The organism is Ruegeria sp. EL01 (assembly GCF_900313035.1).
Taxonomy (GTDB): Bacteria; Pseudomonadota; Alphaproteobacteria; order Rhodobacterales; family Rhodobacteraceae; genus Ruegeria.
This window is the reverse complement of the sequence record NZ_OMPS01000011.1, coordinates 55,285-112,680: the sequence shown is the minus strand read 5'-3', so window position 1 is coordinate 112,680 and position 57,396 is coordinate 55,285. Positions and strand designations below refer to the sequence as shown.

Genomic DNA, 57,396 nt, shown 5'->3' with positions numbered 1-57,396 from the left:
GCACGATCGCTTTGTGGCTATCTGAAAGACTGGAACGATGTGCATCGCGCTGCAGGTCAGCTCAGGGGTGTTGCCGGGATCTCCAAAGATGCCTGGAATGTTGCGCAAAACACCTTTGGACCAGAAGTTGCGGCCGCAGTGATTGCTCTGATCTACGATAAACACGCCACGGGTGAGGTTTTGTCCCCAGGTGGATATCTCAGAGGCATGATTGAAAAGGCGAGGGCAGGGGAGTTGCATCTCGAACGCAGTTTCTATGGCCGGATGAGCGGGCAGGCGGCGTGAATATGAGAACATGTCCAAAATATGTGGTTTTATTCGGAATGTTCTGCGCTCAGAAACCAAAAATTTCATCTCAAGGGCTCATGATTTTTGCTGCTCAGTTAGGTTGCCTTTTTCAGTTTCACTGGGACAGATCAAAATGCCACAATTTCGGGCCGAGGCGGTGTTATGTCTAGCTTGTTTGTATTTTGTTGTGTAAAATAAATGGGTTAGGAAACTTTTCTATTGTTTTCAAAGGGTAATATTGAAGCTATGGCATCGGCTCAACAACTCATTGGTCTCGTTAAGAGCCACGCAGAAGGCGACAAGGATCGTTTTTTCGATCTTGCGATGCAACTTTCTGCGAGCGAAGAGCAAAAGGGCCATACTCGCCTGGCTGAACAATTGCGCCAATGGGCCGAGGCTGGTCAAAAGCCAGCTGTATCTCGTGTTCCAGCTATAACGCCTATCGCTGCACCGCGCGGGGATATGGCAGAGTTTCTTGCGGCGTCATATCCGGCTGAACGTCTGACCGATGTCATTCTACCTTCTCGTCTTGAAGATGAGCTTGCTCATATCGTCGTTGAAACCAGAATGCGGGAAAAGCTTGAAGAAAGGGGTTTGAAACCGCGTCGTCGGGTTCTTCTGTCTGGTCCTCCTGGCACGGGGAAAACACTCAGCGCACTGGCGCTTGCTGGAGAGCTTCAGTATCCACTATTCTCGGTCGTCCTGCATGGTTTGATTACAAAGTACATGGGAGAGACGGCGCAAAAACTCAAAATGGTGTTCGACGCCATCAAGACGACACGTGGTGTTTACCTCTTTGATGAAATCGACGCGTTGGCCGCAGCTCGAGGTAACGAGAACGATGTCGGCGAAGCTCGACGCGTTCTTAACTCCTTTTTGCAGTTTTTGGACGAAGATACAGGCCCATCCATTGTTGTCGCAACCACAAATCTGCCGGGAATTCTTGATCGTGCGGTTCTGCGACGCTTCGATCTGGTGCTTCCGTATGAGATGCCTGATGCGCCGTCTATTCGACAAGCAATAGAGCGGCGTCTAATCGGTTTTGCCATTGCCAGAATGAGTTGGAAGAAGGTCACCGACTTTGCAGAAGGATTATCTACCGCTGACGTTGTCGCCGCCGCCGAAGATGCGGCCCGGCGGGCAGTTCTCGCAGATACAGATAAAATTACGACACAAGATTTGATAGCAGCAATTGAACGACGGCGCGCGCTTCAAGGTTTAGGAACAGACGGAATTGGCAAGAAACCTTCGACACATTCATCTTCGCAATCTGGGCAAGCCGCATCCGTTTCAGGCCAAGGGCGGGGGCGGGTCAAAAAGTCCAAGTGATGTTCTGAATCGCGCCGCTCATGCTCAGGCATTGCTTCAGGCAATCGACGCTCTTCCAGATATTAAAAAGAGTGATCTCCCAGGTGTTTATCTCGAAGTCAAATCGCGCCCAAACGAACGTTTGAAACGCGAAAGTCTTGATGCCAGCAATTTGACGCTTCTGCATTACGAAGATGGATCGCGGAGCGATACCAATCAGGAAAGCGCGACGGTTTTTGCAACGGCCAAAGGTGTCGAAAAGCTCCGCAAGAAAGTTGGTGAATTTCAACATGAAAACACCAAAGACCGCGTAAAAGATGGCGAGGTTATTCCCGGCCGGCCAAAAAACGCAGATCTCGTTCAGAGTGTAGCAGCTATTACAGAGGCGGGATTGCGTGCCCTTTGGCGTAGCCCAGATGTGAAGTTTCCAGCAGAAAACGGTTCATCAAATTGGGAAATTTGGCTGGATCCTAGTGAAGTTGATAGTTTTACGCAAAGCGCACCAGAATATGGGGTAATGATTGGTGAGGAGCGGCTTTCTTTCCCCGAAGATGTCGTCATTATTGTTCATAGCACACGTGTTGCGCTCGCAAATGCAATCCGACGCATTGGGGGCGTTCGTGCACTGGCTGCACCTACTGTTACGGCGGAATTCTTTGATGGGATGAATGTGCAGGAACAAGCCCAATGGGTGGACGAGCTCTTGCAAAGAACAGAGTTCCCTCCACATCCAAACCCTGGATATGTGACTTTGATGGATACTGGTGTAAGTCGTGCACATCCTTTGATTGAACCTGCGCTTGATGCTGCCGATCGCCATGCTGCAAATCCGGCTTGGAGTGTGGAAGACACCACAGGTCATGGGACACAGATGGCTGGTCTTGCTTTGTTTGGCGATCTGACACCAAATCTTAGTCAAGCCAATCCAGTTCGAGTTGGAAACCGTCTGGAATCCGTCAAACTACTGCCAGATGCTGGTGCGAATCCTCACCATCTTCTCGGCGCCGTAACGCGAAACGCAGTCGACACTGTAGAGCAAAACAACCTGCGTCGCCGAACTTTCACCATGACCACGACGACTAGTGAGGACTCTCCACATGATGGCGCACCAACCTCGTGGTCAAGTGAACTCGATCAGTTGGCGTCAGGCGTATCCGGCATGACAAACGAACCCCGCCTTATGCTTGTTTCCGCAGGAAATACAGATAACTTCAGCTTTGCAGCCGGCGACTATTTGAATAGATGCGATCACGAAGACAACGAGATCGAGTCTCCCGCGCAAGCGTGGAATGCGGTATCTGTCGGAGCATACACCGAAAAAACACAGCTACCGAATGGCGAACCTGCGACCCCGTTAGCACCGTTTGGTGATCTGTCACCCGCTTCTAGGACAGCATCCTGGTCATCGACCTGGCCGCTCAAACCGGATGTTGTCTTAGAAGGAGGAAATTGGGCTGCAAGTGCTTACCCACCACCCATGAGGCACGGTTGGTTGTCGATGCTCTCGACGCACCATAACTATCCGCTACGCTCATTTACCTTTACCTACGACACAAGTGCGGCGACCGCATTGGCTGCAAAAGGCATTTCCGAACTTTGGTCCGAATATCCAAGCCTTTGGCCAGAAACCGTGCGCGGGCTCTATGTATCATCGGCCCGGTGGACGCCTCAAATGATGTCGCACCTCCCAGCCGAGCCAAACAAAGGCGACTATGCCACCCTGTTCCAGCGCTATGGATATGGGGTTCCAGACCTCAATCGTGCCCGCCGTAGTGCGTCCAACGCTTTAACGCTCATCGTTGAGGACACGATCACCCCATATGGTTTGTCCGAGAAAACCGGCGGTGACATCAACAACGAAATGAAACTGTTCGCTTTACCCTGGCCAATTGAGCAACTGAGGACACTTGGTAATACAGAAGTCACATTGCGCGTGACGTTGAGTACCTTCATTGCACCCAACCCGTCAGAGGCCTCTCGTGGTTCCAAATATCGGTATGCTTCGCACAATCTTCGTTTCAAACTGAACCGAGCAGATGAAAATGCACAAAGATTTATGGCCCGTATCAGTAAGCTTGCGGAACAACCGGATGGTCCACAAAGTGCAGAAGAAGATCTCTGGGACTATGGACGTAACAGGCGTGATGTCGGATCGCTTCACATTGATCAACTGACATGCAAGGCTTCTGATCTTGCTCGGCGCAATCTTATCGCCGTTCATCCTGTTTCTGGCTGGTGGAAATCAAAGACGCTGTTGCAAGGCGAGCTGCCCACTGTCAGATATGCTCTTATCGTCGAAATCGATGCTGAAGAAGTGCAGGCGGAGCTCTTTGCAGAGGTGCAAGCTGTTGTTGATGCATTGGTGTCAGCCCAGGCTGTTGTGGCAGTTTGATGGCAATAGGGAGATTGAGCTTCATTTGACCGACACTCCTTGTTTGCGCTCCAAAAGAGCAAAAAAGTCAGATCAAGTCGCGTGTTCTACAGAATAGGGTCGAATTGACCATAGGTGCACCCGGCCTTCATCAATCATGGCATCGCGTGTACTTCTCGCCTGATCCACAAGGGCGGCATTCGTTGCCCCCGGTTTTTGAACAATTGTATGTCCTAGTTTCGAGGGATCGAGTTTCGCGTTTAAGGATGATCTGTGGTGCTTTCGAGACTGGTTGGACCAGGCACCCACTTGGGAGGCGGCCCGTATTTGCGCAATTGCGCAATCAGTTCACGTTGGTCTTTGAGCTCTTGTTGTATTAGAGGAGCAAGACCGGGCTCATAGGGTCTAAGGCGTGCCATTTCTGCTTCAGCTTCTGTATATCGTTCGCAAAAGGCCAGGACGACCGCGTAGTGAGAACGCACTGTGATCATGTAGGCGGCGGGCTTCCATTGCTGGAGCTGAGGTAGAACAATGGTTTCCATCATGTTTAGCGCACCGTCGAAGTCGTGCTTGCTGATGAACTGGTCCACGAGATCCTGCCCAACGCGAAACAACGATTCTGGCGCGCGCGCCAAGTCGTAAAACTTCAGTGCATGAATGCGAGTGAACGGTGAAGATTGTCCCAATATGTCTCCAGCCTTGGCGAGAACATCGAGAGAGTCTGCAAGATGCTTGATGTCGTCAACATCTGTTCCTTCCTTCAGCATCCGCACTAAGTCTGACGCATCATTTCCCATTACCTTTTCCGGTGTCAGCCCAATCAGCTCATAATAGTCCTCTATGAGCGGTAGAACCCGTTGGGCTGCGGCATTTGCGGCACCCAGTGCGAGTTCTGCACAGGCGACATTGTATTGAAACACACGCTGATGACTTGGAGAGAGATCTTCGACGATAGGGGTAAGGTCTGAGACCAAACGCATCGCGCTGCGCTCGTCACCATTGTTGGCTAAGAGGCCCATCTGCTTCATGCCGACACGCAGCCGTTCTTCATACCCAAGATTGTCGGCCTCAATGAGAGTGTCCATTTCATCCAGCCAGGATACGGCTCGGTCGGAACCAGCCCTGATATCGGCGAATGCAAGTGCATCCAGCGCTTTTAGCCGCTGATCGGAAGGAACTGATTTGTCCTGAACTCCCTGCAAGAGAAAGGCTTCAACTTCGGGCCAGACGCCCAATTCGTGGAAAAGCTCATCGGTTGCCATGTCGACCAATATATCAAGACGCCCAGTTTCCCCGGTCAGTCGTAAGAAGAGGGAAAGCTTCGCTGGGTGCCAACTGTCCATAAGACTTTTCTGAACGACAGTCCTGAGCGCCTTCTGACGCGCTTTCACGTTCTCGGAACCCAGCAGAAGCAGCCGCCCCTTGCCCACAGCACGTGCAGCATCGTGTAGTTTGATCCGATCGTCGGCAAAGACCTGGAGCAGACCGTGACTTACGAGCTGTCTAAGGGCACGGTCTAAAACTGCCGGATTGTTGTCTCCCGCTGCTGCAATGTATGAGCGCATTTCATCGCGTTTTAAGGGAGCATCGCAGAGACTGAGTAATTCGGCGACATCAGCCACAGCTTCTGGCAATCGGTCAAAGGTCCGCCCGAGAATGAGGTCTTGAGCGATCTCCTTGGTGTGCGCGGACCGAGCGAGATCTGCGCATAGCCGCTTCAACGATCCGCCGTAGTCTGATTTTGCGACTGAGATTGCATTCGAAACGAAGAGTGGTAAGCCACCCGTAAGATCGATTAGGTGCTGACAATCGGCGGCATCACCCTGGCAGCCCTCATCATGCGCGGCTGCCGCCACCGTGTCCGGTGCCCATCCCAAGAGCGTTTCGCGAGGGGCACCCAGAACCGCCTCGAGCGTAGAGATATCTCCTTCAGGGCGCCCTAGAAGCACAAAGTGTAGATCTCGGCCTGCTGCGATGGCACCCAACACGTCATCCGAGGGTAGCTTGTGAACATTGTCCAGGGCGACCGTGACGAACTCGTTCTGCTCAGCCAAACGGCGGGATAGATGCTGAAGGATCTCTAGCCCGGAGGCGCCAGGCAGAAAGATTTCTCCTAGGTGATAGCCCGTTTGAAACACGCGACCTGCAACCTCGCGCGCGATGATGTTGGCGAGGGCAGAGCCGGGTGTATCAGCTACGTCGAGGTAGATGACGGTTCCAGACGCATGTTGTGCCGACTGAGCAAGCCATGAGGTCTTGCCGGCCCCGGAGTAACTAACGATCAATCTGACTCTTGCGCCTGTCTGCAGATCTGGTTCGTGCTCCTGAACCCGGTAAGGAGATGGCGGAATAGGCAAGTTCTGCAGCTGCATGATCATTTGCTCGAACAGGCGGGGTAGCTCTTCAGCTTTGAACGTGTGGTCCAGGCTGTCATCTTCTCCAGTGGCCGCGAGGGAAACGAGACCTGCCAGCTTCCAAACGAGGGTTTCTGGCGTCAGGGTTGCGAACGGCAGTTTTCCTGCTGTCTGGCAGGCCACTTTAGCCGCTTCGAGAAGTGAGGCTCTAGGAGCCGGCAGGATACGTGCCTCGGGATCGGCCGTTGGCCAGTCAACCTGTACATCGGCCGGCCAGTCATCCGCCGCGATCTTTGCAGCAAGTGGGCTATTAGGCGGCGCAGTGCTGACGATCAAGAATGTTGGCTTGCCATCACGCCCCCCGCTTACATGAGCGGAACGCAGGTCTGCAAAACGCGTCAGAGTGTCTTTGATATCGCCCCAAGCAAGAGATTCCTTGCGGTGTTTGACTTGAACATAGACACGTCGACCCTCGAACTGAATTTCAACATCTTCGTCGTTCTCAACTTCGATACTTTGCGCTGACAAAGAGGCTGCCGACAGCAGGCACTGAACGGTGTAAAGGTGCTGGAAAAGGAAGCCGCGATGCACGGCTTCGATCCGAATGAGTTGAGCGGGATCCAGCACATGGCTTTGTTGTCTTGTCGTTTGCGTCAAAGACCTAAACCATTATCTTCTGAGTTATTCGTCATCCTAAAACGCCCTCTAGAGCCGGTTATGTTTGTGTTTTATGAGACCTGCATCTCGCGGAGGTCAGACACATTTGCCCAAGAGGGCAGAGCATCTGCATCGATGAGACGCTGTCGGATGAATGGGTCAAGCGCTTCGGGCAGAAGTTCACGCAATAAATTCCATTCCTGTGAACGCTCCTTCACTTGTTCGATACGCCCTTTGCGATGGCCCTCGATCGACCTTCGCAGATGATCTCCTACCTTGGTTTTCAAAAGGGAACACACCGATGTGTTTTCAATCAGTTTTGTCAGGAGAAGTGCATAGGGGGCAAGCGATCCGGAATTCTGAAACGTATTCATCATGGCCCTAATGTTCTCGTGGTCACTGGCAAAATTCTGGGGCTTCCCAGCCGCTTCGGCGACTATGGAAAAGGCAGCTGCAATAAGGCGATCTATCCGTTTGCGTTCGGGAAATGAAGTCAGTTCATCGACTGGTAGATTATCTATCCTGTCGCCCCAGGATCGTAACGCGTGGAAATAGGGTTTTCGACGCTGCTTAATCTGCTCCAACAATGGTCCGGCAAGACGGTCTTCCAAGAATGGGCACTGCGAGTCAGGAAAGTTTAACGCGTCGAACCGGGTCAGTACCGGGGAATCATATCCGTCTCCATTCGAGAGGTAACATTTCAAGACCAAGGTGTTTTCTTCCCGAGATGCAAAAATTGCATGTTGATCAAGTACGAAGGCATTACCTCTGTGGCGATGAACAACATCAGACACAGCTTGCGGAATTCGGTCATGTTCAAACGATGACAACAGCCAGAGCAGCGGTACGCCTTCCCGGTTATAGTGAATGCAACGTTGTGACAGCTCAGTCTGGAATGTGTGCGATCTTTGATATTCCACGGCAAATCTGCCGAAATCCCGCCATTCGACAAGTACATCCGGATACCGTCCGTGTGCGTTCTCTGTCGGAGGAAGATATTCATCGACCATGGTACTCACGCACCGTTCGTCCAATGCTGCCAATTCCGCAATCAAGTCACACATGCGCCGGTGCATTACGGATTCCTGTTGTCCGCGATACTGCTTTGCACGGACGTCGTTGGGATGTTTGTTTTTCCCGGAGTACCAAGGGCAGCGGGGATCCGCCCCCTGATAATGCGCAAATAACGGGCGATCATGGGACGTTGTGATGTAAATCTGCCCCTGGCAGGCCGCGCAACGTGCGATCAGATCGCCTTTTCCATTTCGTTGGTCTGTCAGGGCCGAGCGCAAACTTTCCCATCCGTCACGCGGCATGGCAAGCAGCTCGCGGGCAGACAGTGGGCCCAGATTGTCAAATAACGCTTCTTGAATCAGACGATGAGGATTTCTTGCCATACGTGTTCGGAATTCTGGAGAAACTTTCTGTGTGGGTTTGGTAATGGATCGTTTTTATCGGTTCTAAAGTCAAAGAGGTTTTGTGCGGTGCTCTTCAAACGATGAGTAGTTTTTCTGTCCTCTTGCTTTTTGGGTCTTTCCCAGACGCGTGCCGTCGATACGCTCTCGGAGGAAGGCCGCCAGATTTTCGAAGGACTCGGCGGGGATGTGGTCCCATTTTGCGCCAAATTTCCGTTTGATGCTGCTATAAAGGACTGCATGCCTCATTGCGCCTTTGCCGACGTCAGCTTCTTTGAATTCACGATACCGGTCGATGAGGTGCTTGGCATAGTTGCGAAGCTCCAATTCGGCGCCAATTGTCCCCGGTATTGGGCCCTGCTTCACCGAGCTTGATTTTGTCGTCATATTGACCGTATTCGCCACCACGCCAGTGTTTGTGCCGCTAAATGATACAACACTGCCAGCATCCTTTTGCATTTGTTCCGTAGCGGCTTCAAAAGCCCGTTCGGCATCGAATTTTGCCTCATAGACCTCACGCTGTGCGATCACGTCATTCTCGATTTTCTGGTGGCAATTTGCACAGGTGAGAAGAAGGTTCTTTACGTGGTGCGCCTGGACCTGAGCGTGAGGTACAATGTGGTGCACCTGTAGGGTGTTCACATCGGACTCGCCGCAAAATGGGCACTGTGACTGGAATTGCTGGTAAATCTCTTTTTCCAGCTTCTTGGGTAGAGATTTTCTATTCATAGTGATTTGTCCGTGTAGGTTTCTTTCGTCACATCTTGAAACTCGCTGGTCTCTTCAAGTGCCAGAATCTCCGCGCATACAGAATGGGGATCTCTGTGTGAGAACATATGTTCCAGCGCATTTTGCCAGATCAGCATGTTGACTGCAGCACCATTGTGCTGAGCTTCGTAATATTGGTTGTCGGGTTCACTGTGGCGGTTGTCCATGCAAAGCACGCGTGTTGGACTGAGTGGAAAAACAACAGAAGTCTCTGGATTGCTGATCCCACGAAACCGCAGATCGGGGTGTAAGAAGGTAATTGGATGGTCCGATGTCACAAAAACAGGCGTGTCGGCAGCGATGATTGCCCACCGCATGTCCAGAAACATCTGGGCGATGTCGCCACACGAATTCAAAATTTCAAACCAATTCCGCTTCAGTTCGTTTTCATCGGCGTTGGCATGGTCTTCCCAATCTGAATGGTCCAGTTCCAAACGTTTGCCATCCATGATGACTGCGTTGGGCAGTCCGCGAGGACCAGAAAACTCAGAAACGAAGCGAGCATGTATGTGCTTGTACTGGTCGAAGTTGGCTGGACTGCGCACATAGAGTGTGGCTGCCAGAAGTGCGACCATTTTGCGTATCGATGTGTCGGAAAGGTCAACGAAAGCCGTTCTCAATCTGTCCCAGGCCCTCGACGCAAAAAGTTGTTCGAGGTCCGCGAAACGCTTTTCCTGAGCATCGTTACGGCGGCCGTCGTTTTCAGTTACAGTGTATAGGTGGTTTCTAACGGCGACCTTGTCGATCCGTTTCAGCTCAGGTTCACCTGCCTGATTGCTGAGGCGCCAGATTCTCGGGGACTTTCGATTATCGGCGGCAAAGCCTTTCAGGTATGCCTGGGGTACCCAATGACAGCGACGCGTCGGTTTTGCGCCAGTGTTCATCCGACCTCCCTCTGCCGCAGACTGTCGGTGATCACTTCGATCTCTTTCTTCAAACGCTGCCCTTGGTAAACGAGCGAAGTCTCATGGCGGGCGTATTTTCCTTGCCGATCCGCACTCAGCCAGTTGTATGAGCCAATGCAAAGCTGGTTTGTGCCGATCGCCACGATCTTGCTGTGCAGTTGCCTGGTCTTGTGCAGTTTGATGCCGAGATCGGACAGCGCACGCTCTGCAGCTTCCAGTTGGCTGACACCATCACTGTTTCGGGCCTCATTCAACTTTGGATCAGCGAAGATATTGATGTCAGCCCCGCGCGCCGCGGCATCGCGCAAACCGTCGAGCAGACCTACGCGTTGCATCGTCGAGGCAATGATCCATGGGCTGACGATCACGAACCGGTCCGCATCAGACGCCAAAGCTTTCAACAGGAAGGCGTCGTGTTCGGCCGCATCGCGCAGCGTGAGCAATTGGCCCATATCTTGTTGCAGGTCGGTCCTGGGTTCTGACTGGAAATGAAGCGTATTGTTCTCGTTGGCGAACAGGAAACTCGCCAACAACGCGCGGGGTGTGCCCGGGGCCGCGTTAGAGAATACGTCCATATCGCCGAAGACCAGAAAACTGTCTTTTGCACGCGAAACCGTCACGTTCAGCATACTGGGCGATTTGTCGATGAACGATCCGTCCGAGTGTTTCGAATAAACCGGCGAAAACAGTACAATCGGTCGCTCTGCGCCTTGAAGTGAGTGAACTGTGCCAACCGTCATTCCCTTGCGCGGATCAGTGTCGATCCCATGATCCGCGCATGCCTGCCGAATCTCGCGAACCTGCCGTCCAAAAGGCGTGACGACCCCGACGATCTGTTCAAGTGGTTTTTTGTATTTTGCTTCAAGAGAGGAGCGATTGTCCTCCAGCCAAGCTGCGATGGTGCGTGCTTCGACCGCGTTGGATCTGCTGCCGCTAGATTTCGTCGCAATCCCGTCGATATGCAGATATCCGATGGCAGGAAGATTATCGTCGCCTTGGGCCGGACCACGTTTGGGCTGCAGCGCGCCTTTGTAGCACAGAGCGTTGCAATAGCTGATGATCTCATCATAACAACGCCGGTGTTCGAACAGATAGAGGCCTTTCTCCAACTCGGGGTAGGGGGTGAGCGCGCAGGATTCCTGGGCAAGGTGCATGGCGCTGCCACCAACCGTTCGCAAGCCGCGGGATGAGATGGCCTGCAGATCCTCAGAAGAAAAATCGGACGGCAGGATGCCACAATCCTGCAAGTTGCCGATGTCGACCGGGCCGGGCACAGAAGAGATCGGTTCGATTTGTTGGGTGTCACCGATGACAAGGGCACGTTTGGCCAGGGCAAAAGATGCGGCGGCGACCTCCGGCAATACCTGCCCCGCCTCGTCAACGATCAATAGGTCAATGAAATTCAGCAGATGATGCTCCTTGAAGCCATCTATCGGCCCTTTCGTGAACGTCATCTTGCCGGGCAGGCTGGCAAATGTCGAAACCGCACAGGGTGTCAGCATCATGCGCCGTCTCCAACGCGGCACAACGGCGGCTTTTCCGTTTTTCTTGTGCGATGAAACAATCTCGGTCAGATCCTTTTCCATTGCCAGCAGCCAGCGACCTTCCCAATAGTGGGTGGCCAGCAGGAACAGGCGGAAGCGAATGCTGCAATCCGCATGGCGATCAAGTTGAGCAAATTCCTCAACTGGCAAGGGTTCGGCAACGCCAAGCGCTGTCAGCGCCTTTTCCCAGTTACCTTCCGCAGATTTCAGAGCATCGCGCAGTTTTTGTGCACGCGCCAATTCTGCTTCACTGTTCCGCAGGGCATCTGTCGCCTCTCTCACTGCGTTCATCACGGCACCGTCAATGGCATCAATTTCCCGGCAATCCGATAGGTCTTTTCTGTACCCAGCCTTTTCCAGCGCCAGCCTGGCGCGCAGCACTCTTTTTCGTGCGACGGGTGGCAGGAAGCCAAAGAGAGAGACGAGGAAGGACTCTTCGGCCTGATGCTTGTCCCAGGCCAGCCTCACGCTTTTCATGCTCTCGACGTCTGCGGCACGCAGATCCCGGGTCGTAAGTAGTTTTGCTTCCACCGCATCCGGGTCAGAGCCAAGTGTTTTTGTTACGGCTGTGCGGCTGGCATCCAACGATGCGCGAGCGCTCTCCGCGTCGGCGAGCAATTTGACATTCGCGACGATCAGGTTGTGCAGAGCCGCCACGATCTTTCTAACATCTGGCTGTGCCAGCTCGGGAAAGGCATCTTGAGCCGCGTCCAGATAGGCCCGTTTGGCTTTCAAGTAGTAGTCCTGGCTTTCCAGATCCTGAAAGAACCTTTCGGTTTGGTATTTCGCTGAGGCGCTGGCCTCCCGTGATGCCGCAGGCAGGAATAGACCAAAACTCTTGATATCAGGCAGCCAACGCCCGGCAAATGGGCCTTCCCCGCGCGCGTAATCCTTCCCGAACGCATCGATGATGTTTGTCACCGCCTGATTGTTGGTGGATGCGGCAACGATGACGGGAGGTTCTTCCTCGGCCAAAGCGGCCCGGATCCAGGCGTCGGCTATGGCGGACAAGAGCATAGTTGTCTTGCCGGTTCCCGGTGGGCCATTTACTGCGAGTACGTTGCCTGACGACTGATCCGAAAGGCAGGACAGAACCTGACGTTGATGATCGGCCAGCGGAAATTTGTCGTTGGAATGGCCAAGACGCCGACCAAAATTGCAGTCGGTGTCTGGGGTTTCACGGTCGTCGGATGAAGAGGGCAGCGCGTATTGGGTGAGCAGCGGCGTGTCAGGTTTCTCTTTTATGAGCACATCATAAAGATCCAGAATACGCCGAACCGTTGCCGATGCCCCGTCGGACGTCTCAAGAAACCCCTCGCCGATGGTTTTGTAATCTTCGTCCCCGCGCGGCCAGTCTTGCGCAACGGAATCCACCATTTTGCGACAGTGCGCCAGATATTGCGTCCAGACCGGTTCACCTTCCTTCAGCAAAAGCGGATGTTCCGTCAGGAAGTTGTCCAGATCTTCGACCGCGCCGATGGAGAAAACACCTTGCGGGATCGGAGCCAGCACATCCCGCGCGATGGCGTTCCGGGTTGGTGTGATAACCCCTTGCCGGGTTACGAACCCCTCCGTGACCACCGGAGCCACAATGTCCGGCATTCTGTCCCCGACTGCCGCTGCATGAGAACTCTTTCGCGCTGTGACCAGAGGCCAGAACCGAACTGAAACCGTATCGGCATCCTTTTCCTGGCCTTCGAAGATTTGCTCGACCTGGTTCGGTGGAAGTTTTCCAGACCGACGTGTTTCTTGAGATAGCGATACGAATTTAGCGCGGTCATCGTGTCGGAACTTGCCTTCTCCGAGCGCACCGTCTGCGAGGGAAGCGCGCCAGTAGCGGAGAATGTTCTCTTTATTGAGGGTCATGGCTTCAAAATACTCTTCGAGTTTATGATCACGTCGTGTGAATTGCTGGTTCTGGCTGATCGAACGGATTATTGCTCATCAAATCACAACGATAATCCCTTGCGGGAATAGGTGAATACTTTTTCAATTCAGAGTTATTTCGCGCCTGTCCGGAAGATGCAATCAGTGAAATGTCGTGCATCTCTGCCCTGGGGTGATTGATGCAGACCTTACCAACCGACGAAAAGCTCAAATACCTTCCGGTACCCGATCCCAGAACGCAGTTTTGCGTGGGTGGGTTTTGCGGAGCGATGCGGTGAACCCAGCATGGGTGGGATGGCTTCCGTATTCACTGATCTGCCGGTCCGAGCTGCTGCATTCCGCAAGGTGTTTTGCGGCATATCGATAGCGTTTGGAGCGCTTGTTTTCGAGCGTATCAAGGATCATGGCCCGACGGGCAAGGGTCGCTGCCAGCGGGTGGTCGCCTTCGAGGGCATCCGCAACTGGAGTTAGAATATAGTAGGCGTTGCCGTCGAGTTCGGCAAAGCGGGTTTCAATCAGCTGCGCCGCCGATCCTGGATCTTGCCAATTGTGAAAGAAAGATAGCGCGGTCATCATGTTCTGATGGGCCATGGCGTGATCACGGGCACGATCCGCGGCTTCGATATCCTCGAAATCCGGAAGCCGACGGATGTGTTGGCGCAGGCTTTCAGGGTTCAGCGTCTGGCAGAACAGGTCCCAGAGGAATGTCTTTGCCTCTTCGCCGCGATCGAGCGTATCCAGACAGGCCACCTGTACCTCGTCCAGCTTCCCGTCTCCGATGATCAGATTTCGGTCACGGGTCCGTGCACCTTCGACAATCGACAAAGCTTCCTCTGCACGACCGGCGTCCAGCAATCTTCGGGCCACATCAGGAGCGATGGTGTGAAACGTCAGCTGTTCGGCTGAGTACCGCGCCATGTACGCGTCAACATCGCCCTGCAGGTCGGCCACATCCTGAAGCACCATTCCCGCAGTGCGATCACGGTCTTCACGCGCCATTTCGTGTTGTCTGTCAGGGTCGTCGATAAAATCGTAACGCGCCGCATCTCCAGCACTGAGCGGGGCATCCTGAACGGCCCAGGCCAGCTGTTTCAGACGTTCGGCGCCTTCGGTTCCGAGCGCGTCCGCCAACGCGGGTATGGCCCCGTCAAATTGTCCATACCCGTTATCCTGCAGCCCTTCGAACACCCGTTCGGCCACGGTGTGACCATCGATTGAAAGGCGAGGCGCAGCTTCGGAGATCGCTTCCATAGCATCGGACATCACCATGCCGATCGTACCGTGACTGTCATCGACGCGTTCATAGATTGACGGGGCGAGACTAAGGAAGGCCCAAAGCAAGTCGAACGCCTCATCTGGCTCATCTGGCGCGACGCGTGCTCGGATCAGATCGACCAAATCCGACAGTTCCCGAGCGAACGCGTTCTGCTGGCGCCATTCAATATAGCTGGTGCTCCGCCGCAATGACGAAAACCGTTTGCGGATATCGCGGGCGACGTCGGACGCGCCGACATGGGCGCTGAGCTCCATCCGCAGGCGGCGCTGCTGGGTGGCATTGCCTTGGGTGATATCGAGCAGCAATTCGGCCAGGGTCTCTGCACCGAGTGCGATCAGGTTATTCTTGTTGAGTGTTTTGCGGGACATGCAGAGCTCACCGGATGGTCGATTTGTACAGTTTCGGGTTGTTTTCTGCGCTGTTCAATCGGGTTCCAGTATCACAGGCTCGGAATGGCTGTTTGAAGGAGCATACGTCTGCGTGCCGAAAATTGCAGAATAACGGCCTACTGTGAAAGCCTCGTCAACAGGAAAGCAAGTGCCGCACCGGCGATCAGTTTTCCTGCTGCTGATCCTTCGGATTTAAGATCGTCTTTGGACACCACTTCAATGCCCTCCTGTTCAACCAGCTGTTCCTGCCTTTTGTCAGCCATTTTTGTCAAATCGCCGACAGACAGCCCCAGTACATGGCAGGCAGCGCGGATATCTTCGATCTGAAAGTGAGCCTGACCCCGCATGATGCGCGACCATGAGCCGGTCGCAATCCCTGTTTTCTGAAAGAAGTCCTTTTGCAGAAGCCCCTGCTGTTCGCAGATTTGGGACATCAGGCTGCACAGGATCATCGAATATGTCGTTTTGGCTGTTGACATTCTGTCGCTAATCTCCAAATTGGATAATATGAGAAATAATGACAACTCACCCACATATGATTTAGGTCCAACATAGGATAAACTGTGACGAACATGAAGATGAAATTCGAAGATACTCTGCGCCCCGGAGACCTGATTGTAACTTCAATGAGGTCTTATGAGCACTACTCGATCGTAAGCGACCGAAGATGCCCTCTTGGAAAGCTGATGTTGATATCAGCCAGGGCGGAAACTCGAACGGTTGGGGAAGAATGTTACGACGACGTCGTCAGGGGCAGGAGAACAGGCCTTGCGCGTAGCCAGTCCGAACTGCCAGCTTATGTGATCCTCGAAAACGCCCGCTCGCAGATCGGTAAATGGAGGTACAACTATTTGATCCGGAACTGCGAGGCTTTTGCAAACTGGGCCTGCGGGCTTAAACCGACATCACGTCAGGTAGGCGGAGTTGTTTCAGGAATTGTAATTTCATTGGGCGCTACAAAATTGATCGCAAAGAACCCGAGCCTATCGGCATGCTTAGCAATGGCTTGTGTTGGTGGCCTGATTGGCCTAACTGCCACTCAGGAGTTGAAGGCATCCGATTGACCCATCAATCATCGCGACTGCCCTCAAGGGAAGCAGATGTCATTCGTTTCCTCGGCTGCTGCAGGCCTTGGCTCTCCGTTCGAGTAATGCTTTCTGAAACATCACTGTGGCACGTTACGATGCCGGTAGGTGGGGGCATCCACGCCATCAACAAAGCCCGCTACAGGGGGAATCTCTGCTAGGCCTTATGAAGGGTAAGGACTGGCAGCGCGAGCAGCCAATCTTCTGGGAGCATGAGGGCAATGCCGCCATCCGCCTGGGCCAGTTCAAGCTGGTTCGACTGCATGATTGTCCCTGGGAGCTTTACGACACCGAGGCCGACCGTACCGAGCTGACCGACGTTGCGGGTCGCAACACCGCCCTTGAGAAAGGCCTGATCCGCCAATACCAGGCTTGGGCGGAAACCGTCGGCGTGATGGATTGGAAGGAAGCGCTGCCGAAACTGCTGGCGGCATGGGGAATAGAGAACGCGGATGGCTAAGCGGCCACTGAAAGTCCCCTGGTAAATGCTGGGTTTGTCCTGTGACCTGTAAATTTACCCCTTCAAAAATGCTGCGCGGTCGATGAATGGCCGAAATCCCCGCCGCGTAGCGTCACGGATTTTTGCGCCTGCGCAGAAAATTCGGTGCTGCGAGCGCATGCAGCGATTAATGGCAATGGCTGCCCAGGGCTCGACGCTGCCATTCTCTGCGGTAGGCTTCGACTGACGGTATGAGCCCAACTGGTACCTTGGACTTTCTCGCTGCGGGCGCACGCAATACGAAATTCGCTGCATCTGCTTGGTTCATGACGCTGCGCAACAGCGGAAAAACCGGCCATTCAAACGCCGCGCGGCGAGCACTGGATGGGCAACGCATAGGTCGGGACAAACCAGGCTTTCGCTGCGCCATGCATGGAGGTCCGCTCCAGTGAGGTATACTCGCGGAACGACGCATCACGAACGCGTCGTGGGTTCGATGACCGCTCCGTTCCTTACTGTCGAAGTTCCCGCGCCCGCCGCGATCTTTCGGGACGAGGCATTCTGTTCTATGTTGGCCAATGGAGGGCAAAATGATTGAACACTCGATCATAGCGCAGGTGTCCGATATCCACGCCGCGCCGGGAAATGACGGCATGCCGCGCTTCGAGCGGGCGTTGGCATTGCTCGCTGGTTTCGGACCGGATGCGGTCGTCCTGACGGGAGACCTCATCGACGACGGCTGGACCGAGGGCTACACCGAGATCGGAACCCGTCTCGCCACATTGAAGTGCCCTGTTCTCCTTCTCCCCGGAAACTCCGACGACAGACATGCAATGCAGGGTGTGTTCGACGGACGCGTCGGCGCGATCGGCGACGGCGACGCCATGCATTTCAGCGCGCGGATCGGAGCGCTCCGACTGATCGGCATCGACGCAAGCCTACCTGGATCATCCAGTGGGGACGTCACACCGCATCTGGGCTGGTTGAACGAAGCTTTACGGGCGGAAGGCACGGAGAACACGCTTCTCTTTTCACATCACCATTTCGTCCCTTGCGGAATCCCGCCCTTAGACGAGGTGATCGGGCGCGGAGGAGCGGCTCTGGACGACCTCTTTGCGTCCCTCTCCACGAAGCCGCTCGCCCTGTCGTCGGGCCATGTTCATCGTCCCATGAGCGCCATGCTCGCAGGGGTTCCCGCGCATATCTGCGGTTCGATCTGCGTCGCCAATCCGCTCTGGTTCGGGGGGTCGAATGTCCCTGCCGTGAACGAGCCGCCTATGATCATGGTCCATCGCCTCACCTCCGACGGCCTCGTCAGCAACCACGTCGCCGTCTGAAGCGAGGCGATGGACCTAAACTCATCTGAAATAGTATGCTGCATTCGCGGCCTGAGCCACCGAAGCGGTCGTTTATGGTCACTGCAGCATTCGTCACTTCGGGCTCGTTGCGGCCCAATGTCCGTGCGGCAAGGCTCTTGACGCAAGCAGCGCGAAACCCGCCGTCGATAGGTTGGGCCAAACCTTTGATCTTGTGCCGTCTCGCTCAACGCGTGGTCATCCACAAATCAGTAGCCGAGATTCCTGCTATAGGCGTCGAAACCCGGCTCTGAGCCCTTTTCGTGCGAGCTATGGCAACATTGACAGGTTGGTCGGCTGGAGCTCTGCACCTGCTGCTGTAAGCATTGCGTGGACCTGACCCCGGTGGTGGGTCTGGTGGTTGAATAGCTCTGCGGCGCAAAGGGTCTTTGGTTTCTCGATACGGGTTAAGCCGTCGCCGGGATACCAAACAACCATTCCGTCGAGGTCGGCGTCGACCAACCGGGCCGCCCACTCTTCGATTTCCTCGTCGCGTTTGGAACGCAGCGCTTTGAAGTCATTCCAATCCGACGGGTGAGTCAGGGAGTGCTTGATGGTTTCCTCCGGTCGCTCATTTCCCTTCAATCGCAGCAGTATCATGGCGTCTGCCCAATACAGATGGTTCAGGGTGGCCGCTATTGATTGGAAGAATGCGCCTCGATCCTTGTGGCGCGCAACTTCGGTAAGCCCGTCAGCAACTGTTACGAATGAGGTATTCTGCCAAGCATTGTAGCGGGACATGAGGCGGCAATATTCGGCTGAGATCATCTTCTCAGACTCCTTTGATCTTTGATGCGGGATGATATCGGGACGCTACTGCGTAGCGTCTTTTCCAGCGCCTATCTAAACCTTAGCGCCGAGCACGGGGTGACCTGACCGAGATTCTAGTACGGACGGATATCCGGATCGTTGGTCATTTCAGGTGTAACGTCAAGCGTCGGGTATGACTGCTTTGTCCGCCCGCTTCGATGGTCGATCCTGACTGCAGCGAATGTGCGGTTTGAAATTTGCCGAGTTCCGCCCAGTTGAATGACCGGAACCGGGAAATCTGCTGCGCCGCCGAATAATCCGCGCGGCAGGTGCGAGCGTTTTTTGCGCTAGCAATGGCGGCGTAAGCAAAAGTCTGGAGAGTCCGCTCTCTGCTAGTCCAAGCACGACCAGGCGAACGGCCTCTGTCTCGGAGATCAGCTCTTCACGCTGGGCGCGGCGAAACCTTAGTGAGAGCCCTCTTTGACTAATGCTGCACAATGCATGGAGGGCCGCTATGTAGTTGCCTTGCTTGCAGGTTGAGCTTTCAGGAACAAGGCCAGAAAACCCGCGCCAACGGCCAGCCAAACGGAGCCTGTCCAAACAAGATCGTAGGTCTGTGTCGCCGTAAAAAGATAGCCACCCGCAAAGGCCCCAAGTGCCCCGCCAATCGCATGCCCGGCCGAAATCAGACCCACCGCAAGGCCCATCATCTTGATGCCGACATGGCTTGCCACCAAGCTGGCTGTGACCGGCACTGTTGAATAATCGACAGCCCCGAACAGAACAGCGAACAGAAACAGCATTTCAATCGAGGTGCCGGGAAGACTTCCGAGCAAAATGAATGTCAGGGCGCGCAGCAGATAGATCGCGGCCAGGAGCATAGGTCGATTGACCCGATCTGTCAGCCAACCTGCGGCGATCATGCCGATCAGGTTTACCAATGACAGCAGGCCATAGGCGGTTGCGCTTGGAATAGGAGGAAAACCGCAGAACGCAGCAAACGGCAGGAGATGTGTTTCGATCACGCCAGTTGTGGTGAAGCCGCAGATAAGAAAGCTCCAGAACAGAAGGTGGAAGGCCGGTTGCCGAACAATCACGGCGAGGTCTTGCGCCATTGTAGAGGGTGTGCCCCCGGTCCCGCTGTCCTCTTCCAGTGGGCCATCTGACTTCATGCTCATGCGGATGCAGGGGATCAGGGCGAGGCTGGCAACAGACAAAGCGCCAAAACTCCAGCGCCAGCTTGCAAAGGCCAGCAATGCCGCAATCAGTGGGACAATCAGAAACTGCCCACCCGTCGCGCCAGATGTGCCGATACCGGTTGCCAATCCTTGGTGTTCGGAAAAATTACGGGTGACGGCGGTGGCCACAACATGTGTGGCAACGATACCAAAGCCAACCGCGCTGAACCCTGCAAAGCCGATGACAAACATCAGCTTGTTGCCCATCAAAGCGACAATAGCACAGCCAACCCCAAGCAAACCCATGCCAAGATTAAGCGTGAATTGCGATCCACGCCGGTCCACGAGCCGTCCCGCAAAGGGCGCGACGATGGCCATGACGACAAGCGCGGCTGCACCTACACTTGAGATATAGCTACTGGTCCAACCAAATTCCGTTTGCCAAACGGGCATAATCAACCCAAGCGCAGCGCGGCTGGAGAATGCCAATGACAATGCCAGAAAGCCGAATATTACAACGGTCCAGTTCTGGCGCGATGGAAGTGTGGGTGTGTCTGACATGTTGCGTCTCCTTGACGCTCAGATGCCATCAACCAGAGGGTTTTCCTAACGATATGCTGGTCACTTCACTTTAGCTGGTCTAAAGTGTATTATGGCCATCCGCATCCAAGACCTCTATACATTCCACGTTGTTGCACGAACGGGTGCGATGCAGGACGCCGCGCACGAACTTGGCGTCACTCCCGGAGCCATCAGTCAACGCATACGCGCGGTCGAAGAACGTCACGGGTTGCGGCTGTTTGATCGCAGCAAACATGGGATTACGCTGACGGCGGCGGGGCGCGCACTCCATTCTGACATAGGGGCTGCATTCTCCAAAATTGAAGCCGCGCATGAGCAGCATTTCTCAACCTTTGGCGACACAGTGCGGGTCAATACATCCGCAACCTTCGCTCATTCCATGCTTGTGTCTAGTCTGGGCCGGTTCGCGGATGCGCATCCTAAAATCACGGTGTCGGTCGAGACAGACGACCGGCTTGTTGACCTCAAGTCAGAGCCGGTAGACCTAGCCATCCGCCATGGTCTCGGCCGTTATCCTGGCTTGCGATCCGAATGGCTCTGCTCACCAGAACTGATTCTGGTCGCAAGCCCCGCCCTGCTGGAACAACACGGACCGCTGACCAAGCCCGCTGATTGCCTGCGCTATCGATTGCTCCCTGATGCGACTGGCAAGGACTGGTCGATCTGGCTTGAGGCGCAGAACGTCGAAGCAACCAACGCACTCTATGGCACGCAATACGGAAACGACTTTTTGACCGTCAAAGCGGTGATTGAGGGACAAGGTCTGGCATTACTGAATGACATTTACGTCAAAGAGGGCTTGGCCTCTGCGCAGTTGGTGCGCGCTTTGGATGCTGTTTGGCCGACTGAGTTTGCATATTATGCTGTGGCCCTCCAGGAGACATTCGAAAGGCCATCTGTTCGATCATTCGTAAAATGGTTGAAAGACGACATGGGCTGAGCCGAAAATTAATAAGCAGCCTTTGGCGCACGTGCAGCGAAATCTCGCTGTGTCCGCGTCTTGCCGGTTCGTGGGTCGCGCAGCGAACGGCGATTGCTGCGCTTGCATCCGTCCAATTAGTGCAGACCATGTTCTCCAGTTGACATGCTGTTCGCAGGTAATGTGATCCGGGACGGATGATTGCAATCCCGTCGCAAATAATCTGATCACGTTCGCAAGTAATGTGAGTTTGGCACACCGGATAGACGCAAATAATTCGCGCGAAAACCCGGGATGTTTGCAATCCGAGCGCGGGATAATTGCAATTCGCCACACATAGTCAGGGCTTTTTCTTCAAAATTTAAAACATCTTCCGACGCTTATCAGCGGACAAGGCATAATAGGCGCGCACGATCTTTGCTGCCTCCGGGTCCGACATGATTTCAGACATAATCCTTTCCGTGCTCAGAGCGTCAGAATGGCCAGACTTATCAAGGTCGAAAAAAGATGTGACCGGGACAGCAAAAAATTCCGCGAGGCGCCACAGATTGTGTGCGCTGACCCGAGACGTTCCACATTCATAATGTTCTATTTCTTCGCCGCTAAGCTGCATCACATCCGCAAGCTGCTCCCTGGTCGTCCCGTTTGCCCATCGTAGATGCCGGATTTGTCGTCCGACTTCATCGTCAATACTATTGGTCATCTGGTAAAAATCTCCCGCTCCGAATAAATCGGGAAACCGGCAAAAGCCGGACGTCAGCAAGACCCCCGGCCAGGGCAGGGGAGCGCAGTATTTAGACCGAAGTCCTGGACATTTCTACGCCATCCGGCCGAAAACCGTTGGGTAAAAAAATCCATTGGCGTGCGCTTTGGCCGCCTGGCGAGTTATATCAATTATACAGGGCTTGCTGATTTCCCCGCGCCGGTGCACCGGCGATGCCTCTTATTGGCGTCTTTTAAGCAAACGTGCAAGCTCTTGATGGGACTACAATTTGGGCGCATCTAGCGATCTGTCTTCAGAGCCCGCCCCCATTCGAAAAGATCAATTTGTAACGAATCTGGTATCACATTCACACCAGCCAGTGCCGAACGCATTTCCGGCCTGAACCGCCTCCACGAGAGTATTCCAGGTATCGGGCGGGCTGCAGCATATGCGTCATTGCGGGACATATGGCTCCGAGGGCGGGGGCACCAATCCCCGCGCTTGCCAGTCACTAACCTAGGTCAAAAGCTCTCTTAACGATCAACCCGCAAGGGGTCGGACGACGCCAAAGGCGTGCCGCCGCGCGGATTCGGGGGCGAGCCCCGAACGCACGCGATGATCGCGATCCCTTAAGACGCTTCGGGTTCCTGTACAGCGCGGGGAATGGTTCCCCGCCTCCAGACAGGAGCCACAACATGACCCGCAATGACGCATACGCCTTCGCCTCAAGCCTCGCCGCCACCCTGATGGTGTCCATCGTGGTGTTTCAGGCAGGGGATGGCAGTTTCGGCGCTGTTCCCGCCGATGAGATTGACGGTGATGAAGTTCAGATTCTGCAAGAAATTGATCCTTTCGAGTGAGGCCTATGGCCTCACTTCTCCTCCCCTACAAATCTGCACCGCATTGTCACTGTGTCTGCGGATGGGGCACTGGACGGCCAACGGCGTCGCCGCGGCCTGCGCATGAAGAGGAAGAGAAAGGAAGGGATTTTGCGACGAGTTTGAGATCGGGAGAGAGGCTTCCGGCACCCGTCGTGGAGAACCTGACATGAACCAACAGACCAGCATCGCCGCCACCAAAGATATTCCCGCAGAGACCGCGATGATCGCGACACAGAACGATCTGTTCCGTCGCGCGATCCTCGACGCGCCCACAAGCCCGAGCGCTCTTCCCGGACGACTGCTGGTGACACCCGGCGTGGTCGGACTGGGGGCTGCGTTTATGCAGGAGGCTGTTCGCCTCACAGCTGAATTCGATGTCTTCAGCCCGGATGCCGATCCCTACGCTCTGCATGAGATGGGCGTGATCACCGTACAAGGTGAGACCGTCTGGTGGCGCATCGATCTCTATGATTGCGATTATGCCTATGGTGCCGACGTGCCGTCCGATCCCGATCAGACCCGGCGCGTCCTGACCATCCTGCTGCCGTCGGAATACTGAGGGCGGGCGTTTCACCACCAATATTTGTTCCAGCGGCTGCCGTCTTCAGAGGAAGAGGGTGGCCGTTTTTCGTGTGACGGGTTTGGGGCGTGAGAGAGCGTCCCGGCCCGTCCTCGCAACCTTTCGATGGAGAAATCAACAATGACACAGTCCCAGAAAATTACCCTGTCGCAGGCGTGCGGCATCCCTTTCAACAAACTCACGCTGTCGCAGAGCAACGTCCGCAAGATCAAGGCAGGTATTTCGGTCGAGGAACTGGCCGAGGACATCGCCCGGCGCGGGTTACTGCAAAGCCTGCATGTGCGTCCAGAACTGGATGACGACGGTGCAGAAACCGGCCTGTTCGAGGTGCCGGCCGGTGGTCGTCGTTATCAGGCGCTGTCTCTGCTGGTCGAGCAAAAGCGTCTGAACAAGACCGCGCCGGTCCCTTGCATCGTGCGCGATCCGGCGGATGGCATCAGTGCCGAAGATGACAGCCTGGCGGAAAACACCCAACGGGCGCCGCTACATCCATTGGATCAGTTCCGCGCCTTTGCGGCCCTGCGGGATCAGGGGTTGGATGAGGCGGAGATCGCCGCCGCGTTCTTTGCGACCCCGCAGGTGGTCAAACAGCGGCTGAAGTTGACCACCGTCGCGCCTTCACTGCTTGAAGCCTATGCCGCGGAAGACATGACACTTGAGCAGCTGATGGCCTTCACGGTGCATCCCGACCCGGCCCGTCAGGAAGAGGTTTGGGAGGCCATCAAAGACAGCTGGAACAACAATGCCCATAACATTCGCCGGATGTTGACGGAAACCACCGTGCGGGCAGGGGATCGACGGACGATCTTTGTTGGCGAAGAGGCTTACGAGGCGGCTGGCGGCGTCATTCTGCGCGATCTCTTCGATAGTGACGGCGGCGGGTATTTTCAGGATGCTGCGCTGCTGGATCGTCTGACCATGGAGAAGCTGAAAACCTGTGCCGACGAGGCTGCGGGTGAAGGCTGGAAATGGGTCGCGGCCAATACCGAGTACCCCTACGGCCACACGCGCGACTATGGCCGGGTGCAGGGCACGGAAGAACCGCTCAGCGACGAAGGTCAGGCGCGTAAGGAGGTGCTCGTCGCGGAGAACGAAGCGATTGAGGCCGAATACGCAGATACGGATGAATATCCCGATGAGGCCTACGACCGGATGGAGGAGATCGAGGAAGAATTGCAGGCGTTCTACAATCGTCCGCTGACGTACGGAGATGAGGACAAGGCGCAATCTGGCATCTTCCTCAGCATCGATCATGACGGTACGCTGAAACAGGAGCGCGGTTGGATCCGGCCCGAGGATATGGCGGGGGATGCTGAAACACCCGATACCTCCGTCGAGGGTGGGGCCACCGCGTCAGTCGCAACCGTGACCATCGGCGATCCGGAGGTTGAGGAATCCGAGACCATCAAGCCTCTGCCGGATAAACTTCTGGTGGAACTGACCGCATACCGCACGCTGGCGCTGCGCAACGCGATGGCGGGTGACCCCCAGGTGGCATTGACGGCACTTCTGCACAAGCTGGTGAGCGACCTGTTCCACCGTAGCTACATCTCCGGTGCGTCCGTCGAGGCCAGCATTCGCGAAACGCACTTTCCCGAACGCGGTCCCGATCTCGACACCAGCCCGGCGGCGCAGGCGATCGATCAGCGCCACGAAGACTGGAAAACTGCAATCCCCGGGGAGGAAGCAGATCTTTGGGACTGGATCGTCACGTTGCCGCAGGATCAGCAACTCTCACTTTTGGCCCATTGTGTGTCCTTTGGGGTCAATGCGCTGCACGAACGCCCCAACGCCTATGGCGGGGCCGGTGTGACACCGCATGGTCTGGAGCGCCGCATGTCCGAGGTGGATCGGCTCGCCCGGGCAACCGGTCTCGATCTGATCGGCGATGGCTGGACACCCACGGCGGAGAATTATCTCAACCGCGTGTCCAAGGCTCGCATCATTGAAGCAGTCACCGAAGGGGCAGGAGAGCAGGCCGCACAGCTCATCGACCACCTGAAGAAAGGCGACATGGCCAATGAGGCCGAACGTCTGCTGGCAGACAGTGGCTGGTTGCCGGAACCGCTGCGCTTGATCGATGCGCCTGAACTCGAGGTCGAAGATGTCGACCTGCCGGATTTCCTGACCGCCGATCAGGACGCCGAGGTGCCGATCGCCGCTGAGTGACAGCAACCAACCTGCCCGAAAACACCAACTCACTTCCCGGCCCGCCCTCATGGCGGGTCGAAACGTTTTAAGGAGACATAATAATGTCCGCACAATCCATCTATGACACCGCACCACTTGGCGCTTTGATCCGCTATTCGGATGGCACCAAAGAACCGCCAGCACGACACAGCCGCAAACTTTCCGACTGGAAACGCCGCAATGGCATTGCCCGGCTGCTCAGCAAAACTCCCGCAAAGAAGGGGTCCTTTTCCCTTCCCGGCTCGATCACACTGCATGAGGGAGATTTCACCTCGAACGGTGTGACCTGCATGACATTTTTGCGCACGCATGGGCTGCACAGCGCATTGCAGTTTGAGGTCATCGACACGCCCAAACAGGGGATGGTGAAAATCCTGAACTCTTCCGGCGGCAATACCGAGCTGTTGTATCTGGCGAAAGATCAGAGCGCCGCCGATGCCTGGCTGGCCAATAACCGGTATCAAAACGCCTGGTGCGAGGTTGTCGGTGACGACAATTGATCCAACCGACCCGGCGACGTCCGGCCATCGCGCCGGACGTCGCTCCGTATCAAGAGGGGCGACGGACGCTCCGTTCAAGAACCATCTTCATGGCTGAACCCATCTTCGGTCCGACGATCACGCTACCCACGGGCCGGGTGATCCCAACCCGATGGGTGGGCGAGCAGCATGTAAAAGAAGATTTGGGCCACATCCCATCATTTGCGGATTGGGTGCGTGCAATCCCGCCCGAACCCTGGATGGGACGGACGTACAAAATTGAGCGACTGTTTGATCCAGCCTTTGCGGATCCGGTTGGGGTTAGCCGTTAGAGAAAGAGGAATGTGCGGGTTTCCGTGACGGGTTGAGTGTCGGGAGAGTGGCTCCTGGCGCCTGTCATCGGAGATCTTCCAATGAACGCTCTTGTTTCTGACTTCTGTGTCAACGCCGTGCCTGCCCTGATCGGGGATGCCGGTTCGTTCACCCTGTCCTGCGTTGGCGAAGCCATGGCGCAAGACCCTGATCTGGGGGACTACCCGGTTCCAGCCAGTGTCCAGCTCGGCCGGTTTCGCAGTTTCGATGAGGTTATCGCCTGCGCAGAGCGGCGTGGGCGTCAGAACGGCCTGTGTGTTGATGCCATTCAGAGTTTCAAACCGAACCTGCTGACCATCACGGACAGGCACCAGCGCCTGTGTTTGGCGGGGCAGCTCTCCAAGGACGGCTTGATCTGGTGCGATCCTGTGACATCGGATGCGGAAGCCCGTGGTGTAGTGTTGAAGGCTTCCGGTATCCGGTCCCGAGCGATGGCCGCGCAGGATCGCGACGAGACGAACGAGGCCCGCAGTCTGCGATTTCGCGCCGCAGCCATCGAGGCGCGTTTGATTGATCCCGCATGGCGATTGGCCAGCCCCGCCCGCACTGCGCGGGCGGCCTGACACCCCAATTCCAAAAATCAGCACCCGGTCCAGGGCCGGGTCGCTGCCTACAGCCAATGAAAGTTACGACATGACAGATTTTTTCAAAACGCAAATCGCGCCATTTGCGGGAGGGCAGGGTGATGCCTGAGATCGTTGAGACCACCATCTACCGGCTGGATGAGCTCCCGAGTTCCGCCAAGGACATAGCCCGGGATTGGTATCGAGAGGGCGGGTTCGATTACGACTGGTATAGCTTCGTCTTTGAGGATTTCGAACGCATCTGCAATATCCTGGGTGTCCAGCTCAGAACCCGTCCGGTACGGCTCTATGGTGGCAGCACGCGACAGGACCCGTGTATCTGGTTCACCGGCTTTTGGTCGCAGGGGGACGGTGCATCCTGGGAGGGCTATTACAGCTACGCCAAAGGCGCACCCGCCGCCATTCGGTCTTATGCACCGATCGACGAAGACCTGCCTCGCATTGCCGATGCTTTGCAATCCATCCAGCGGCGCAATTTCTACCAGCTTCGGGCGGACAGCACGAAACGCGGGCGCTACTGCCATGCAAATTGCATGGATATTTCCGTCAGACGCGACAGTCCGACATGCCAGGATATGACTGCGGATGCCGAGGGCACCGTCATTGAAGCGCTGCGTGATCTTGCCTGCTGGCTCTATCGGCAGCTTGAAAAGGAATATGAAGATCTGTCTTCGGATGAGGTGGTCGACGAAACCATTGCGGCGAATGAGTACACATTTACCGGGGATGGAAAGAGGTTCGGCTGATGCCAGACAATTTGTCAGCCAAATCCGAACCCCGGCCAGATCCTCAAAACCCAAATTTGGAAAGCAGACCGGAGCCGTTGTGGTGGATCACCAAGGACGGCGACCGCACCTGCCTGAAACTCTATGAACGACATTATTCCGCATACCAGTACAAAGACGGACGCAGACGAAGCCTGTTCGCGGGTCCAGGGCAGAAAATCGTCCTCAGAACGTGGTCCGGCGACGCCCTCTTCGTCTGGCGCAAGTTCCTCGATGCCTCCGGTCAGACAGGTGTCAATTGCGCTGTCTTCCGTAACGAAAGCGCTCACCGCGCCTCGGACCTTATCCGACAGGCTGACCTTGTCGCTGATTTCTGCTGGCCTGGTGAGAGGCATTACACATATGTCAATCCGGCGGCTTTGCGTTCCGGCCGACCGGGTTATTGTTTTGAACGTGCCGGTTGGCGACGCTGCGGACGCACCAAGGGTGGACTGCTTGTGCTGGAGCTGGGTGGTCGAGAGCGGGTTGCCGCTTGAGTATCTTGAACTTTGATCAATCCTGTCGGGTAAACCTTACCGCTTGCGGCACCGGATCCAAGAGCAGTCGTAAGATTGAATCGTGACGTTGATAGCACCATATGGTATGAAAGTTTCATACTTTGACGTGGAGAACAAAATGGCCAGCATTGAAAAACGCACCGTCAGCTTGCCGGCAGAGCATGCCGCATTCATTGATGATCTTGTTGCGTCCGGCAGCTATGCTTCCGCCAGTGAAGTTGTACGTGCCGGATTGCGCGCGCTGCAGGAACGCAATGCCGCCGTGGAGCGCTGGCTGGATGAAGAAGTGGCCCCGGTCTATGACGCAATGGAAGCCGATCCCGATCGCGCGCGCGCTGCAGACGAGGTGTTCGCCAGCATTCGTGACCGGCATGCGGCCCGATTGAAACGCAGCTCATGAAAGATCGGAGTGTTGTCTTTTCGCCGGAAGCCGGTACGGACCTTGCCGAACTTTATGACTGGATTGCCGACGCGGCATCTCCGAAGGTAGCAATTGGCTATCTTGAAAGAGTCGAGGCTTTTTGCAAGCGATTGTCTATCGGCTCGGAACGTGGCCACTTGCGATCGGATATTCGTCCGGGGTTGCGGATCATCGGGTTTGAGCGCCGACTGACCATCGCATTTACGGTTGGAACAGACAGAGTGACCATCCTCAGGATATTTGCCGGGGGTCGGAACTGGGAACATTTGATTTGAGCCCAGGGCATGCGTGACAGGTGGCCGCGATACACGGCGTTGTCAAGATCGGAGGATCCTCGCCCTCTTTCTTACATCTCAGGAATCCCACCTGATTGGCGTATTTTTCATTCCCACTGAGGTAGACCCTTGTGCTGCCAGCCCATTTGGCATGCCCGCGACGCCGCCTCGTTCCCTTCACTCTCTTTCCGGCCCCTTTGATCTGTCTTGCCCAGCCTGTTGAGGTTTCAACGTGTCTTCTCGCCTGACCCCGATAGCCATTTTCATCCCGTGACAGAACGCATTCGGTGGTGGTTGGCTCCCGGTTGCAAAAATGAAATGGGTGAAGACCGAGCCTCATTCATGTTGTGATTGGGCGCTGGCCAATGCCACCAATGAGGATGCTGAGCTGCATCACATATCTCCTGGGCGCCTCCACTCGTGGAAACATCCCTCCGACTGACTGATCCCCTAAGCCCGTTCTCTCGTCGCCAGCAACCCCGGCGCACCGGACCCGTGTCCTCGGCTACGCCTGCGGGCCGCACCAGTCCGGTTCTTTGGGGTCAAGCGGATGCGGTGCATCCGTGCGGGCGTCTCCCGACGGTCTTGGCCGGGTCTCGTCGGAGGGACGGTCCCTCGGGCGGAAGCAACGGAGAAAACTCATGCAGAACATTGTCATCCTCGCAGGCAACATCGGTCAGACACCTGAAACCCGCACCACCCAAGGCGGCACCAAGATCACCCACTTCACCCTCGCCACCTCGCGGCCCCGCTACTCCGAAGGCAAGGTTCTGCGGGATGAGAAAGGCTACCGGGTGCAGGACACCGAATGGCACCGGATCACCTGCTTCAACGGGTTGGGCAAGACGGTTCAGGAGCACTGCGAGACCGGCATGAAGGTGATGGTGCGGGGTCGCATCCACTACACCAAATGGACCGACAGCACCGGGGTCGACCGTTACGGCTGTGAAATCATCGCCGAGACGGTGGATTTCCTGACCCGCAAGAAAGAGGATGACGATCCTCAGTTCATCGACAACGACGACCGGGGCTACTAAGCCCCGATCACCCCCCCGGCAGGGAAACCTGCCGGGGGATTTCGGCTTTGACAACGAAGGCCTACGACATTACCACGTCACCATGACCCGCATCCTGATCACAGTCGAAGCCAAGAAACCTGTTTCCAAGAAACGGGCGCTTCCGGTTGTCTGCATGTAGGTTCGAACAGGTCATATAATTCAAAAAAACCTGGCAGCCTGCATCGGCTGCCGGGTTTTTTTGTGCCCGGGGTCTGTGTTGCTGTCGCTCAATGTAATGGAGAGACATATGTTTCATGGTTCGTTCACGGCGCTCATCACACCTTTTCGGGACGGTTCGGTCGATGAACCGGCTTTGGCCGACCTGGTGCGCTTCCAACTTCAAAATGGCACAAACGGGCTCGTGCCGGTCGGAACCACTGGTGAGGCTCCGACCCTGTCTGCCGTCGAATATGCACGTGTCATCGAGATCGTGGTGCATGAGGTCGGCGGGCAAGTTCCGGTCATCGCTGGCGCGGGGTCTTACGACACAGCTGCAGCTATCGCAAATTCGGAACGTGCCGCCGCACTTGGAGCAGATGCGGTTTTGCATGTCATGGGTTATTACAACCGACCAGAGCAGGAGGGTGTCTATCAGCATTTTCAGGCGCTGAGCGGGGCCATAAATCTGCCAATCGTCGTTTACAATATTCCCCCACGCACCACTGTGGACATTGAACCGGAAACCATGGCGCGCCTCGCGGACCTACAAAATATCATCGGCGTCAAGGATTGCACGCGAGATGTGTCGCGCCCCCTGCGCGAAAGGCTGTTGATCGGCGTAGAATTCTGTTTTCTCACGGGTGAGGATGAAGCGGCAGTGGCCTATAATGCAAATGGGGGCCAGGGCTGTATATCGGTTACGGCAAATGTCGCACCGGCGCTCTGCTCCGAGATGCAGGCGGCGTGTGCCCAGGGTCGGTTTCAGGAAGCCCTTGCAATCCAATTGCGGCTGATGCCGCTTCACTCCGCGCTGTTTCAGGAACCCAGTCCGGCTGGTGTGAAATACGCCTGTTCTTTATTGGGACTGAGCACGAGCGCGTGTCGTCTACCTATCATTGAGCTGGATGAGACGACGAAAGCCCTGATCAAAAATGCGATGCAAGGGCTGGGATTGATCTAAGATATTTGCATCGTGCAAAAATGCCATTTGCTCTGGCTTCCGGAGCATCAAGAAGGCGGCGCTGCTCATGTCGAAACATCGCCTTTACTGCGCCGACCTTTTCTTCAGATTTCCAGATCGGCCATATCAGCGCCAGCCGTCAGCGCATCGGCGAGCCAGGCCGGTTTGCGCCCTCTGCCAGACCAGGTCTGCTCCGGGTTTTCCGGGTTCTTGTATTTTGGGGCGGCTTTGGTTTTTGCTGGCTTTTGAACGGTCAGCAACTCGTCCAATGAAAACCCGTATTCCGCTGCTGCGGCTTCGGCGGCTGTCTTTGCATCGATGCGGTCTTGTTTCTGTCTCTCCGCAAGCGCGGCGTCCACATCCACCTGAATTTTCCTGAGTTCGGCTGACGTCATCTTGTCGAGGTTCATTTCCATGTCCTGAAATATGATTTTTCCTGCAAGACTTGCTAAGTGCGGGAGGCCCATTTGTAAATGAGGACGGCTTTGGTTGAGAAAGCGCTGGTTTCCCATGGTGGCCGATCAAGGTGGCGCGTTTGGAGACAGGAAAGTGAGAGGGGTGCCTGAAAGGGTTTGATCCTGTCGGGTGAGAGCGCGGCGTGGATCACGGCACTTCCGGTTCTGGAAACATAGCAGCGCATTGGTTTTTCGCGTTCGACCCAAAGGGGAGAGGCAGCGGAAACCAATCCGATGGGAACCGGAAGTGCTGCAACGTTCCTCTATCCCCGAAAGGTCACCCTATGAACCAGATGGTTTCCCCTGCCGCCTCTGTGGCGGCGGTCTCGCCTGTTGATCCCGCCAACGCGAGCCTCAAAGCCGCCCGAACTCTGCTCATCCACCTGCAACGCGGCCAGCGTATTGATGCCGTTGTCCTGCGCGCGGCCATGGAAGACGCCTATGGTGCGTCCGATGCCTCGGGCGTGTGGACTTGGAAACAGGCCTATGATGTCTGCGAGGCAGCGTTGGTGCTGTTCCTGCGCCAATACGGGCCAGCTTTGATGCGCAAGGCCGGATCGGCCGAGGCGTTGTTGCCGATGCTCGACCGTCTGTCTGGCCTGATGCCGTCGCATACGCGTCGCTCGGAAGAATCCGTGGACCTTCAGCAATTCTCGACTCCTTTGCCACTTGGTCTGGCCGCTGCACATGCCGCCGCCATTCGTCCTGGTGATCTGGTGCTGGAACCTTCCGCAGGCACAGGTCTGATGGCGGCTCTGGCGGAGATGCGGGGCGGCCAACTGGTGCTGAACGAGCTCTCGGATATCCGTGCCGGGTTGCTCTCGGGTCTGTTTCCAGCCGCATCGGTCACGAGCTTCGACGCGACGCAGATCCACGACCACCTCAATCCCGATATAGCCCCGAGCGTTGTACTGATGAACCCGCCGTTCTCGGTGATGGCGCAGATCAAAGGTCGGGTGACCGATGCCGCCTATCGCCATGTCGCCTCAGCATTGGCACGTCTTGCGGATGGTGGTCGCCTGGTGACGATCACCGGCGCGGGGTTTGCGCCGCACAATCCTACGTGGTCCGGTGCCTTCGCCAAATTGCAAGAAACCGGCACCGTGGTGTTTTCCGCGCCCATCGCCGGGGCGGCCTATGCCCGCCACGGCACCACAACCGAGACCCGGTTGACGGTGATCGACAAACGCCCGGCAGAGGATCCGCACACCTTCCCCACCGATCCCGGCACGGCACAGGACAGCGCCACGCTGATGTCCTGGCTTGGTGATCTCCCCGCCCGCCTGCCGGTATCGGCTTCGAGCGTTCCCGTCCCAAAAGGCACCCCTTCTTCCTCTTCCCGGCCTATTGCCTCCAGACGACCGGGTGCCGGATCCGCGCCCCGGTTGTGCCGCGATCCCGAAGCTATCGATCTTTCTTATGAGACCACCGACTGGGCCCCGCCCGAAGAGACCCGCCTCGGTGAAGCGATCTATGAGACCTACAGCCTGCAATCGATCACGATCCCCGGCGCAAAACCGCATCCCACCAAACTGGTGCAATCGGCAGCCATGGCGTCGGTCGCGCCGCCGAAACCCAGCTATCGTCCACACTTGCCTGTCGACATCCACGATCAGCTGTCCGAGGCACAGCTGGAGACAGTGATCTATGCGGGTGAAGCTCATGGCGAACATCTGGCCGGACATTGGACCGTTGATGAGACCTTTGACGCTCTCAGCGCCGCGCCTGAAGGCGAAGCGGATGCGGTGCAGTTCCGCCGGGGCTTCATGCTGGGGGACGGCACCGGTGCGGGCAAAGGGCGGCAATCGGCCGGAATCGTGCTGGACAATTGGCTGCAAGGCCGCCGCAAGGCGCTTTGGATTTCCAAATCTGACAAGCTGCTAGAGGATGCGCAGCGTGACTGGTCCGCGCTTGGTATGGAACGGCTGCTGGTCACACCGCTGTCGCGCTTTTCCCAAGGCCGGATGATTACTCTGAACGAAGGCATTCTCTTCACCACCTATGCCACACTGCGTTCCGAGGCGCGCGGTGGCAAAGCCTCCCGCGTCGAGCAGATCGTAGAATGGCTGGGTAAGGACTTCGACGGTGTGATCATCTTTGACGAAAGCCACGCCATGCAGAATGCCGCCGGGGGTAAGGGTGAACGCGGCGATGTTGCCGCATCCCAGCAGGGCAGGGCGGGCCTGCGCCTGCAACACGCTCTGCCACAGGCCCGCGTCGTCTATGTCTCTGCCACCGGGGCGACGACGGTGCATAACCTGGCCTATGCGCAACGCCTTGGCCTCTGGGGTGGCGACGATTTCCCGTTCGCCACACGTTCCGAGTTCGTCGAGGCCATCGAGGCCGGTGGCGTGGCTGCCATGGAGGTGCTCGCTCGCGACCTGCGGGCACTCGGCCTCTATACGGCCCGGTCGCTCTCCTATGACGGCGTCGAATATGAGCTGATCGAACATCAGCTCACGCCCGAGCAGACCCGCATCTATGACGCCTATGCCGGCGCCTTCGCCATCATCCACAACAACCTCACAGCGGCAATGGAGGCGGCCAATATTACGGGAGACAGCGGCGGCACGCTGAACCGACAGGCGAAATCTGCTGCACGCTCAGCCTTTGAAAGCGCCAAACAGCGTTTCTTCGGCCATCTGCTGACCGGCATGAAAGCCCCGACGATGATCAAAAGCATCCGCCGCGATCTGGAAAACGGGCATTCCGCCGTTATTCAGATCGTCTCCACCGGTGAGGCACTGATGGAACGTCGTCTGTCGGGCATCCCCACGGAAGACTGGAATGATCTGCAGATCGACATCACGCCGAGGGAATATGTGCTGGATTATCTCGCCCACAGCTTTCCGACCCAGCTCTATGAGCCGGTCTCGGATGACGAGGGCAATCTCACCTCCCGACCGGTGATGCGCGATGGTCAGGTGGTGGAATGCCGCGAAGCTGCCGACCGGCGCGATGCGCTGATCGAGCGGTTGGCCAGTCTGCCACCGGTTCCCGGGGCACTCGATCAGATCATCCAGCATTTCGGCACGGATGTGGTGGCGGAGGTCACCGGGCGGTCCCGTCGGATCATCCGCAAGACTGCCCCCGGTGCACCGGACCGTCTGATGGTCGGAAGCCGCGCGGGATCTGCCAACCTGACGGAAACGCAGGCTTTCATGGATGATCAAAAACAGGTTCTGATCTTCTCTGATGCCGGTGGCACTGGGCGCAGCTATCACGCCGATCTTGGCGCAAAAAATCAACGTTTGCGGGTGCATTACCTGCTGGAGCCGGGTTGGAAGGCGGATGCGGCCATTCAGGGACTGGGTCGCACCAATCGGACCAACCAAGCACAACCGCCGCTTTTCCGGCCCGTTTCCACCGATGTCAAAGCCGAGAAGCGCTTCCTGTCGACCATTGCCCGGCGCCTAGACACGCTTGGCGCGATCACGCGCGGCCAGCGCCAGACGGGCGGGCAGGGGATGTTCCGCCCCGAGGACAATCTGGAAAGCCCTTATGCCCGCGACGCGTTACGCCAGCTCTATCTGCTGATCGTGCGCGGTGGGGTCGAAGGCTGCTCTCTGGCCAAATTTGAGGCGTCCACCGGCCTGAAGTTGATGGATGACACCGGCATCAAGGATGACCTGCCGCCAATCACCACCTTTCTCAATCGCCTGCTGGCGTTGACGATAGAGATGCAGGGTATCCTCTACACGGAATTCGAGGCACTGCTGAGTGCGCGGATCGAGGGGGCCATTGCGTCCGGTCTCTATGACGTCGGTCTGGAAACGCTCCGGGCCGAGAGCTTTACCGTCACCGACCGGCAGGTCATTCACACTCATCCCGGCACCGGCGCACAAACCCGGTTGCTGACGCTCTCGCGCCGCGAACGCAATCACCCGATGGGATTGCAGGAGGCGTTGGCCTATCTCGACGATCCGAAAGCGTGCCTGCTGATCAACGAGCGCTCAAACCGCGCTGCGGTGCAGGTGCCGACCACATCCGTCATGGATGATGACGGCGTAATGGAACCGCGCATCCGCCTGATCCGTCCGATGGAGGCCAGTGCCGTGCCGCTCAAACTGATGCCGGACACACTCTGGGTCGAAGCAGACGCGCATGCCTTCGCCGCTGCCTGGAATGATGAGCTGGCCAACATCCCGGAGTTCAGCGACAGCACCCTGCACGTGGTCACCGGGCTGCTGCTGCCGATCTGGAAGCGCCTGCCGCAGGACAGCACGCGCGTCTATCGCCTGCAGACCGATCAGGGCGAGCGCATCATTGGCCGACGGGTCACCCCGGCCTGGGCGGCTGCGGTCAGTGCCACGGCGGATGGGCCCGACATGTCCGCCGCTGACATTCATGCCGCCCTGCAGGAAGGTCAGACGCTCTTCGAGCTTCAGGTCGGATTGCAGCTGCGTCGGTCCCGGGTCATGAACGCGCAACGCATTGAGCTTTGTGGCTTCAATGATGCGCAACTGGAGCGCCTCAAGGCTGATGGCTGCTTCTCGGAGATTATCTCGTGGAAACTGCGGCTGTTCATCCCCGTAGATTTACGGGGTGTCGAGGTTCTGGACCGACTGCTATCGCGTCATCCGGTGACGCGGATCAGTGACAGGAAGGCGGCGTGATGCGAGAGAGCGTAGCAGAGATCAGGGACCGTCTCGGCGATCAGGCCGAAATGGTCTGTCGCCATTACCTTCCCGCCGGACGGCGGGAGGGCAATTACTGGCTGGTTGGAGACATTCACAACACGCCGGGTCGCTCCATGTATGTGCGCCTTACAGGAGGGACTGAAACTCTATCCGGAAAGTGGACCGACGCCGCGACCGGGGAATTTGGCGATCTCTTTGATATCATCGAAAGTCGATGTGGCCTCAGCAGCTTTGGTGAGATCCTGCGCGAGGCGCGGCGGTTCCTGTCGCTGCCGCCGCCGGAAGACCTGTCCGACAATCTGAGGCCCACGAAGTCAGCAACCAACTCACCGGACTCAGCGCGGCGCTTGATCAAGGCTTCTCAGCCAATGATCGGATCCTTGGCAGAAGTCTATCTGCGCGGGCGGGATATCACCCATCTGGCGGGACTCTCGGCGCTGCGCTACCATCCGCGCTGTTTCCACAGACCGGACGGCAGCGACAAGGTCGAGACCTGGCCCGCGCTGATCGCGGCCGTCACCGAGCTCTCAGGCCAGATCACCGGCGCGCATCGCACCTGGCTCACGCGCGATGGCAGCGGCAAGGCCCCGTTGGGTGAGCCTCGGAAGGCGATGGGCAGCCTGCTCGGCAACGGGGTGCGCTTTGGTATGCAGGGCGAGGTTCTGGCGGCGGGGGAAGGGATCGAGACTGTGCTGTCTGTCCGTCAGGCTCTGCCGCACATTCCGCTGCTGGCTGCGCTCTCTTCGGGACATCTCGGTGCCATCCTGTTCCCGCCGGGGCTCAGGCGGCTCTATGTGTTGCGCGACAACGATCCGGCTGGCAACGCGGCAGTGGCGAGACTGTGCAGACGGGCAGAGCAGGTCGGGATCGAGGTGATTGTGCTCATGCCCAGACAGGGTGATTTCAACGATGATCTGCGGCAAATGGGAGAGCAAGCGCTTCGGGCGTCTTTGAGGTCGCAACTTCTTATCAAAGACCGGGCGGCGTAGGCGGCTTCTTCCAACGTGCGGGCGATGGCTGGTGGGAACCGGCTCAGATGTGTTGCGCGCAGAGATCATCCCGTAAACAGGTGCCTTTTATCTGCCAGACCACGCCCTCGGCCTTCTTTGGATGCGAGCGGCCGACAGCCGGGGCGGACAGGCAATGGCCGCGCTCCGGTTCTTTTCCGCCGGCGGGCAGGCCCGCCTTTGCATCGCGAAACAAAAGAACCGGGCTTGGCCATCAAGGACCGGGCCATTTTTTGATTTTGAAGTGCCCGGTCTGCCAATCCGCCTCGCCCGTCAGCTGATCGTCGCATGAAGGCCGCGACGGGCGCGGTCCGCCAGACAAAAGGCACCCGAGACATGATGAACGATCTCACCCCCCAAACCTATGAGCCGAACCAGACGGCTTCATCTACCGCCCACACATTGGACGAACTGCAACTCTACGGCTATCGCCCCTTTGATGATGAGCCGGACCCGCGACCTCTGCCCGAAGCGCAGGCCATCTCAACCGCCGTTGCCGACGTCTTCGACGCCATGGTTGCAACCCTGGGCGACACCCGCCTCGAGCCCGACCTCGAAGAACTGCTCTGGTCCACGGTCAATACCTTCCACCGCGCCACCACCCGGATCGAGCGCAGTCTCGATGATAACGAGCAGGCGCAACGCCGGGGCCAGCGGGAACAGGATGGCTCAGAGATAAAGTCCGTCGAGCTGGAGCGGACAACAGCAGAAGGGCTGAGCCTGATCGAGCGGCGCAATGCGATGGAGATTTTCCGCGACACCGCCGCCGAGGCCTTCACCCTGCACACCGGCAGCATGTGGCAACCCCGGTCCGGATCGCGCGTCAGCCACCGCAACATGACCTCGGCGATGATCGACAGCCGGGATTACCTTTCTGCCAAACGCAAAGCGGAAAGCGAGGTGCTTCTGCCCGCTGGTCCCAAGGTGGTCCTGTCCGGTGGTGCGGATTACGGTGATCACCGCAAGCTCTGGGACACGCTCGATCTCGTCCTGGCCAAACATCCGGAGATGGTTTTGTTGCACGGTGGCAGCCCGAGCGGTGCCGAGCTGATCGGGGCCAAATGGGCCGATGCCCGCAAGATCACCCAGATCGCCTTCAAACCGGACTGGACCAAGCATTCCAAGGCTGCTCCCTTCAAGCGCAACGACGCGATGTTGGACGCCATGCCGGTGGGTGTTCTGGTCTGCCAAGGTACCGGCATTCAGGAAAACCTAGCCGATAAAGCTCGTAAGATGGGCATTCCTGTTCTTCGGATCAGCGAGGGAGGTGCGTAAGCGGTTCCATTACTTCGGGCGGTCGAAAGATCGCCCGTATTCGTATTCTCGCTGTGTCGATGCTGTGTATTCTGAAATGCCTTGAATTTCCCGCCTAAAAACGAGAAAACCCGCTACCAAAGGCAACGGGTCTCTGCATTCTTTTGACGATGAGGGAAGGTGTCGCCACCCGCGAACCTCAAAGCCTTATGCTTCTCATTTAGGGCAATATGCCCGCTTCGTCAATATTCGGTTAGCAGGTCGTTCGATGCCGCACAACTTTTCTACTCAACAGATCCTGGATCTGGAAGCGGTTCTTTCGCCGCCCCGGTTTGGCACATATTTACGTGAAACAGGTGGCGACCGGCACAAGGCAATGGAGCTTTACTGCTGGAATACGGACATTTCCGCTGCCTTCTATGTGATGTTGCAATTTTGTGAGCTGTCCATCCGCAACGGTGCTGTCGACGCGATCGAGGCCGTGTTTGGTCCGAATTGGCATCTCAATCGAGGCTTTGGATACACCTTGCCGGTTCTTCGCAAAGGCAAGGGATATCAACCACGCGATGATCTGCACATATGTGCGTCGCGGTTGCCAACCGCCGGCAAGGTGGTCGCTGAACTCAAGTTCGCATTCTGGCAGAACCTCTTCGTAAAAGGACAGGATACCAGAATCTGGAACGCACATCTCTCGACGGCATTTCCAGGCTACAACACAGCATTGAACATCGCGCAGGCACGGGCTGAATTATTTGACGCCATCGATAAGATACGTAAGTTCCGCAATCGGATCGCACACCATGAGCCGATCTTTGCACGCAATTTGGCAGAAGATCGGGATCGGATCCGCAAGATCATCGATTGGAGGCGGCCTGGAACAGCGCATTGGCTGGATGGAATCGAACAGGTGACACCATTGCTTGCTGTACGCCCATGATCCGAAACTAGCAGCCTGGCTGTTATTATGAACGGCCTCTCAACCGAGACCGTATTTCCTCGAATTGGCGTCGCACATCTTTTGGCAGTTGGATGTTTTCGAGCACCCAATCTGTCAGATCCGCAGTTTCTCGTGCTGTGTCGCCAGAAACGTTTTGTTCGTCCTGCGCAACTATTCGTCGTCCAAGAACCGGATTTTGTGAAGAGACACCATATCTTGTTTCGCCGTGTTCGAAACCATCGGGGGCAAAGAGGAAGTTGTGATTCAGCGCCGCTCTGCGTAATTCAGCGGGTGATTTTTCGTCAATCAGTTTCTGCAAGCGTGAGCCCACCATTCTCGGCATGTAGTCAGGCTGCCTTTCCAGCTGCTCACGAAACGTTACGTCTGGTTGGCCATTCCTGGTATTTCCAAACAGATAGCTATCCAGCGGGCAGCATAAGCGGCGGATTGCATAGACCATTCGGTCGAGCTTGTAGAGGTCCTCGCGGTGCAAAACGTATCCAAACACATGATAGCGATTATCTGCTTGTCCGTCTTGATACAGACGGCCCAGAAATGTTTCCGCGCTTTCAACGCGCCACGGGACCTCGATCTCGTTCGGTTTGATCAGCATGTCCGGGAGCAGGTTGCCGGTGATGTTCAATACTTTCGGATAAAGAACTGAAAGATCATGGCCGCCACCTTTTGAAGATTTCCCGTTAAACAACAAGACTGCTTTCATGAGTTTTTCGAGGCAATGAACCGCGTTCCAAAGAAAATCCGTGGCCAGATTCATCTGGAAACACCAGCGCGCCACAACATAGTTCTGATCTGCGGAATCCACAAACATGTCGTTGGTGATGTTGTCGTGTCGAATGCGCGTGGCGGTTGTCAGGTATGCTGATGTCCGAGATCTCGTGCGCGGAAATTGGCTACTCGTTCAAAGCGCCCGTCGTTTTGGATGCGCCCGTAACTCGCACTTCGTTCCGGCTCTGGAAATCCACCATCCCTGCAGATTTTTTTGTCCCTCTCTATCCTTGCCCCGGTGATGTCGGTCCATTTGGCATATTTGCGCCGGAGTACCATCACCTCCCTCCTTTTCCCGGCCCCTTGTCCTGTCTTGCCCAGCTCGTTGAGATTCCAGCCTGCCCTCTCACCTGCCTCCGATAGCCGTTCTCATTCTGTGACAGAGCGCGTTCGGGGGTGGCTTGCCCCGGTGGCGTGGATGAAGCGGGTGATGACCGGGCCTCATTCTTGTTGGGCCTTGGCGCTGCCCAATGCCACCAGCGAGGATGCTGAACTGCATCACATATCTCCTGGGCGCCTCCTCCGTGGAAACATTCCTCCGACTGACTGATCCCCTAAGCCCGTTCGGGCTCAAGCCAGCAACCCCGACAAACCGGACCCGTGTCCTCGGCTGCGCCTGCGGGCCGCACCAGTCCTGTTCTTTGGGGTCAAGCGGGTGCAGGGCACCCGTGCGGGCGTCTCCCGACGGTCTTGGCCGGGTCTCGTCGGAGGGACGGTCCCTCGGGCGGAAGCAACGGAGAAAACTCATGCAAAATATCGTCATCCTCGCAGGCAACATCGGTCAGACACCTGAAACCCGCACCACACAGGGCGGCACGAAAATCACCCACTTCACCCTCGCCACCTCGCGGCCCCGCTACTCCGAAGGCAAGGTTCTGCGGGATGAGAACGGCTACCGGGTGCAGGACACCGAATGGCACCGGATCACCTGCTTCAACGGGTTGGGCAAGACGGTTCAGGAGCACTGCGAGGCCGGAATGAAAGTGATGGTGCGGGGCCGCATCCACTACACCAAATGGACCGACAGCACCGGTGTCGACCGCTACGGCTGCGAGATCATCGCAGAGACGGTGGATTTCCTGACCCGCAAGAAAGAGGACGACGATCCTCAGTTCATCGACAACGATGACCGGGGCTACTAAGCCCCGATCAACCCCCGGCAGGGAAACCTGCCGGGGAATTCTACAATCTTAACAAGTCACTCAACAATAACGATAACTGAGAACGACTTACTTTCATCAAACCGAACCCACGCTACGTTCGAATAACGGTGTATCAGGGCAGGCTCGCTGACCCTTCACAAAGGCTGTGAGGGATCAATTGGCCAATTCGAACTTGTGCTCTTCCAGGATAAACTGCGTGACGAACTGGAACACGTTCGAGTTACCTGCAAACAGCTTTTGGCTGAGTTCCTGAAACTCCCCCATGTTCGCGAGCGTCAGAAAAACGATGGCATCGGTTTCGCCTGAAACTGAATAAACCTGTGAAACAGCCCGTTCTTCCGCAAGCGATGCCAACCAGTCTTCGCGCGCGTCATTGCCATGATCTACAAGTTTGACGCTGACGATGGCCTTAACGTTTCGGCCCATCTTTTCGCTATCTGTTAACACAACTGACCGGGTAATGATCCCTTGTTTCCAAAGATTACGTACCCGGCGCAGGCAACTGGATGGCGCGAGCCCGACACGATCCGCCAGATCGACGTTTCGAATCGATGCGTCCCTTTGCAGGTAATCCAGTATCTTCCGATCTATCTGATCCATGCGCTCAAAAATTCCATCACATTAGAATATTATTGCAATTCATTGCCATCTTCGATCACTCATTTCAACCGGATAATGAGATGCTTGCTGTGAATTTCAGCCAACGAGACAAGCAGATGAAGACCCTGACAATACCAAAATACTTCAACGATCTTTGCCAACGCAGCATGAGTACGTTCTGGGAGATTGCACGTATCATGATCCCGATAATGATCGTGATGCGCGTTGCCGACAGATACGGCGCAATCGACTGGATCAGCCCTGTGTTGCGGCCCGTGATGGGGTTACTCAATCTTCCACCCGAGGCCGCCATTGTCTGCCTGAGTTCTATTCTCACTGGTCTGTACGGCGCTATTGCAACTCTACCCATACTAATCGGTCACGATCTGACTGCTGCCCAAGTTACGTCAATTTGCGCGATCATGCTGATTGCTCATGCCATCCCGGTAGAACAGGCTATCGTCCGCAGAGCAGGTGGATCATTTTGGGGAACCACCTTCTTGCGCCTGTTTGCCGCCTTTCTGGCAGCATTTCTAATTGATCTGACCAGCAAGGCGACGGGCTTTCTTGATCACCGCCAGTCACTGGAACATTTCTCAGAGTTCGCACGTGTAGATGCCGATAATGTTGAATGGGCGATGTCATGCTTTAAAGGAATGCTACTCCTGTTTGCGATCCTCACTGGACTGTTGATCATGATGGATGTGTTCAACCGGTTCGGCGTCACCGCAATGATCAATCGCTTGTTCGCCCCAGTCATGTGTTTGTCTGGATTGGACCGTTCGGTTACCTCAATCATCACCGCCGGAATTCTGTTGGGTTTGGCCTATGGAGGTGGCCTGATCATTGCTCAAGGCAACGATCCAGCGATATCTCCCTGCGCCAAATATTACGCTTTGTGCTGGCTGTCACTTTGCCACGGGTTGATTGAAGATGTGGCGCTCATGGTGGCAATCGGTGGAGATTTCTGGGTGCTGTTCGCTGGGCGCATTGTCCTGACACTTGTTTTGGTTAGGGCACTCATGCTCTGGCATCGTTTGCGTCCAAAGAAACATCTGGCACCAACTGTCTAGGAAACGAGGGGCACCTCAGTGGCCAATCCAAATAGATGCCTTTGCGAGTAGCTATTTTTAGCTGCCGGCCATTCACCTTCGTAAGGTCGTTGCAGCAACTTGAAATGCTCCAGCGCAAAGATCGTTGACGTCAACCGTACCCAGCCTCCGTAAAATTACGGTATTCCCAATTTCTGCTGCCACAGGCAGCAGAGCAGTGACGGAACGAGCGCTGCGGTTTGGCGTAAATTTCGAATGAACCACTGATCCGGGCAGGGACATGAAGAAAATCGTTATTGCCAATAACAAGGGCGGGGTCGGGAAGACCACAATCGCCAGCCAGCTTACATATGCTCTGGCAGGACGGGGCCATTCAGTCGTTGGCATCGATCTCGACAGCCAACGTAATTTCACGGGCGCCTTTGAAGCGCGTCAAGACCTGGGCAACGCACTGGAGCTGGTTATTTCATGTCAGCCTGTTGCGGCAGATCTGCAGCCCGGTGAGATTGGTATCCTGTCCGGACATAAGGACCTGTCAGCGCAGAATTCCGACGATGTTCTGGTCAATACCCGCAATGGGATTGCGCGCAGCGGCGGTGCTGATTTCTGCGTCATCGACACGCCGCCCAGTTTCTCAGAGCTTGTCTACGGGGCCTTGCTCGGCGCGGAGTATTTGCTTGTGCCGATCGAGCTGAAGAAGTTCTCGCTCGATGGCATCGAAGGCGTTCTGGAAGCCTTCATCTCAATCCAGGAGCACAACTCCAACCTCACCCTCCTCGGCCTGCTACCGTCCCGCTTCGATGCGGTGAAGCAGGTCGAGCGAGATGCGCTGGTAAATGTTGCCCAATCTTTTGAACGCCTGATGATCCCGCATACGATCCGCAACCGCACGGCCTATGTGCAGGCGCAGGAATTGGGCGCTTCCATCACGGAGATCAAAACCCGCAGTGGTCGGGAAGCGTCTGAAGAATTCGGTGCGTTCTTCGATTGGGTGTACTCAAGGATTACAGGAGAGATTTAACATGGCGCGCAGCCTGACGAGCACGTTGGACAAACTCGCAGCCTCCGGCAAGCTGGACAAGTTCACGACAGACAAGCCGACCTCACCAGGGGGTACACGGACTATCGAGATATCCTGGATCTTCCCGGACCCGGATCAGCCGCGTCGAGTATTCGATGGGGATAGGCTCAAGTCATTGGCGGACAGCATCGCTGAACAGGGTGTGTTGCAACCGATTACGGTTCAACCCGCAAATGCCGACGGACAGCATCTGATCATCATGGGTGAACGACGCTGGCGGGCCGCGCAGCTGGCTGAATTGACGGCCATTCCAGCCATCATCCGCGAACCCACAGATGAACTGCGTGCGATCCAACTGACGGAAAATGTCCAGCGCGCGGATCTGACCACTATGGAGATTGCACAGGCAGTGGACCAGATGCGCAAGGACGGCAAGAAGCGACCCGAGATCGCGAGGGCACTTGGTTGGAACGAGGCCGAAGTCTCCCGTTTCGCCGCCATTCTTGCGATGCCTGATCTTTTGCAAGATCTGGCGCAACAAAACGTCCCATCGCGGGCGCTCGCCGATCTCAACGCGCTTTGGAAGAAAGATGAGAGCGCAGTGCAGGACTTTGTCTCGGCAAATTCGGCTGATGAGATCAGCCGCGTTTCCGTGGCCAATTTGCGGACGTCATTGGTCGCAGTGGAAGACGCGCCTCAGGTTCAAACAACAAAGGACACGAAAGAGCCTGTAACTCAGGCCAATTCCGAACAGACGAGTGTTGGCCAAACAGGTTCTCAAACAGCGGCAGCCGTCAATCCGACGACAGACGTTGTCGCAATTCTCTGCCGTCATGGAGATGACGTTGGGCGCATTCTCACAGATCGCAAAGCCAGTACCAATACCGCAATCATGGTCAGCTTTAAAGATGGTGCTCGGATTGAAGAGATTTCTCTGTCCGATATCCAACTGACCGACGTGATAGAATTATGAGGGGGTCGTCATGACTATTCTTCGATTTACGGCTTGGAATGCTCTGCTTATTCTGCGCCGCCCGATCCAGTTCATTTTGCGGCTTTCAATGTTCTTCTCGCTCGCGGCGACCGTTGTAGGGGTCGTGATGATCTTCACCGGTACTGGCAACGACCGATTGGACGCAGACATGCCATTCATTGTGCGTCTGCTCGCCCCCGTCATCGTGGCGGCAACCTACTTTTTGTGGAGCGGGATCTCATACCTTTACGATAGTGCCGTGTTTCGCCTGACGCCTGAAGGGCGCACAATCACATTGTTCGACTGAGGCGATGCAGATGAATGCCGTACCAACGCTTCCCCAAACCCACCTTCTTTTCCCGGCCCCATTCAGAGCCGTGCCACAAGCGAATGTCGGGCAGGAGCAGTTATCCAGACGGACGGGTTTCGACTTCAGGAGAAACCCGTTCGGCCTTGCGTCCCGTAAGCGAAGATCTCCAATAAATCGGAGCGTCGGGATGTGGGTAACTGCTCCTGTGCGACCGTCGATCGGAAGTGAACCCATCTCAAAACGCGCCTTCAACTTCACAACACTCGAATTTAAGAAATGTGGTCCCGGACCACAAAACCGATGAAGGAAGTGACTAATGCAGGATAGGCTAGCCGCCAGCATTGTAGCACAAAATTAATCATGAGCTTGAAGTCTGAACTCCTCCGCGCCCGTGTTTCCCCGACCAGCAAATCCCGCTTTGAAGCGGTTGCGGCCGCGCACGGGGTGTCTCCGTCAGAGTTTCTTCGACAGATGGTTGAAACGGTGTCGGACGATGCTCCAGCCCCAGAGACCCAGCACGTTTATCCGCCCAAAGCTCGCCGGGAAGGGAAGGTGACCGTGCGGCTTGGTATGGAAGTCCGAGAGATGTTGGCGAAGGAGGCGAGGGGGCAACATGTCCCGCCGTCGACCTGGGCAGCGCGACTATTGACCGCCCGGCTTCGATCTGCGCCACAGCCGGTCAAGGGTGAGCGCAAGCACATCCAAGGGGCGTTTCGCCAGTTGCGCGGTATGGCAACCAATCTCAACCAGATTGCAACGGTCATGAACCGTGGCGTGTTCACCGGAGACAGCTACGCGCCCACAAAGGTTGAGTTGAACGCATTGCGACAGGAGGTGCATGCACTGCGCGGTGACCTGGCAAGATATGCTGCTGGTCGTTTTGCGTTCCTGAGCGGCGAGGAGGGCTCAGATGAGTGAGTTCGAGGATGAATTGGGGTTTGAGGATTGTTGGTCGACCTCACGAAATGACCGGTCGGTGCGGTCCCCAGCAGCTGGATATTTCTCGGTGGGCGGGAAAGATCGCGAAGGGCAGGGGGCAGAGGCTTCTGCCGGAAATGCCAGAGCGTCATCGGTGACTGATCGACAACAAGGAGCCGCGTCTAAGCCGGCTTCTCTCAGCGCAGCAGACAAAGCCCGGCTGGCGCGTGTTGTCCGTGGGACGCCCGAGGTCATGGTCAAAGTCTCGAAGCCGGCGAAGATGGACAAGCACGGTAATCCGATCAAAGTGAACCGCCAAACGGAGGGTGCGCGCGTCGCGGCCCACCTCGAGTACATTAGCCGAAACGGGAAGATCGATCTTGAAAACGGGCAGGGGGAGATCCTGTCAGGCAAATCTGCCGCCACAGCGCTTTATGCCGACTGGATGCACGCGCATGACGAAGATCGCGCCAATGGTCATGCGACGGATCGCACGCGGATCACCACCAGCCTAGTCTTGTCGATGCCCGGTGACACCAATGCTGGGGCATTGAAAGATGCAGTACGTGCACTGGCAGATCAGGAATTCGCGGGTCGGCATGACTATGTTATGGCGCAGCATACGGATACGAAACATCCGCATGTGCATCTGACCATCCGAACAGTGGGGCATGATGGTATCAAGCTCAATCTGCGCAAGGGTGATCTGCAACATCTGCGGGATGTGTTTGCCAGCAAACTCCGTCAGCGCGGCGTTGAGGCGGAATCCACACCGCGATCGGCCCGCGGTGTCACGCGCAAAAGCGAACGCACCCCGGTTTACAAGATCCGGCAGCGCGGGGAGACTGTCGCTGTTGACAAAGCCAAACGGCGTGATGTGCAACGGGATCTGTCCGATCATGGTGGCAAACTGCCAGAGCAGCTCTGGGACGGCGCCATTGTTGCGCGGCGAAACCGGGTGATGCGCACATATTCCGCTGCCGCAGCAGTGCTGGCGCGCTCGCCTGATCCACAGGACCGAGATCTGGCCCGGGCAACGGAGCGGTTTGTTGCAGGCCTCACTGATGTGGCAACCGAGCGATCGTCGCTGGCGCGGGATCTGGGGCGCAATGCCCCTGTGGATCAGTTAGGTGCTGAACGTGGCAGACGAGAGCCACGCAGCCGTGACAGAGGCCTGGATGAAAAGCCACTGCACCCTCGGGGCAAAAATGGACCGGAGCGATTACGATGAGAAAGAGGCCAGACCTCGGCATTCTGAATAGTGGTCTCCGAGGCGTGGATTTACGGGACCCTCAGAAATCACAAAGAGGCCGGGGATTGTTCATGTCGGTGATGCTTGTTCTGATTGGTTTTGCTTCTATTGCTTCAGCACAGGAAAGCTGTTTGGAGCCTTTCCGGCCTGATCCAGAGTTTCTGGCCGATGTTGGCTATGATGCACAGGAAATGCGGGGCGAATTTCGGATCTACTTTTCCGAGGTTGAGACTTATTTGAACTGCCTGAACCGCGCCTCGGCCCGCATCCGTCAGGAGGCAACCGCTGCCGCGCAGGATTACAATCGCGTTCTGGATCAACATCCGGTAGCACCGGGGCAGGTATCAGAGCCAGAACAAGCCCCACGCGTTGAGTTGAGTGAAAGCGGGACGCTGTTTCTGGATTATGACGCGCAGTGGTTGCAATGATCAAGTGGGGGTTAACACTCAAGGCCATTGGTGTCTGCCTGACCCTGATGGGAGGATTATTGTACCTCGCACCAAACATAGAGCACTTATCGGGCGGTAAAGCCTATGGGCCGTTCGTGCCCAGGATCATTGATGGTGACACCCTCGTCGATGGCGACATCCGGTTTCGTCTGGTTGGTGTGGATGCTTGTGAAATGGGACAGCCAATCAGCTTTCCAGATCAGGAAGGTGAATTGAATTGCGGGTATTTTGCCCGTGCCTTTATTGAAGACTTTATCGCTGGCCAACAGATCGTTTGCTACGATCAGGGCGGACGCAGCTATGATCGCATCGTGGCGCGCTGTTTCGCCGGGGCAGGCTGGCCGACCATGCGAACAGACATTGGCGGGTTTGCGATCTATTCCGGTTGGGCAGTGCCGACCAAACATGCCGGCGATTTGTTCAGGGCACGCTATCTTCTGGAATACATGTTGGCCAAGCTGGCATGGCGTGGCGCATGGAACGGGTCAAGTGTTCATCCTGAAGTTTGGCGAGCTGCTAACGGATGAAGCTGAGTGCTGCCTTTGGATCTTATGTTCACCACGGCAAGGGATCACTATGTTGAATGACAAACTCTGAAACATTGCTGAAACTACGTATTTTTCTACGCCGCACACGCGCTCCTTAACCCAACACGACCGAGCACGGATTTTTTGGACATTGGGGGATTATTAGGTGATCGTATGCGGGCGATAGCTTAAGATAGAAGCATCCATACGGCTACGGCAGCGAGTATTCCGCCGAACATCATGTTCAACATTCGAGCGCTTTCAGGTGTTCTGAAATAACCTGCGATCTTGTCGCCAACCACCGCCCAAATCGAAAAAGCCACCAGATTATTGAATGTGAATATTGTGGAGATCAGCACAACAGAAGCCAGTACGCCCGACTCTGAGGTTTGCAAGAACTGGGTGAACATCAGGGCAATGATGACATAGGCTTTGGGATTCAAAATCAGAAGGATAATGCCATCGACAAATGTGGCGGGCTTGGCCTCTTCATTTCCTTCCAATGTACCAGCTTTGAATAATTTCCAGGCCATCCAAAGTACATACAGGGAGCCTGCTATCTTAAGGCCAACAAACAATTGGGGGAATCTATCGAGAGCGGTGATGAAGCCCAAGCCAACCGCTACTGTCACGATCCATGTAGCAATATGGTACCCGGCATTTGCAGGGATAGTTGAGCGGAAGCCAAATCTTGCGCCATTCGCAGCAAAGAACATGTTGCCCGGGCCGGGGCTGTAGGCGAGGGGAAAGAGAAACAAAATAAGAGAAATTGCGGTTTGAAACATGAAAGTGTCCTCGAGAATTGAGGGGCTACTTCAAGCAAATACCCTCAACTTCAGCGACCCGCTTCTTGTGCAAACATAAGAGTTACGCACCATAACGGCGTACCCATGACATGTTCATCATAGTGGTCAAATATCCGCGCTCGGCCCCGCAGGGCCGATCACAAAGGATGATTTGCAGCTTTTACACTTTGCTCCTGGGCACGAATGCCGGTGAGTATACCGCCGCCGATGATGATTAACGTTCCACCCGCAACAACGCCGACACTCGGATATTCACCAAATCCAACAACACCCAGTATCATTGCGAAAATCAGCCATGAATAATCAACTGGCCCGACGACTGATAGCGGTGCAATGCGATATCCCCTGATCGTACAATACTGTGCGACAACCGATAGCGGCCCAAGTGCGAGGCAGCTTACGACTATCGGCAGGTTGACACTTCTCCATTCAAGAAAAGCAGGAATGCTCATGAGCATGACCCCCAAAACGCTGATGTGAAGCATCATCGACAACGCGCTTTCGGTTTGACTAAGCAGTCGGATTAACAGCCCCTCTGATGCCATCAAAACAGCGCTGAGCAATGCAATCAAAGCTGGAATGGCTGCGAGAGTACTCTGAAATGCCCCCTGCGACAACATGATCAGAACTGCGCCTGCGAGTGATATCAAAACTGCCAACCAATGGCGCATCCCAACGTGTTCTTTCAGGAAGAAAATGCCGAGCAGCACAGTCATGACCCCGTAGAGAATTCCGATAGCCGATGCGTCAGCTACAGGCATATGTGCCGACGCCCATGTGATGGCCGCTGCAGCCGAGCATCCGAAGACCGCACGCATGAAATGCCGAAACGGCACCTGACTTTTGTATTGGGTGAACGATCCTGAGCGCGCAACGAGCCAACACAATGTCACACAAGCACCAATGTAGCGGAGAAGCAGAATTTGAAACGTACCGATTGCCCCGTCGGCAAATTTGGCGGCGGCGAAAACCACAGTGAACAAGGCTGTGCTCAACAGCACCCACAGGATGGCTTCGACATTGGTGTGAACTGTTGGCATAAAACTTCCATATGACAGAGTATTGCTTATCCATACGGAGTATTCACTCATGCTTTCAAACGAGTTATTCTGTCGCTGAATGAGGAAATTTAATGCAGAATGCGAACTCCATATCACTGAACGCTTTAAGGGTGTTTCTAGTCGCGGCCCAGCATTCGAGTATCAAGCAGGCAGCAGAATTGCTTCTGGTTACTCCTGGGGCGATCAGTCTTCAGATCAAGGCGCTTGAACAATCGCTGGGTGTGCAACTCTTTATGCGGCACAATAATGCGATTGAACTGACAGATGTGGGAACCCAATTGTATCAGCAATCCGCGCCTAGCCTCCAGGCGCTTCACGCTGCTTTTAACAACGTAATCCGCGACACGAACGAACTCCGCGTACGCGCCTCCATGTCATTCGCTGTGCGATGGTTGATCCCCAAGCTACATCTTTTCAAGGCTCAAAATCCCAATGCCAACGTGCAGGTCGAGACGTTTTATGATGTTGATCAGCAACCAGGCGGCACAGCTGATGTAACGATCGGATATTACAGGCGCGACGAGTGCCCGGATGGGGTACCTATCCTGTTCAACGATATCTGTCGTCCCTATCTTGCCCCTGAATTGTTATCGGGACTGGCTGATTCAAAGGATTTCGCCTCCATTCCAGCCCTCCAATGCACGAAAGGCAACTGGGATTGGAACCTCTGGCTGGCCGAAACAAACAGCAGTGATGTAATGCTGAATTATGCAGAGCGTTTCGATCTGGATGATGCCGCTCTGCGGGCGGCCTGCGCTGGTATGGGGATGGTGCTTACCTCTGCGTTTATGGTCGAAGACGCTGTAGCTGATGGCCGTCTTGTTCCACTGCCGGAAAGCGAAGAAATAGACGTCGGGTTCTACACTTTGCACATCGATGGCCTGGAAACGGGTATGTCCAAGCGATTTGTTCGTTGGCTGCATGGTATAGTAGAAGCCAGCCGATAATGTCTGCTCGGGCAATGACCGGTCTTATAAGCAAGTAGGGAAACTGTGGTTGATGCGGTTCATCAGGATCGTGGGCCTGGACACAGTCTTTGAGGGCATCGAGGCGGTTTGATTTCAAGTGCCCGTACGTGCTGTTTGTCGGGGATTAGGTGCGCCCTGACATCGAGAGGCCGCGCGCAGTGGGGATGAGCAACGACCGTACGCTCGCCCTCGGTTTCATTCTGATCCCGTTTGGTTTTCTCGTCCTTTTGCTCGGTGTTTGGATGAAGGTCCCGGCATTCGTTCTTGTCGGAACTTGCATTACCAGCGCCGCCAGCTATGGATTCACCTACCTCGCCTCACTTGCAGAAGTTTCCTTGCGCGCTTCAAGCGACCGCGCGCAACGGCGGGCCTGTTTGTCTACGCCTATTTGGGCTTCTCTCTTCCCGCGGTCGCGAGCGGCGCACTGGCAGATTCGCTTGGATTTCTCTCTGCGATGTTGACGTTCACAATGGCCCGGATCGTAGTCACAGCGAACATCCTCATTGTATGGAAAAAGCGTTCGGAACTGTCCCAGGCGGCTCTCTATACTGGGTAAGATAGTACTGGGCGCGCTTAGGCAGCAGGACGTTTGAGAAACAGCCCGGCCACTCCGGAGGTTACCAGGAAGCTCCCGCCAATCCGGTTCATCCAGCGCAAAACCGCCATTCGCCGAACAAAGCGACGTAAAATATCCGTGCCGCATGCAAAGGCCAATCCATTCAAGGTCGCGAGACCTGAAAAGGTGACAACCAAGATAGTTGCCTGCCAAACATAGCTGCTTTCTGTTCCGATGAATTGCGGAATGAATGCTGTTGAAAATGCAATACTCTTGGGGTTCAGCAATGTAACGAAAAACCCGTCTCGTAAGCCGAGCAACTTTGAACTGCGCTTTCTTGGGGTTGCAAGATCCGGCGACGTGGGCTCAGCATTGAAGAGCTTGATCCCAAGATAAATAAGATATCCTGCACCGATCCATTTTACGGCCGTAAACGTGAGCCTCCCCCAAAGAAGTGGTCCGCCCCTATGATTAGGAAAGCGGAGGACCATATATGGCAACGAAGAGACCGAAGCCCGAAGAGATTGTCGTGAAGTTACGGCAGGTTGAAGTGCTAATGGGGCAAGGCATGCCTCGGATTGATGCAATCAGACAGATTAGTGTGACAGAGCAAACCTACTACCGTTGGAAGAAGAAGTACGGCGGAATGGGCATGGAACAACTTAAGGAACTGAAGCGGCTCCAGAAAGAAAACGAGCGGCTACGGCGTGTTGTTTCGGATCTGACTTTGGACAAATTGATCCTGTCGGAGGCCGCAAAGGGAAACTTCTGAGCCCCTCGCGCCGCCGTGCTTGCATCGATCATGTCCGTAGCCGGATAAAGGTTTCCGAACGCCGTGTTTGTCGCGTTCTGGGCCAGCATCGATCCACACAACGGCGGATGCCACAAGGGCGTGCCGACGAAGACCGCCTGGTTGCCGACATGATCGAGCTGGCACGCCAGTATGGGCGATACGGTTACCGTCGGATTGCCGCTCTTCTGAGAGATGCAGGTTGGCAGATAAACGACAAGCGTGTCGAACGCCTATGGCGGCGTGAGGGGCTCAAAGTGCCGACGAAACAACCCAGGAAGGGACGCCTCTGGCTGAACGATGGGTCATGTGTCCGGCTGCGGCCAGAGTATCGCAACCACGTTTGGTCGTACGACTTCGTGCATCACCGGACAGACGATGGTAGAGCGTTCCGGACACTGAACATTCTGGATGAATACAGCCGGGAATGCCTCGCGATCCGGGTAAAGCGCAAGCTGAACTCGACCGAGGTCATCGATGCCCTGACAGACCTGTTCATCTTGCGAGGCGTGCCGGCGTACATCCGATCAGACAATGGTCCCGAATTCATCGCTGAGGCTGTCAGAGACTGGATCAAAGCTGTTGGGGCCAAGACCGCCTACATCGAGCCCGGATCACCTTGGGAGAACGGCTACTGCGAAAGCTTCAACGGGCGAATGCGGGACGAACTGCTCAACGGTGAGATTTTCTATTCGCTGCGTGAGGCCCAAATCATCATCGAAAACTGGAGGAAACACTACAACACAAAACGACCCCACAGTGCACTGGGCTACCGCCCACCTGCGCCGGAGGCCATCATCTTGATGGACCAAAGGCCAACCATGCACTAACTTTCAACTTGGACCACTCAAGTGGGGCTGCTCAAACGCCGTAGCGGAGGCAATTAGGATCGCCCCAGCCCCAGCTATTGCAGCAGTCGACCCCACAAGGGTTCCAAGTCCTATTCCGATCGCAAGTGGTACCGAAACGTGCCGCCCATCAGACAGCGATCGCGTGATGACTAGCGCGGTTGTTGGACCGGGGATCGCCAATGCGACAGCGCTGGCACCCGCGAAAAGCAGAAAGGATACAGGATCAATCATTTTTCGAACCTAAAGATGGAACTAAGGATCATCAATACGAATGAGCTGCCGTTCGTCCGCCGTGCAGCATCCGTTGTAATGGGTTCTTCTGCTTCTTTCGCCATGATCTGCACGAACAGCGGCTGTCGGACACAAACCTCTTGCCAGAACCTAAGCGGCTCATACGGTCGTTTCTGGCGGTGACAAAAACGGCTGAGTTTTGGCCGGTACGGCAGCGCTCTTCGCGTCAATTCGCAGCGCGCGGCATTATCCGCATCTGGCTGGCTGCATCGTCATCCGAGATGGCTCTTTTGGAGTATCCAAAAGTCCCGCAAGCCTTCAATTCTTGGGCGGCACGGATCATTTCCCCCAAAGCAGCGCGAGCAAGTGACCCACCAGTGCTGATGCGCTTGACGCCTGCGGCAGAAAGATCGTCAACGGTATAGGACGCCGCTGAAAGACCAACGACAACATTCACCGGCACCGAGACTGATTTGCAGACCGCGCGAACGGTTGCGATGTCTGGCAGTCCCGGCGCGTAGACAACATCTGCACCCGCTTCCTCAAATGCTTGTAGGCGCAGGATCGTGTCATTCAAATCAGGGCGGTTATATATGAAATTCTCAGCCCGTGCTGTGATCAAAAAGCCGGGTCCGGACTTTGCGGCTACAGCCGCACGTATCCGGTCAACGGCATGTTTAAACTCATAGATCGGATTGTCTGGATCGCCGGTCGCATCTTCGATTGCACCACCGCATAGACCGGCTTTTGCAGCTTCCCGCACGGTTTGCGCACAGTCTTCGGGCGCATCACCGAAGCCGTTCTCCAAATCGGCAGAAACGGGCAGGTTTGTTGCTTCTACGATAGAACGTGCATTATCGAGCACCTGACTGCGGGACAAGCTGCCGCTGGAATCGCGGATTCCCATGGAGAACGCCAGACCAGCACTCGTTGTCGCAAGAGCTTTAAAACCAAGCCCCTCAAGAATGCGAGCCGTTCCTGCATCCCATGCGTTGGGCATAAGAAACGCCCCGGTTGAATGGTGCAGATGAATAAATTCGTCCAGCCTCTGTCGGTTCTCATCCATCAGCATTGTCTTGCAATCCTTCCGCAGTTCGAAGCGTTCATTCTTGGCAAGGTGATCTGACGATGAACGCCAGTCCCTGTCGGTAGCGACATTAGCCAATGGGGAAATGCGTGTTGCTTCAAACATACATCGAGCAAATAGACCTATCATCACAGTTACCTCCGAGATCAGAATAGGTCTTGCCGAGATATATCAGAAACGAATTGTATTGCTCACTGTGATGAGGTTTGGTAATCACACTTCATGAAGAACGATCTCGAAATTGACCTTCTTCGGTCCTTTGTGGCTGTTGCAGCTCACCGAAACTTCACGCACGCGGCGCGAACAATTGGTCGCACGCAATCGGCAGTTAGCCTTCAGATCAAACGCTTAGAAGATATTGTGGGGAAGCGTCTCTTTGACCGCAGCCGCCAATCGGTCTCAATCACGCATGTAGGTGAAGGGTTGCTCGTCTACGCCAATCGTATCCTTGCTGCCAATGATGCAGCACTCTCCCACATCCAAAGGCCAGAAGCAGAGGGCCTTGTGAGGCTCGGCGCTCCCGACGACTACGCAACCTACCTGTTGCCGCAGGTTCTGGCTGGCATCACAAAAGATCACCCGAGGCTACAGTTCGAAGTGACTTGCGACAACGCCAGTGACCTGCTGCCTATGCTGGAACGTGGCGATCTTGATGTTGTCGTCGCAACGCACCCTCTGAGCGCCGTTGCCGGTCAGATAGCAAGGCATGAGCCGCTCCATTGGGTCGCTTCACCCCACTATGTTGACGACCCCAAAACCCCGCTTTCACTTGTTCTGTTTCCGTCAGGCTGCGTTTGCAGAGACATTGCATTGGACGCCCTCAGGCAAATCGACCGATCTTGGCGCGTGGCATATTCAACGCGGAGCATTGGATTGATGGAAAAAGCGATGCTCGAAAGTTCAAGCGCATCCATCATGGAGGCTTCAATCATTCCGCCAAGCCTCAAGATTATCGACGGGCAGCCAGGATTTCCTGCCCTGTCCGAGGTCGTGATATCGGTTCACCAATCCAATGCCAGCGAACCGCACGTTTCTCTCGTTGCAGACAACCTTCTCTCTAAACTGGGATATGTGGCTAAGCAAAAAGCTTCATAGGCCTTTTCCATTGCTGCTACCGCCATTCTCTAATGATCTCAAAGCGAACAAAAACCCCATGACAGAACTTCACTGCCGATAACGGTCGATACTGGTGAAAAACTCGGGCCGTATCCCATCTACCGGAATCTACCCCTTTACACATTGCGGCAATATTAGGCTTATTAACATAAGACGGATTATGCGCTACGTCAGTGCTGCTGACCTACTTTGTCAGAGTACATAAATAGTGAGACCGAGTTAATGAGACTCCACACTGAACGTTCTCAATAACTTAGGTTTTTGGCATACTTACTGATTTCGATGAAAATTCCTTCGAGGTGGCAACGGATGAGCCCTGCTGGTCATGGGTTCCATCGCGGTAGAGTGTGGGATCCTGCGCTAAGCGATAGCGGCCGTTCATTCTCGGTGCGGCGGATTCAACGAACGAGCCCATCCTGTGCATTGGATTTCCTCGCTGCGCGCGCATGCAGCACGAAAGATGCTGCAACTGCCAAATTCTGATGCGGCCGGACGGCGAGAAAACCGGTCATTCATGCAAGACGCTGCAATATCAATCTGGCGAATTCACTGACTATAGATTAATCGTTGTCCGCTGCGGTTGCGCCAATTTCTGTTGGAGGCGCACAAAAACGCGTAAGTGAAAATATGTGATGTATGAGCGCGATTGACTTTCAATAGATTTCGACCGTGTTTGTCTCGAATTTCTTCAAAGCGTCGGGTAGCGAAATTATCCCCAATCCCGGTTCCGCGTTACACGCCCATCCCTGCTCCGAGACACGCGACGAAACCAAACCAAATGCGTCTCTATGCGGGTTGGGGTTTACGTCGACTTCCAGAAGACCTTCGCCGCCGACTGCGGCCAAGAGATTGGCGGACGCTTGCAGACCAATGCCGCCTCCGAGAAAATGTGGGCAATAGAGGAGACCCTGTGACCGGGCTTGCTCTCCGACTGCAAGGCAGCCAGTCAAGCCGCCCCATTTGATTATGTCGGGTTGCAAGACCTGTAACTGTGCAGTTTCCGCGGTTTTTTCGAACTCTTTGAAGCCAATTATGTTTTCGCCACCAGCCAGCGGGTAAGGGCGGGCATCATTGAGTTTTTTCCAATCGAGAGTTGGCGAGTCTGCAGGAATGGGTTCTTCTAACCATGCCAAGGGGAGGGTTGTTGTCTGGACCATAAATTTCAGGGCTT

At 55.8% G+C, this 57,396-nt stretch carries 52 protein-coding genes and 1 pseudogene (2 of these 53 cut by a window edge); 34 read left to right on the top strand and 19 right to left on the bottom strand.

Features of this window, described 5'->3' with window-relative positions; all coding sequences use genetic code 11:
- The 3 genes from repC to D9K61_RS07480 all read left to right on the top strand — a co-directional run.
- Positions 1-285: the 3' end of a plasmid replication protein RepC gene (repC, locus tag D9K61_RS07490; protein ID WP_254055712.1), read on the top strand. Its footprint begins 1,140 nt before the window's first position; 285 of the gene's 1,425 nt are visible here — the last part of the coding sequence; its start codon lies off the left edge, out of view; it ends in the stop codon at positions 283-285.
- 222 nt (positions 286-507) lie between these two features.
- Positions 508-1,617 carry an AAA family ATPase gene (locus tag D9K61_RS07485; protein WP_254055711.1) on the top strand — a complete coding sequence of 370 codons (1,110 nt, stop codon included), beginning with the start codon at positions 508-510 and terminating at the stop codon, positions 1,615-1,617.
- Positions 1,523-3,988 carry a S8 family peptidase gene (locus D9K61_RS07480; protein ID WP_254055710.1) on the top strand — a complete coding sequence of 822 codons (2,466 nt, stop codon included), beginning with the start codon at positions 1,523-1,525 and terminating at the stop codon, positions 3,986-3,988. The genes D9K61_RS07485 and D9K61_RS07480 overlap by 95 nt, the downstream gene beginning before the upstream one ends.
- A 239-nt stretch (positions 3,989-4,227) precedes the next feature.
- On the opposite strand, the gene D9K61_RS07470 is transcribed toward D9K61_RS07480, so the two are convergent.
- The 7 genes from D9K61_RS07470 to D9K61_RS07440 form a co-directional block, all read right to left on the bottom strand.
- A complete protein-coding gene (locus D9K61_RS07470; protein ID WP_120632628.1) occupies positions 4,228-6,948 on the bottom strand; it encodes a hypothetical protein in 2,721 nt (906 codons plus the stop codon).
- Positions 6,949-7,049: 101 nt separating this feature from the next.
- The gene (locus tag D9K61_RS07465; protein WP_216825763.1) at positions 7,050-8,270 is read right to left on the bottom strand and encodes a hypothetical protein; all 1,221 of its coding nucleotides are present in this window, start codon (positions 8,268-8,270) and stop codon (positions 7,050-7,052) included.
- A gap of 174 nt (positions 8,271-8,444) precedes the next feature.
- The gene (locus D9K61_RS07460) at positions 8,445-9,122 is read right to left on the bottom strand and encodes an HNH endonuclease signature motif containing protein (protein ID WP_120632626.1); all 678 of its coding nucleotides are present in this window, start codon (positions 9,120-9,122) and stop codon (positions 8,445-8,447) included.
- Complete coding sequence (locus tag D9K61_RS07455; protein ID WP_120632625.1) at positions 9,119-10,045, bottom strand: DUF4238 domain-containing protein; 927 nt, start codon at positions 10,043-10,045, stop codon at positions 9,119-9,121. The genes D9K61_RS07460 and D9K61_RS07455 overlap by 4 nt, the downstream gene beginning before the upstream one ends.
- The gene (locus tag D9K61_RS07450; RefSeq protein ID WP_120632624.1) at positions 10,042-13,476 is read right to left on the bottom strand and encodes an AAA domain-containing protein; all 3,435 of its coding nucleotides are present in this window, start codon (positions 13,474-13,476) and stop codon (positions 10,042-10,044) included. Before D9K61_RS07450 ends, D9K61_RS07455 begins: the two co-directional genes overlap by 4 nt.
- 228 nt (positions 13,477-13,704) lie before the next feature.
- Entirely contained in the window at positions 13,705-15,141 is a 1,437-nt protein-coding gene (locus D9K61_RS07445; RefSeq protein WP_120632623.1) for a DUF6880 family protein, read from the bottom strand.
- Positions 15,142-15,278: 137 nt separating this feature from the next.
- Positions 15,279-15,641 (bottom strand): helix-turn-helix transcriptional regulator, encoded by a 363-nt coding sequence (locus D9K61_RS07440; protein WP_120632622.1) that lies wholly within the window; start codon positions 15,639-15,641, stop codon positions 15,279-15,281.
- A 93-nt stretch (positions 15,642-15,734) separates the two neighbouring features.
- Here D9K61_RS07440 and D9K61_RS27820 point away from each other — a divergent pair, with 93 nt between their 5' ends.
- The 3 genes from D9K61_RS27820 (at position 15,735) to D9K61_RS07420 (ending at position 18,023) form a co-directional block, all read left to right on the top strand.
- The gene (locus tag D9K61_RS27820; RefSeq protein ID WP_120632621.1) at positions 15,735-16,226 is read left to right on the top strand and encodes a lecithin retinol acyltransferase family protein; all 492 of its coding nucleotides are present in this window, start codon (positions 15,735-15,737) and stop codon (positions 16,224-16,226) included.
- A gap of 187 nt (positions 16,227-16,413) precedes the next feature.
- Positions 16,414-16,707 (top strand): hypothetical protein, encoded by a 294-nt coding sequence (locus tag D9K61_RS07430; RefSeq protein WP_254055709.1) that lies wholly within the window; start codon positions 16,414-16,416, stop codon positions 16,705-16,707.
- A gap of 569 nt (positions 16,708-17,276) precedes the next feature.
- A complete protein-coding gene (locus D9K61_RS07420) occupies positions 17,277-18,023 on the top strand; it encodes a metallophosphoesterase (protein ID WP_120632648.1) in 747 nt (248 codons plus the stop codon).
- Between the two features lie 288 nt (positions 18,024-18,311).
- Here the strand turns inward: D9K61_RS07420 and D9K61_RS07415 are convergent, their stop codons facing one another.
- Entirely contained in the window at positions 18,312-18,782 is a 471-nt protein-coding gene (locus tag D9K61_RS07415; RefSeq protein WP_254055708.1) for a DinB family protein, read from the bottom strand.
- A 521-nt stretch (positions 18,783-19,303) separates the two neighbouring features.
- A complete protein-coding gene (locus tag D9K61_RS07410) occupies positions 19,304-20,530 on the bottom strand; it encodes an MFS transporter (protein WP_120632618.1) in 1,227 nt (408 codons plus the stop codon).
- Between the two features lie 91 nt (positions 20,531-20,621).
- On the opposite strand from D9K61_RS07410, the gene D9K61_RS07405 reads away from it, so the two are divergent.
- Entirely contained in the window at positions 20,622-21,491 is an 870-nt protein-coding gene (locus tag D9K61_RS07405) for a LysR substrate-binding domain-containing protein (RefSeq protein ID WP_120632617.1), read from the top strand.
- Positions 21,492-21,831: 340 nt separating this feature from the next.
- On the opposite strand, the gene D9K61_RS07400 is transcribed toward D9K61_RS07405, so the two are convergent.
- Positions 21,832-22,173, bottom strand: coding sequence for a helix-turn-helix domain-containing protein (locus D9K61_RS07400; protein ID WP_120632616.1), 342 nt, complete (start codon positions 22,171-22,173; stop codon positions 21,832-21,834).
- Positions 22,174-22,868: 695 nt separating this feature from the next.
- On the opposite strand from D9K61_RS07400, the gene D9K61_RS26895 reads away from it, so the two are divergent.
- From D9K61_RS26895 to D9K61_RS07370, 7 genes and pseudogenes are all read left to right on the top strand, one after another.
- Entirely contained in the window at positions 22,869-23,033 is a 165-nt protein-coding gene (locus D9K61_RS26895) for a hypothetical protein (RefSeq protein WP_162946793.1), read from the top strand.
- A gap of 187 nt (positions 23,034-23,220) precedes the next feature.
- Positions 23,221-23,613 (top strand): DUF3768 domain-containing protein, encoded by a 393-nt coding sequence (locus D9K61_RS07395; protein ID WP_120632615.1) that lies wholly within the window; start codon positions 23,221-23,223, stop codon positions 23,611-23,613.
- A 141-nt stretch (positions 23,614-23,754) separates the two neighbouring features.
- On the top strand, positions 23,755-25,803 hold the full coding sequence (locus D9K61_RS07390) for a ParB/RepB/Spo0J family partition protein (protein WP_120632614.1): 2,049 nt from the start codon (positions 23,755-23,757) through the stop codon (positions 25,801-25,803).
- A gap of 83 nt (positions 25,804-25,886) precedes the next feature.
- Positions 25,887-26,324: a hypothetical protein gene (locus D9K61_RS07385; protein ID WP_120632613.1), complete on the top strand. Its 438-nt coding sequence runs from the start codon at positions 25,887-25,889 to the stop codon at positions 26,322-26,324.
- A gap of 83 nt (positions 26,325-26,407) precedes the next feature.
- A pseudogene (locus tag D9K61_RS07380) lies at positions 26,408-26,635 on the top strand (hypothetical protein); the annotation flags it as partial.
- Between the two features lie 81 nt (positions 26,636-26,716).
- Positions 26,717-27,238 (top strand): hypothetical protein, encoded by a 522-nt coding sequence (locus D9K61_RS07375; RefSeq protein ID WP_120632611.1) that lies wholly within the window; start codon positions 26,717-26,719, stop codon positions 27,236-27,238.
- Positions 27,239-27,360: 122 nt separating this feature from the next.
- Complete coding sequence (locus tag D9K61_RS07370) at positions 27,361-28,005, top strand: antitoxin of toxin-antitoxin stability system (RefSeq protein WP_120632610.1); 645 nt, start codon at positions 27,361-27,363, stop codon at positions 28,003-28,005.
- Positions 28,006-28,019: 14 nt separating this feature from the next.
- On the opposite strand, the gene D9K61_RS07365 is transcribed toward D9K61_RS07370, so the two are convergent.
- Positions 28,020-28,379, bottom strand: a complete 360-nt coding sequence (locus D9K61_RS07365) for a hypothetical protein (protein WP_120632609.1) — start codon at positions 28,377-28,379, stop codon at positions 28,020-28,022.
- Between the two features lie 280 nt (positions 28,380-28,659).
- On the opposite strand from D9K61_RS07365, the gene D9K61_RS07360 reads away from it, so the two are divergent.
- The 4 genes from D9K61_RS07360 (at position 28,660) to dapA (ending at position 31,415) form a co-directional block, all read left to right on the top strand.
- Positions 28,660-28,941: a type II toxin-antitoxin system ParD family antitoxin gene (locus D9K61_RS07360; RefSeq protein ID WP_120632647.1), complete on the top strand. Its 282-nt coding sequence runs from the start codon at positions 28,660-28,662 to the stop codon at positions 28,939-28,941.
- On the top strand, positions 28,938-29,237 hold the full coding sequence (locus tag D9K61_RS07355) for a type II toxin-antitoxin system RelE/ParE family toxin (RefSeq protein WP_120632608.1): 300 nt from the start codon (positions 28,938-28,940) through the stop codon (positions 29,235-29,237). Before D9K61_RS07360 ends, D9K61_RS07355 begins: the two co-directional genes overlap by 4 nt.
- 641 nt (positions 29,238-29,878) lie before the next feature.
- Positions 29,879-30,274 (top strand): single-stranded DNA-binding protein, encoded by a 396-nt coding sequence (locus D9K61_RS07350; RefSeq protein WP_120632607.1) that lies wholly within the window; start codon positions 29,879-29,881, stop codon positions 30,272-30,274.
- 268 nt (positions 30,275-30,542) lie between these two features.
- Positions 30,543-31,415, top strand: a complete 873-nt coding sequence (dapA, locus tag D9K61_RS07340) for a 4-hydroxy-tetrahydrodipicolinate synthase (RefSeq protein WP_120632605.1) — start codon at positions 30,543-30,545, stop codon at positions 31,413-31,415.
- A 104-nt stretch (positions 31,416-31,519) separates the two neighbouring features.
- Here the strand turns inward: dapA and D9K61_RS07335 are convergent, their stop codons facing one another.
- Positions 31,520-31,831 (bottom strand): H-NS family nucleoid-associated regulatory protein, encoded by a 312-nt coding sequence (locus D9K61_RS07335; RefSeq protein ID WP_120632604.1) that lies wholly within the window; start codon positions 31,829-31,831, stop codon positions 31,520-31,522.
- Between the two features lie 323 nt (positions 31,832-32,154).
- Here D9K61_RS07335 and D9K61_RS07330 point away from each other — a divergent pair, with 323 nt between their 5' ends.
- The 4 genes from D9K61_RS07330 (at position 32,155) to D9K61_RS07310 (ending at position 39,708) form a co-directional block, all read left to right on the top strand.
- On the top strand, positions 32,155-36,486 hold the full coding sequence (locus tag D9K61_RS07330) for a strawberry notch family protein (RefSeq protein ID WP_120632603.1): 4,332 nt from the start codon (positions 32,155-32,157) through the stop codon (positions 36,484-36,486).
- Positions 36,483-37,499, top strand: a complete 1,017-nt coding sequence (locus D9K61_RS07325) for a toprim domain-containing protein (protein WP_371688461.1) — start codon at positions 36,483-36,485, stop codon at positions 37,497-37,499. Before D9K61_RS07330 ends, D9K61_RS07325 begins: the two co-directional genes overlap by 4 nt.
- Positions 37,500-37,853: 354 nt before the next feature.
- Positions 37,854-38,792 carry a DUF2493 domain-containing protein gene (locus tag D9K61_RS07315; protein WP_120632646.1) on the top strand — a complete coding sequence of 313 codons (939 nt, stop codon included), beginning with the start codon at positions 37,854-37,856 and terminating at the stop codon, positions 38,790-38,792.
- Positions 38,793-39,039: 247 nt separating this feature from the next.
- Positions 39,040-39,708: a hypothetical protein gene (locus D9K61_RS07310; RefSeq protein ID WP_120632600.1), complete on the top strand. Its 669-nt coding sequence runs from the start codon at positions 39,040-39,042 to the stop codon at positions 39,706-39,708.
- A gap of 25 nt (positions 39,709-39,733) precedes the next feature.
- Here D9K61_RS07310 and D9K61_RS07305 read toward each other — a convergent pair whose 3' ends face one another.
- On the bottom strand, positions 39,734-40,537 hold the full coding sequence (locus tag D9K61_RS07305) for a hypothetical protein (protein ID WP_120632599.1): 804 nt from the start codon (positions 40,535-40,537) through the stop codon (positions 39,734-39,736).
- Between the two features lie 703 nt (positions 40,538-41,240).
- On the opposite strand from D9K61_RS07305, the gene D9K61_RS07300 reads away from it, so the two are divergent.
- Entirely contained in the window at positions 41,241-41,636 is a 396-nt protein-coding gene (locus tag D9K61_RS07300; RefSeq protein ID WP_120632598.1) for a single-stranded DNA-binding protein, read from the top strand.
- 174 nt (positions 41,637-41,810) lie between these two features.
- Here D9K61_RS07300 and D9K61_RS27460 read toward each other — a convergent pair whose 3' ends face one another.
- Complete coding sequence (locus D9K61_RS27460; RefSeq protein ID WP_254055707.1) at positions 41,811-42,083, bottom strand: Lrp/AsnC ligand binding domain-containing protein; 273 nt, start codon at positions 42,081-42,083, stop codon at positions 41,811-41,813.
- A 125-nt stretch (positions 42,084-42,208) separates the two neighbouring features.
- On the opposite strand from D9K61_RS27460, the gene D9K61_RS07290 reads away from it, so the two are divergent.
- The 8 genes from D9K61_RS07290 (at position 42,209) to D9K61_RS07255 (ending at position 48,759) form a co-directional block, all read left to right on the top strand.
- On the top strand, positions 42,209-43,330 hold the full coding sequence (locus D9K61_RS07290) for a nucleoside recognition domain-containing protein (RefSeq protein WP_162946792.1): 1,122 nt from the start codon (positions 42,209-42,211) through the stop codon (positions 43,328-43,330).
- A gap of 259 nt (positions 43,331-43,589) precedes the next feature.
- The gene (locus tag D9K61_RS07285; RefSeq protein WP_120632596.1) at positions 43,590-44,330 is read left to right on the top strand and encodes a ParA family protein; all 741 of its coding nucleotides are present in this window, start codon (positions 43,590-43,592) and stop codon (positions 44,328-44,330) included.
- 1 nt (position 44,331) lies between these two features.
- Positions 44,332-45,303 carry a ParB/RepB/Spo0J family partition protein gene (locus tag D9K61_RS07280; RefSeq protein ID WP_120632595.1) on the top strand — a complete coding sequence of 324 codons (972 nt, stop codon included), beginning with the start codon at positions 44,332-44,334 and terminating at the stop codon, positions 45,301-45,303.
- 10 nt (positions 45,304-45,313) lie between these two features.
- A complete protein-coding gene (locus D9K61_RS07275; RefSeq protein WP_120632594.1) occupies positions 45,314-45,610 on the top strand; it encodes a hypothetical protein in 297 nt (98 codons plus the stop codon).
- 363 nt (positions 45,611-45,973) lie between these two features.
- On the top strand, positions 45,974-46,531 hold the full coding sequence (mobC, locus tag D9K61_RS07270; RefSeq protein ID WP_120632593.1) for a MobC family plasmid mobilization relaxosome protein: 558 nt from the start codon (positions 45,974-45,976) through the stop codon (positions 46,529-46,531).
- Positions 46,524-47,762 carry a relaxase/mobilization nuclease domain-containing protein gene (locus tag D9K61_RS07265; protein WP_120632592.1) on the top strand — a complete coding sequence of 413 codons (1,239 nt, stop codon included), beginning with the start codon at positions 46,524-46,526 and terminating at the stop codon, positions 47,760-47,762. Before mobC ends, D9K61_RS07265 begins: the two co-directional genes overlap by 8 nt.
- Positions 47,763-47,854: 92 nt before the next feature.
- On the top strand, positions 47,855-48,211 hold the full coding sequence (locus tag D9K61_RS07260; RefSeq protein WP_120632591.1) for a hypothetical protein: 357 nt from the start codon (positions 47,855-47,857) through the stop codon (positions 48,209-48,211).
- Positions 48,208-48,759 (top strand): thermonuclease family protein, encoded by a 552-nt coding sequence (locus D9K61_RS07255; RefSeq protein ID WP_120632590.1) that lies wholly within the window; start codon positions 48,208-48,210, stop codon positions 48,757-48,759. Before D9K61_RS07260 ends, D9K61_RS07255 begins: the two co-directional genes overlap by 4 nt.
- A 188-nt stretch (positions 48,760-48,947) precedes the next feature.
- On the opposite strand, the gene D9K61_RS07250 is transcribed toward D9K61_RS07255, so the two are convergent.
- Together D9K61_RS07250 and D9K61_RS07245 are read right to left on the bottom strand one after the other, a co-directional pair.
- Positions 48,948-49,544, bottom strand: coding sequence for a LysE family translocator (locus D9K61_RS07250; protein ID WP_120632589.1), 597 nt, complete (start codon positions 49,542-49,544; stop codon positions 48,948-48,950).
- 158 nt (positions 49,545-49,702) lie between these two features.
- Complete coding sequence (locus D9K61_RS07245) at positions 49,703-50,722, bottom strand: DMT family transporter (RefSeq protein ID WP_162946791.1); 1,020 nt, start codon at positions 50,720-50,722, stop codon at positions 49,703-49,705.
- On the opposite strand from D9K61_RS07245, the gene D9K61_RS07240 reads away from it, so the two are divergent.
- Entirely contained in the window at positions 50,698-51,573 is an 876-nt protein-coding gene (locus D9K61_RS07240) for a LysR family transcriptional regulator (protein ID WP_120632587.1), read from the top strand. The two genes, D9K61_RS07245 and D9K61_RS07240, sit on opposite strands and share 25 nt — an antisense overlap.
- A gap of 594 nt (positions 51,574-52,167) precedes the next feature.
- Here the strand turns inward: D9K61_RS07240 and D9K61_RS07230 are convergent.
- The gene (locus D9K61_RS07230) at positions 52,168-52,641 is read right to left on the bottom strand and encodes a LysE family translocator (protein WP_120632586.1); all 474 of its coding nucleotides are present in this window, start codon (positions 52,639-52,641) and stop codon (positions 52,168-52,170) included.
- A gap of 2 nt (positions 52,642-52,643) precedes the next feature.
- On the opposite strand from D9K61_RS07230, the gene D9K61_RS07225 reads away from it, so the two are divergent.
- Positions 52,644-53,770 (top strand): IS3 family transposase gene (locus D9K61_RS07225; protein WP_120632585.1). Its coding sequence is split into 2 segments (ribosomal slippage): positions 52,644-52,908 and positions 52,908-53,770, totalling 1,128 coding nucleotides; the frame shifts between segments, so codons are not numbered across the junction.
- Between the two features lie 478 nt (positions 53,771-54,248).
- Here D9K61_RS07225 and D9K61_RS07220 read toward each other — a convergent pair.
- Positions 54,249-55,187 (bottom strand): oxaloacetate decarboxylase, encoded by a 939-nt coding sequence (locus D9K61_RS07220; RefSeq protein WP_254055706.1) that lies wholly within the window; start codon positions 55,185-55,187, stop codon positions 54,249-54,251.
- Positions 55,188-55,331: 144 nt separating this feature from the next.
- Between D9K61_RS07220 and D9K61_RS07215 the strand changes: the two genes are divergently transcribed.
- On the top strand, positions 55,332-56,204 hold the full coding sequence (locus D9K61_RS07215) for a LysR substrate-binding domain-containing protein (RefSeq protein ID WP_120632584.1): 873 nt from the start codon (positions 55,332-55,334) through the stop codon (positions 56,202-56,204).
- Positions 56,205-56,878: 674 nt separating this feature from the next.
- Here the strand turns inward: D9K61_RS07215 and D9K61_RS07210 are convergent.
- Positions 56,879-57,396 carry the 3' portion of a mandelate racemase/muconate lactonizing enzyme family protein gene (locus tag D9K61_RS07210; protein ID WP_120632583.1) on the bottom strand. Its footprint extends 628 nt past the window's final position, so 518 of the gene's 1,146 nt are visible here — the last part of the coding sequence; its start codon lies beyond the right edge, outside the window; it ends in the stop codon at positions 56,879-56,881.

What these genes read in the sequence shown, in the direction of transcription:
- D9K61_RS07420 (WP_120632648.1), top strand. Translation starts at nt 17,277, where the DNA reads ATGATTGAACACTCGATCATAGCGCAGGTGTCCGATATCCACGCCGCG.
- D9K61_RS07315 (WP_120632646.1), top strand. Translation starts at nt 37,854, where the DNA reads ATGATGAACGATCTCACCCCCCAAACCTATGAGCCGAACCAGACGGCT.
- D9K61_RS07395 (WP_120632615.1), top strand. Translation starts at nt 23,221, where the DNA reads ATGAACCAACAGACCAGCATCGCCGCCACCAAAGATATTCCCGCAGAG.
- D9K61_RS07230 (WP_120632586.1), bottom strand. Translation starts at nt 52,641, where the DNA reads ATGGTCCTCCGCTTTCCTAATCATAGGGGCGGACCACTTCTTTGGGGG.
- D9K61_RS07290 (WP_162946792.1), top strand. Translation starts at nt 42,209, where the DNA reads ATGCGTCCCTTTGCAGGTAATCCAGTATCTTCCGATCTATCTGATCCA.
- D9K61_RS07445 (WP_120632623.1), bottom strand. Translation starts at nt 15,141, where the DNA reads ATGTCCCGCAAAACACTCAACAAGAATAACCTGATCGCACTCGGTGCA.
- D9K61_RS07280 (WP_120632595.1), top strand. Translation starts at nt 44,332, where the DNA reads ATGGCGCGCAGCCTGACGAGCACGTTGGACAAACTCGCAGCCTCCGGC.
- D9K61_RS07390 (WP_120632614.1), top strand. Translation starts at nt 23,755, where the DNA reads ATGACACAGTCCCAGAAAATTACCCTGTCGCAGGCGTGCGGCATCCCT.
- D9K61_RS07375 (WP_120632611.1), top strand. Translation starts at nt 26,717, where the DNA reads ATGAACGCTCTTGTTTCTGACTTCTGTGTCAACGCCGTGCCTGCCCTG.
- D9K61_RS07310 (WP_120632600.1), top strand. Translation starts at nt 39,040, where the DNA reads ATGCCGCACAACTTTTCTACTCAACAGATCCTGGATCTGGAAGCGGTT.
- D9K61_RS07370 (WP_120632610.1), top strand. Translation starts at nt 27,361, where the DNA reads ATGCCTGAGATCGTTGAGACCACCATCTACCGGCTGGATGAGCTCCCG.
- D9K61_RS07330 (WP_120632603.1), top strand. Translation starts at nt 32,155, where the DNA reads ATGAACCAGATGGTTTCCCCTGCCGCCTCTGTGGCGGCGGTCTCGCCT.
- D9K61_RS07360 (WP_120632647.1), top strand. Translation starts at nt 28,660, where the DNA reads ATGGCCAGCATTGAAAAACGCACCGTCAGCTTGCCGGCAGAGCATGCC.
- D9K61_RS07300 (WP_120632598.1), top strand. Translation starts at nt 41,241, where the DNA reads ATGCAAAATATCGTCATCCTCGCAGGCAACATCGGTCAGACACCTGAA.
- D9K61_RS26895 (WP_162946793.1), top strand. Translation starts at nt 22,869, where the DNA reads ATGACCCGCAATGACGCATACGCCTTCGCCTCAAGCCTCGCCGCCACC.
- D9K61_RS07385 (WP_120632613.1), top strand. Translation starts at nt 25,887, where the DNA reads ATGTCCGCACAATCCATCTATGACACCGCACCACTTGGCGCTTTGATC.
- D9K61_RS27460 (WP_254055707.1), bottom strand. Translation starts at nt 42,083, where the DNA reads ATGGGCCGAAACGTTAAGGCCATCGTCAGCGTCAAACTTGTAGATCAT.
- D9K61_RS07450 (WP_120632624.1), bottom strand. Translation starts at nt 13,476, where the DNA reads ATGACCCTCAATAAAGAGAACATTCTCCGCTACTGGCGCGCTTCCCTC.
- D9K61_RS07260 (WP_120632591.1), top strand. Translation starts at nt 47,855, where the DNA reads ATGTCGGTGATGCTTGTTCTGATTGGTTTTGCTTCTATTGCTTCAGCA.
- D9K61_RS07455 (WP_120632625.1), bottom strand. Translation starts at nt 10,045, where the DNA reads ATGAACACTGGCGCAAAACCGACGCGTCGCTGTCATTGGGTACCCCAG.
- D9K61_RS07305 (WP_120632599.1), bottom strand. Translation starts at nt 40,537, where the DNA reads ATGTTTGTGGATTCCGCAGATCAGAACTATGTTGTGGCGCGCTGGTGT.
- D9K61_RS07355 (WP_120632608.1), top strand. Translation starts at nt 28,938, where the DNA reads ATGAAAGATCGGAGTGTTGTCTTTTCGCCGGAAGCCGGTACGGACCTT.
- D9K61_RS07405 (WP_120632617.1), top strand. Translation starts at nt 20,622, where the DNA reads ATGGCCATCCGCATCCAAGACCTCTATACATTCCACGTTGTTGCACGA.
- D9K61_RS07350 (WP_120632607.1), top strand. Translation starts at nt 29,879, where the DNA reads ATGCAGAACATTGTCATCCTCGCAGGCAACATCGGTCAGACACCTGAA.
- D9K61_RS07285 (WP_120632596.1), top strand. Translation starts at nt 43,590, where the DNA reads ATGAAGAAAATCGTTATTGCCAATAACAAGGGCGGGGTCGGGAAGACC.
- D9K61_RS07415 (WP_254055708.1), bottom strand. Translation starts at nt 18,782, where the DNA reads ATGTCCCGCTACAATGCTTGGCAGAATACCTCATTCGTAACAGTTGCT.
- D9K61_RS07265 (WP_120632592.1), top strand. Translation starts at nt 46,524, where the DNA reads ATGAGTGAGTTCGAGGATGAATTGGGGTTTGAGGATTGTTGGTCGACC.
- D9K61_RS07410 (WP_120632618.1), bottom strand. Translation starts at nt 20,530, where the DNA reads ATGTCAGACACACCCACACTTCCATCGCGCCAGAACTGGACCGTTGTA.
- mobC (WP_120632593.1), top strand. Translation starts at nt 45,974, where the DNA reads ATGAGCTTGAAGTCTGAACTCCTCCGCGCCCGTGTTTCCCCGACCAGC.
- D9K61_RS07255 (WP_120632590.1), top strand. Translation starts at nt 48,208, where the DNA reads ATGATCAAGTGGGGGTTAACACTCAAGGCCATTGGTGTCTGCCTGACC.
- D9K61_RS07440 (WP_120632622.1), bottom strand. Translation starts at nt 15,641, where the DNA reads ATGTCAACAGCCAAAACGACATATTCGATGATCCTGTGCAGCCTGATG.
- D9K61_RS07215 (WP_120632584.1), top strand. Translation starts at nt 55,332, where the DNA reads ATGAAGAACGATCTCGAAATTGACCTTCTTCGGTCCTTTGTGGCTGTT.
- D9K61_RS27820 (WP_120632621.1), top strand. Translation starts at nt 15,735, where the DNA reads ATGAAGATGAAATTCGAAGATACTCTGCGCCCCGGAGACCTGATTGTA.
- D9K61_RS07250 (WP_120632589.1), bottom strand. Translation starts at nt 49,544, where the DNA reads ATGTTTCAAACCGCAATTTCTCTTATTTTGTTTCTCTTTCCCCTCGCC.
- D9K61_RS07365 (WP_120632609.1), bottom strand. Translation starts at nt 28,379, where the DNA reads ATGCCTCTCACCAGGCCAGCAGAAATCAGCGACAAGGTCAGCCTGTCG.
- D9K61_RS07430 (WP_254055709.1), top strand. Translation starts at nt 16,414, where the DNA reads ATGAAGGGTAAGGACTGGCAGCGCGAGCAGCCAATCTTCTGGGAGCAT.
- D9K61_RS07460 (WP_120632626.1), bottom strand. Translation starts at nt 9,122, where the DNA reads ATGAATAGAAAATCTCTACCCAAGAAGCTGGAAAAAGAGATTTACCAG.
- D9K61_RS07335 (WP_120632604.1), bottom strand. Translation starts at nt 31,831, where the DNA reads ATGGAAATGAACCTCGACAAGATGACGTCAGCCGAACTCAGGAAAATT.
- D9K61_RS07240 (WP_120632587.1), top strand. Translation starts at nt 50,698, where the DNA reads ATGCAGAATGCGAACTCCATATCACTGAACGCTTTAAGGGTGTTTCTA.
- dapA (WP_120632605.1), top strand. Translation starts at nt 30,543, where the DNA reads ATGTTTCATGGTTCGTTCACGGCGCTCATCACACCTTTTCGGGACGGT.
- D9K61_RS07275 (WP_120632594.1), top strand. Translation starts at nt 45,314, where the DNA reads ATGACTATTCTTCGATTTACGGCTTGGAATGCTCTGCTTATTCTGCGC.
- D9K61_RS07400 (WP_120632616.1), bottom strand. Translation starts at nt 22,173, where the DNA reads ATGACCAATAGTATTGACGATGAAGTCGGACGACAAATCCGGCATCTA.